We start from the raw sequence: 57,671 nt of genomic DNA on the forward strand, positions 1-57,671 counted from the left end.
TTTCAGTCTCATCATCAACTCGATTTTTTATATTTGGTGCTCTACGGCTTTTATTTACTAGAGCATCCAAACCACCATCTTCAACTAATTCCTGATAGCGATAAAATGTATCTCGTGAGACGCCCATAACTTTACAGGCTTTAGAAACGTTACCTAATTCCTCCGCTAAATTAAGTAAGCCAGCTTTGTGTTTAATGATTGGATTGTTAGTATGTAACATGAGAGTTACTCCTTAGTTGTTTTGAGCAAAGATTCGACACCTTTATCAAAACGGGTAACTCTCAATTTTTCAAATCAAAATGTCAGATCTTGTCTGAACTAATTCAACTAACTCTAAACTGAATTAGTGTGATTACCAAGGGATACTGACGGTATAAGTACCAAACGATTTTGGCGTAATCTGTGGCTCTCTAAACCTCGGCTGACAAGCCATGATCAAGCTCTCATTTTCGAAACTAGAATCTCATAAGGCGTTTTCCCTTTCAAGCCACCATGTGCCTATGGTAGTTGTAAAACGCCTCCCATTCAGCCAATTTAGCTTCTAAATCAACATCTCCTTTATAGTTTAATAGCTGATAGAATTCTCGTTTATCAGTCAGGTGAGAGCGCTCAACTTTACCATTGAGATTGGGGCTAGCAGGCTTTATATATATGCTGCATACCAAGGTCTTCACAGTGCCAATGAAACTTAGACTGGAACTCGTGACCGTTATCTGTACGTATCATTTTTATGCGGAAAGGAAACTTATCAACAACGTAATCAATAAAGTCGATAGCACATGCTTGGTTGTGTTTTTCATAGACTTTTAATGCTCTGATACGTGTAGCATCATCGATAGCCGTATATTGGAATCTACGAACTTTTTTACCCGATTTATCTTTGAAGGTAAGAAATTTTACGTCTACTTGAACATGGTGACCCGGAACTTGTTTCTCATATCGTTTTACGGACTTAACTTGCCGAGTTTTTAAGTTCTGAGGTAGGCGATTAAGCCCATGCCTACAAAACACACTATAAACACCTGAGATAGAGACTTTAAGTCCATGATATCGAGCCAAATACCAACTGATTTTAGCTTGCCCAAAGTGATAGTTCTTACGCAGATATAAGATTTTTTCTTCGATGATAGGGTCAACTCGAATAGCTGGGTTTTCAGGGCATGGCTTGGAGTTAATTAGACCTGCTTCTCCTTTAGCTGCATAATCTTTTTTCCAACGATAAAACGTATCTCTGGATATCCCCAATAGCGGCAGGTTTTACTAACGTTTCTGGTTTCTTTCGCGTGATTTAATATCTTAAGCTTACGTCTAACTTCTTGTTCTTCTTTTCTGTTCATCTGAAACCTCAACTAACACATTGCAAATATACAAAAATGTGTCAGCCAAGGTCTAAATATTCACAATTAATTATATAAATACTTCCCCCAATAAAACCTTTTAATCCAACCACAACTTATGGCAGGTTCGCTCTGAAATCAGCGTGAAGCGCTCGACCCATTCGATCAAGCCCTCAATTGCCATTGGTTTTGCATATAAGTACCCTTGAACATACTGACACCCCAAGTTTTTTAGACTGTCCAGCTGACCTTGCTGCTCTACACCTTCTGCAATCACCTTTAATGAAAGACTTTTTGCCATAGACAATATTGCATTGACTAAAACCGCGGCATCTTGGTTTTGATCAATATCTTGAATAAACCCTCTGTCTATCTTTAATGTATTGATTGGAAAGCGTTTGAGGTAACTCAGCGAAGAATAACCCGTTCCAAAATCATCAATGGCTAAATTCACGCCAGTTGCTCGCAAACTTTGTAACCACTCAGTAACGGCTTTATCGTCTTCTAATAATATGCTTTCGGTAATTTCAAGGGTCAGATTTTCAGGATGAAACCCTGATTGCTGCATAATTTGCTTAATAATAGTGGCATTAAAGCCTAACCGATATTGTTGACTCGATACATTTACCGTCAGGTAGCAATTGAGTCCGATGGCTTTATTAAGCCTACGAATATCTCCACAGGCCTGTCCTAATAGCCACTCCCCCAAAGGTGCTATCAGACCACTTTCTTCAGCCACAGGAATAAATTCTGCGGGTGAGATATATTGACCAAAATCAGTCGGCCAACGCATTAAGGCCTCTACGCCATATAGTTGGCCTGTCACAATATCTATTATGGGCTGATAATGTACGGTGAGCTTTTTATGTTCTAACGCCACTCGCAGATGTTGTTCTAATTCAACTCGGCGATTAACCTGCTGCTGCATCTCTTGCGCAAAGAAATGGTACTGATTCCGCCCAGCCTCTTTGGCTTTATACATCGCTAAATCTGCCAGCCTTAGCAGCTCTTTTTGATCTTTTGCATCACCTGGTAAAATTGCGATCCCAATACTTGCGCCAGTGAAAACCTCAAACCCATTAATGACAAAGGGCTCACTCAATGCCTTGACGATTTTGTCGGCAACTTGTGCTGCGTGATCTGGGTGTGTAATTTGGCTAAGCAGCAGCACAAATTCATCACCGCCAAAGCGGCTTAATGTGTCGCTTTTGCGCAGTAATTCATTTAACCGTTTTGCAACAGAGATAAGCAATACATCACCCGCTTCGTGCCCCATGGTATCGTTGATGCGTTTAAATCTATCTAAATCAATAAATAGCACCGCACTTTGATGTTTTGTGCGACTCATTCTTTTGATGTCTTGCTCAATTCGTTCAAGTAACAACGTTCGATTTGGCAATCCGGTTAGCACATCATAATAGGCTTGGTATTCAATTTGTTCTTCTTGGGCTTTACGCTCTGTCATATCAGACAAAATAGCCACATACTGCTGTACAAATCCTTTATCGTCATAAACCACACTAATCGCTAACCATTCTGGATACAGCGTACCATCTTTGCGCTTATTCCATATTTCGCTTGCCCATTGACCTTGGGTATTCAGCGTACTCCACATTTGGTCATAAAAATGTCTGTCATGCTTTCCTGAACTCAGAATATTTGGCCGTTGGCCTAATACTTCATGTTCTTCGTATCCTGTGATTTTGGTGAATGCGGGGTTGACGGCTGTGATCTCCAACTTAGCATTTGTTGTCATGATCCCTTCTTGCGTCGCATTGAAAACCGCTGCCGCAGTTTTGAGCTGTGCGCTTGCACTTTTCTGTGCGGTTATGTCTTCTTTAATCGCGATAAAATTAATTATTTCCCCTTGCTGATTCTTAATCGGAGAAATTGAGGCATATTCCCAATAATAATCACCTGACTTACGACGATTAAAAAACTCTCCGCGCCAAACTTTACCTTGCTTGATAGTTCGCCACAGTGCTTTGTAGTCTGTAAAGCCTTGTTTAGACCCCAACACCTTCGGTGTCTGACCTTTTATTTCCGCAAGTGAGTAACCTGTTACTTGCTCAAACTTAGGGTTCACATACTCAATTCGAGCTCTTGGATCGGTAATAATGATAGAAGCAGGACTTTGTTCAATTGCATGGCCCCACTTTCTTAGCTCTTCTTCAGCTTGTTTAAAGGGGGATACATTAACACTGACAAATACTTGCCCATTATTGTGCGTCTTTGTTTGCTTTATTTGAAGCCAAGTACCCAAAGCTGTTTGATGTAAATTGGAGTCAGCGTTGAATATGTCACCAAATTGATGCTGCCATTGTTCTAGTTTACGGGGCATGGAAGATTGGTCTTCAACAGCAAAGTGTTCACACCAAGCGCTATTACAAAGCAGTAAATTGCCAGAGCGGCTAAATAATGCAAACCCCTCCGTCAGGCGCGCAACAGCGTCAGATAATGTTCTGCTGGTGCTTAGAATTTTATGTTTAGCTGCATATAAACGATTTGCAAACACAATAAGCAATAAGAACAGCACAATTGCCAGCGTCAATAGTAGTTCATTTTGTTGTTTGGCTTTTTCTAATGTCTGGCTATGGTAACGATTGTAACTACTGTAAAGCGCAGTGAAAGTATCGCTACTGGGTAAATTGAGAAACCGTTGCCTTGCCTGCTTTAACTCTACACTCCTTGTCACCGCGACATTAAAATGCTGATAAATTAGCTTTGCTACGTCACTTTCAGATGGAATATGTGGGATAGATTCAATAGCAAATTCATATAGCTGCCCAAGCATTAAATTTGCAAGCGCTCGATTAGCCTTTGTTGCAAGTTCGGGGTCGCTTTGTTCGAGCTCTTTCACTAACTCAGGAAGGTAGAGCAAGCTGTTTTTAATACTGGCAGCAGCTGTTTTTATCGACTCAACTTGTAATACTTTTTCACTCAATAACGCCCGATACGCTTCATATTGCCGCAGTACATCTGGATCTGTATGGTTAAATAGCTCATGCTTCTGGGTTGTGTTTAGCTCATCAATGGCGTGTGCAAGTTGCGCTAACTCATCATATTGATTGAGCTGCGCACTCAACATTTGCAGTACCGCTGCATCAAGTTTGGCATCTATGCTTTTTGCTTCAATCAATAGTGAAACTCGAGCTTGATGCACATGACTATTTATTTCTTGTTGCGAGTAAAAATACGCAAAAAGCGCAATCGGTGCACACAGCAATAATGCTTGTACACCAATAAAAGCTTTATTCCTCATTTTGTCTTTCCAAATCCATTTCGTGATGATGTCCAGCTAAACTATTAATGAATGCAACTAACTTCTGCATGTCTGTGTCAGGGATTTTTCTGCCAAGCTGGTACCTGGCCATTGCCTCGATTGCCGACTCTAAACTTGTATGACTACCGTCATGAAAAAAGTACGCTTGTTTGCTCGCGAGTCGCAAGCTCGGCACCTTAAACACAAAGCGATCTTGCTCATTTCCAGTAACGTTAAAACGGCCAAAATCCGCTTTTTTAATTGGTGTATTCCTATCGCCAAAATAATCACCAAACGTACCCATTCTGGCAAACATATTACCGCCAACATTACGTCCCTGATGACAACTAATACAACCATAGCGCTTAAATAGCTCGTAGCCCGCGATTACCGACTCAGGTAATTTTACGCTGCTATCTTTGAGCCATAAATCGAACGGTGCATTGAGCGTAATTAACGACTCTTCAAAAGTCGCTATCGCATCTTTTACTGTGTGCGGGGTTATTCCTCGCGAGTACACTTTAGCAAACTGTGCGACCAACACTTTATCTTGATTTAACTTAGCGACGACTTCTGGCCAAGTCATATCATGTTCTTTTGGGTTTAAGATAGGAGAGTCAACCTGATCATACAGCGATTGTGCGCGGCCATCCCACGCTTGACGAATATTTAAAGCGGCATTGTAAACAGTGGGAGTTTTTAGCTCACCGAGCGCGTTATTAACTCCTCTGGAAAGGGGCTTTACATCTGCACCATGACTGGGCAATTGGTGGCATGATGCACAACTGACTTGATCTCCTCGAGAAAGTCGCTTATCAAAAAAAAGCGCTCTACCTAAGCTTACTTTATCCGCATTAAGCCCCGTTATAGGCTCAAGTGGCAAAATTGGTTCATTTGCAATTCCCAATAATGGAAACGCAAAAAGCAATAAACTCCAAATTCGCATACACTTCGCCCAAGTTGCCATCTTAATGTAAAAGATAGCAACATTCGGCGTTGCAAATTTTGATTTAAAATAAGCTTAGTAATAGAAGTTATGTTTTCTTATTCACTCCCCCCGTACGGCTAAGCTTGTCACTTCACTTAGCCAGTTATCAATGACCTCTGAAGTTGCCAAATGGGCAGGGCCAAATAACGTGTATTGCGTTGGTGCTATGCCACAAAACCCGAGCGTTCCATGTGTAAGCTGAGTAATTAGTCCTTCAGCAGCCTGTTCCAAATGCGTTTGCGGCGCGTCAGAGGTTAGAATAACTCTTGCTGTTTTATTCGGTAAAAGCTTTTCAACTTCAGTACCTGTTTCACTGTATTTAAAAGCAAACCCGGGGAGTAATGTCCTATCGATTAGCCCTTTAAGCTTAGCTGGTAACGCCAGCCACCAAAGTGGGCTTACTATTACAATATGCTCTGCCCACAGTAGGTTTTGTTGGAATTGCTGTAGGCATGGCTCTACAACTTGGTTCGCTTCATAGCCATACATCAAATTGACTTCGAAGTGCATCTCATGGAGGTCCATTCTACGCACTTGATGTTGAGTGCTTGCTGCTCTAGCGTAACTTGTGGTGAGCGCATGACACAGGCTTTTGTTTTTGGGATTACCATTCAGTAACAGTATCTTTTTCATTTTCGTTTCCTTATCCAGTGACTAAGAAACGATTGTACTGTCTCCCCTTAACGGGAGAGTCAAGTTACTCTACCTGTGGCTGCCATGGTGTTAACTGTGGACATTCATCGAGCGATACGATGCAGTGTTCAATACGCTGTATCTTTTGCTGAAGCTCTGTAATTTGCTTTATGAAAGCAGCTTTAAGTTCGACTAGAAATGTGTTGATTTCGAACCAGTTAACTTGCCGCCCTGCAATTTTAATCACCTGCTGTAATTGCTTAATCGACACCCCAAGCAACTTTGCTTCTTTTATTAACAACAGCAGGTCGACATCCACTTGCGAATAAACACGATACTTACCAACTCGCTCAGGCGTAGGAATAAGCCCTTTCTCTTCGTAAAAGCGAATAGCTTTGGCTGACAACCCAGTTAGCTCAGATAGCTTGCCAATATACATTTTTAATTCTCCCTGCTAAAAGCAAAATAATGGTTTACAGCCTCTGTAAAAGTTGTAACTATCGGGATGAAAACCAGCCACACGCAAATTAAAAGTAGCATCAAGGAATAGCAAAAGATGTATCAGTTATTTTATACCAATTTTCTTAATTAAGTGGTCTATTTTGAGGCAAGAAAATCTTGTCGATAACGAGGCAAAAATTTTACTATTTAGTTGTTCTAAATGAGAAATTTTTAACGCTGTTAGCGTCAGATTTACTCCTTCAAATTGAGCAAGTATTAAGTCAAATTGGTATTACTATCCGCGTAATGCCAGTTGGGCACCACACCTTGTACTTGAGCACCTACAACTAGAGAAAAAACTGCTCTTAGTCGATAGAAAAACACAACAACACAAGTCTACGACCTATTTAGAACTCAACCCAACAGGACGGATCCCAACATTAGTCGACGGCGATGAGGTCATCTTTGAAAGTGCAGCAATTTGTTTGCATTTATGCGAAAAGCACCCTGAAGGCCAGCTCATCCCAACCTCACAGCGAGCCACATTTTATCAGTGGCTTTTTTATTTAACCACCACAGTTCAGCCAGAGCTCATGCTGTATTTTTATCCTGAAAAGTATCAGCTGTCACCAAAGAACAATAAGACTATGTCTCAAGTCGCTGAGCAACGAGTCGGCGACATGTTTGCACTCATCGACAAGCAGTTAGCAACACATACCTACTTAGTTGGTGAGCAGCTCACGCTTTGTGATTATTATTTATTTATGTTGGCTCATTGGGCAAGTGGATTCAATACCGCGCCAAAGGACTATGTTAATTTGGGACGATTTATGCGGCTGATGGCACAGCACAAAGTGGTAAAAAGAGTGTGCGAAATTGAACAAACCGATCTAAGTTATTATAACTGAGTTATTATCCTGATATACCAAGGAGGAACGATGGAAACCTTAGTTAAAAACTATATCTCAGCCTACAATCAATTTGATATAGAGGGAATGTTAACCCTGCTCACCGATGATGTTGTGTTTGAAAACCTCGCCAATGGTGAAATTACAACACGTACAACCAGTAAAATGGAGTTTGCTGACTTAGCAAATCAGTCCGCAAAGGTATTTTCTGAACGCACTCAATCTTTAACCGCCGCCACGCAAGACAACGATCTGTTTATTGTTGATGTGACCTACAAAGCAAAATTAGCCCAAGACTTAGCCAATGGCATGAAAGCAGGGCAAAGCATTTCCTTGCAAGGCCGCTCAGAGTTTGCTTTTCGCGATGGCAAAATTTGTTTGATAAGAGATATAAGCTAACTTATTACGCTAAACTCGGGTTATTAATTTGGCAAAATCAGCGTGCTTTTCTATGCTGGTTTTGTCACTTTCATCATTAATTCACTTAGCAATGATAACTATTGTGTGTTCAGCCTAAGAGCAATTTAAATCAAACGGAGAAGAATAATGGGACTATTAAGTGGTTTACTTGGTAATGCGAGCGAAGTAGACAGTAACGAAGTTGATAAGTTATTAGAAGATACACTTATCACCGGAGAAGAAGTTGCACAAGCTTACAAGGTGATCCGCGACTTATTTATTTTTACCAATAAACGCCTAATTTTAATCGACAAACAAGGCATGACTGGTAGCAAAGTAGAAATGCTCAGCATCCCGTATAGCAAAATTACGAAGTACAGCAAGGAATCTGCGGGTCACTTCGACCTTGATGCGGAATTAAAAATTTGGATCGGCTCAGATCCAACACCAATTAGTAAAGAATTTAAAGCAGGCGACAATATCAACCAAGTGTATAAGATCATTTCACAATATTGTTTGTAGCTGCGCTGTAGTAAAAAGGCACATGAGTGTTGTGCCTTTCTTTTCGGTAAACAAATTAAGTTAGTTTTCGCTCTGCACGCAGGCAAAAAACCGCAGAAAAGAGCAAGGAAACAAACACTTGATTCCAAAAGTTGGAGACAAAGGGAGCAGCAACAAACTGAGATGCGATATGCCAAATACTGAGGTTTAGCAGAAAACCAAGTACAAACCCATAGCCTTTGTATTGTGCAAGCAATTGCCCCAGCTCTTGCCTAAAGCGCTTATATTTAGCTACTTTGCTCATTTTTATACTCCAGTTATTGATTAAACAGAACTCAGTTTAAATAAGAAATTTTTAACGCTGTTAGCATCAACTTTACTCCTTCAAACGCAGCAAGTATTAAGGCTAATTGGTATTAGATGAACACATTATGTGACTATATCAATGTTGCACTATGACTTATCAGACGCCACTTATCATCACTGCAGCGACACCAAGTAGAGTGCCTCTGGGCATGGTATGATCTCTCACCTAGAGCACTCTCAAGTGCTGAGATGTATGTAATGATCACCTGTGTACGACTCTGAGACACCAATTTATAATCCTCACTGACTATTTTATGCTTGCTAAGGTCTTCATGCTTTAACCCCGTTAGAATATCAGCTTTGGTCATCCCTTTGCTAAATAGGCCATCTTCATAAAATTCATCGTGAATATAATCCGAGATCCGTTCAATATCACTGCGCATTTGCGGTGTATGTAGCCCTTGTTCTAGGGCTACAATTTTTTCGAGTATGTCCATAAAAATAAGCTTGCTTTAAACTCAAAGCGTTTACTTTCTAGGCCATACACCAGCTAAACAAACGTCTGCAAACTTCTCAGCTTTTACTAATTCTATCACTACTTGAGCATGAGCCGCTTTGTTACTTTTTGCTCGATTTTTTAAATATGACATGTATATCTCCTTTACTCGTTGATCATAAAATGGTGCGCCCCAAGTTTTGGTAGCACAGATTGAAAAAACTGAATATCAAACAAGACCGCATGTTCTTTTGGTAACAGTGAGTCAACTTGAAATAAATAAGGGACTTGCGTTGTTGTGAGGGGATCTAGGTCTGAAGCCTGACAAGCAAGACAGTATGTTCTAATAATTGCCTGATAATGCTCGTTATATTCGATATTTTCTAATGGAGTTTGATGACCACGTACTTCGCGCTTGCGCACTGGGTAGTGGTGAATAAACTGCCCAACCCCCTCGCAAAAGGACGCGTATTGATGTGTATGTAAAATAAAAGCATGAAACAGTTCGTCAACCAGCTTGCTTGCAGCGGCCACTTTATGAGGCGAAATGATGGTAAATATCAAGTAGTCTTTTAACCCTTCAACAACTACTTGTATTTCCTTTTCAGATAACCTTTGCCCAAAATGAGTTTCCACATGCCAATCAAACCACGCGAGCACAGCCTCATCAAATTCATAATTTTCGATAAAGCTCACAGCACTTTCCTTTCCTGCAATTGCTTTCATCAGATCCCTTCTCCGTATTAGCAATCAATTTAAAATATACAGTTCCTACTAATTAGTCAAAAGGGAAATACAAACTATTAACATCAGGTAGTGTCTGCAAGCGCCTTACTGTGTAATATCACAACCTTTTGACTAGGCATACTATCAAGCTCTTGACATTTATCTAAGTGTCTGCAAAATATCGTTTGAGTACTATTTATATTCGTCCACTTTCCCCTTATTAGGAGCTGCCATTACAATGAACAACTAAGCCCTTTGTAACTGACGAACTTATTATTAATTTTCAGTGCAAGGCTTATGGTTATCGTTGAGGCTTCTCAGACTAATCTATAGACTCTCATTTTCTATTTTACTGTTTATGGCTTTTACGAGTCTTTGTGCCTTTAGCCTTTAGCCTTTTGCACTGCTGCAACTAGGAGCAGTAATTATGCCTTGGATACAGTTAAAGCAGGCAAGTTTTATCCTTGCAAATGGCCAATGTTTATTTTGCGATGTCGACTTAACAATAGAGCGACAATTTATTGCGATAACAGGCCCTAATGGGGCGGGCAAATCACACTTACTCAAAGCCCTATCCGGTGAACAGCCTCTAACCTCGGGCGAGCGCCTGACTCAGGGGGAGTCCTTTTATCTTCCACAAGATTCGAATACCCGTTTTAGTCACGTTTCAGAGCTACTTGGGCTTGAAGAAAAATTAGCAGCACTGCATCGCGCCCATCAGGGGTTAGCCTCTGAGCACGATTTTGACTTAATCGCAGATGATTGGCAGCTAGAATCAACTTGGCAAGCAGCACTTGCGCCGCTAGAACTCACTTTGGAAACCCCCTTTACGCAGCTAAGTCCAGGGGCAAAAATGCGAGCCTATATCGAAGTATTACAATCCCAGCCAGCAATTCTATTACTGGATGAGCCGAGCAATCATATGGACAGCAACAATAAGCACTGGTTAGCTGAACAGCTAAAGCACCACAAACATGGTGTGGTTGTCGTCACACACGATCCCATTTTATTGGATGAAGCCGACCATATACTTCACCTAAAACAGGGGGAACTAACTCATCACTCACATGGATTTAACGCTTTTAAAGAGGCGTTACTTCAAACCCAGACCCGACAAAAACAACAGCATTTAGCAAATCGCGCAGAGCAAAAAGCACTTAAACATGCTTTGATTGCAGTGGGTTTACAATATCAAAGGCAAGCCAATAAAGGGAAAGCACAAGTGCGCGCTGGTAGCCAAAGTAAACTGGTTGCTGACTTTAAGTCAGACAGAGGAAGTAAGCGTCATGCCGGACAAACCCATAAAATTCAGCAAGCTCAAGATAGAGTGAAAGAAAGTGCAGTGTATTATCGAGAAGACAAACAGCAGTTTCACTTTAATACCACTACTAGAGCGAAAGAAAAAATCCGCTTATGTGAAGCCGAACTGTGCTTTGGACCAGAAAAGACACTAAACCTTTTTGCGGATACAACACAAAAACTCAGAGTAACAGGAGATAACGGCATCGGAAAATCCACTTTGCTTAAAACCCTTGCCGGTAAGCTAGAGTTAAAGCGTGGAGAAATTCAGCGCCCCACAACATGTATTTACTTAGATCAGCATTGTGCTTGGCTTGAGCAAGGCAATAGTATTTTAGACATTGCCGTGCGCTTACTTGATACACCACATCATAATATCATCACCAGCTTTGCAAGCGTTGGCCTTAAATTAGATAAAATATCTTCGCCTATCATGAAACTAAGTGGTGGTGAAAAAATGAAAGCCGCGATTGTGTTAGTAGTGCAACTGCAAGGTTTTTTACTGCTTGATGAACCCGACAATCACCTCGACTTAGAAGCACAGCAGGAGCTGGCTATCATGCTCAATCAGCTTCCTTGTGGATTTATACTGGTCTCTCACAATGAGCATTTTTGCGCTCAACTTACCAACATAAAAGCACTACCGCTGTGTGAGCAATAGTCAACTAAGGAAGAAAAGGGGGAGGAAGGAACGCCTCCCCCTTTGGGCACTTAGTGGCGTCTCTGTTATGACCACTAAATTAAATGGGCTGAGACGACTGCACGTCTCAAACCACATGGGGACCATGGGTTAAAACGGTAATACCTCAAGGGTAGTGACATAGCTGCCGGCACGCTTTGTAGCAGGTAGTTGTGCTTTGTCGTCTTCATATTCCACTTCAAACCAATACATACCTGGCTCAGATAGCGTTAGCGTCACTTCACCTTTGGCATTCGTTGTATATTTGCTTGGTTGACTGTTGTCACGGTACTTTTCATCTTGGCGTACCACTATCACTTCTGCATCCTTGGCAGGTTCACCATCCATCGTATATTGCAAGGTAATGGGTTCACCGGTGTACAAGTCATTAGGGTGAGTTACCGGGTTTAGTTCTAGCCCTTTGCCCGTTGGCTTAAGCGCAGTGTTATTGGGTGCCCCCAAAGTTACAAATACTTCTAATCGTCTTGCAACGTCGGTCACACTTAAATCTTTTGCCGTTTTTGGTACTTCTTTATTAAAGGCCTCTACTGAGCCAGTTTTTCCGCGTCCTGGCCAGTAGTGCTTTTTACCGTTTTCATCAGTCCAGCGCGCCACCAGCGAGCGACTTTGATTAAACACTTTGTAAGTGCCTTGCTGATTGAGCTCAATGTCAAATACACTGCGATACTTAAGTTTTGCGGCGTTCTTAAGTTCGACCTTGCTACCAGAAGGAGACAGTGCAGATAGACGCTCTAGTGGATAAGCATAATGATCTGGGTTAAAGATCCCATTGGCGATGGCAGCATCAAACGTGATCCATTCGCTGTCACCAGACACCACGGTGGTACTTGGCTTGATCCATACTCGGTGCGCTTCACTTAACGGGCTATATGCGGCTAAGGCAACTAAGACACCAGAAACTAACGTTGAAATTTTCACGATTAAGGCTCCATTGTTAAAATTGTTGTAGCGAGTTCAGATTTACCTTCTGCAATCACAGTGACAGGTGCAGTGATAGGTAAGGTCACTGGCAGTTTCAATACTTCACGACCTCCAAGCTCACGAGCAGCCTCGACAAACAGCGTGTACTCACCCGCAGGTAAAGCTTTAAACTCGTTGCGCCAAGGGGCTAAATCAATCTTTGCCGTACCTGGACGCCTTGTCGCACCAGTCACGCCGTCTACAGGCATGGATAGGCTACGGCCGCTTCTACGCCACCATAGGCGTAAGTCTTTTAGCCACTTTTCACCTTCTTTATCCGCCATGTTTACGTCATACCAAACGGCAATATCGGCAACTCGCTGTTGTTTGCTGTTCGCCAGCCATACTGCTATGTAAGGTGGGTGATATTCCGCGACGTTTAAACGCGGGATAGTGATTTCAACTTCATCAGCTTTAGCGTGCACGGGTACCATCAGGACTAGAACAGGTAATACAAAGCCTGCTGCGACGAGCGGCCAAGTCGACTTTCTTCCTCGTGAATGCTTGTATAAAAGCCATAATCCTGTAACCGAAAACACTATACAAGCTACTGAAAACACATCAATAAACATACGCCATGCAAATCCTGTATTACGTCCTTTGTGAAGATCGTTAAGGTATGATAGCCAACCACGATCTGTGATCTCTTGATAAAACTCACCGCTATCAAGGGCGACGCTAAACCAGCCATCACCACCAGCTCTTGGCAGCGCAACATACAATTCGTACTCGCTCCACTGCACTTGCTGTAGTGCAGGTAACGCCGTACCTGTGTGTGACTGATACCAAGATTGAAAGCTGCGTGGCAGCGCTGTTTGCTCTGCTGCCGCGTTAAGCTGGGTCAACAGAGCACTTGGCAGCACCGCTTCTTTAGCATATGTGGTAGGTGCAGCTTCTATCTGGCTTGCGTGATTTAAGGTGATCCCAGTCACGGCAAATAGCAGCATGCCCACCAAACACACGGCAGAGCTCATCCAATGCCAAGTGCGCCAATCAAACAGCTTTTTAAGTCGTCGATTCGACGACTTAGCCACTGAGCGAACTCGTGTCATTAAAAGCTCCACGCCAATGAAGCCCAATAGCGACGACCGTCTTCAAAGTAGCCGTATTCTGCTTCAGTAATTTCTTCATCGAAGAGGTTGTAAATCCCAAACCCAAGCTTGATCGCTTCGTTCAGCTGATAATTTGCACCTAAATCGGTTAGGTTGTACGAAGGTGCGACTAAGCTACTTTGCGAAGGCCCTGTTACCGGCTGGCTTTCTTCACCACGATAATGAAAGCGTAACCACGTGTTTAGCTCATCCGAATACTGATAATTAAGCGACGTTTGGAACAGATGTTTAGGTAACTGATTTAATGGGCTACCAGCGTACACTCCAGTTTTTTGCTCCGAATCTGTGTAGGTATAGTTTGCGCTAAGCGTTAGTTTTTCCGTCAATTGACCCGAGAAGCTAATTTCACCCCCTTGGGTTACGGCTTCATCAACGTTGACATAAGTTGTCGGTAACGAGCCAAACTCGTTAGGGCCGTCCGTACATTGAGTTAGTGGACACGACACCCGTGAAATTTTATCGTCAAACTCGTTATAAAATACCGTTGCGGAGGTGCTAACCCCTTTAGCAAGCTCAACGTACACACCTAGCTCATAGTTAATCGAAGTTTCAGGGTTTAAATCTGGATTACCGTAAATATTGCCACCACGGCTCACTTGACCCCACGCTGCCGTACTTTGACGTAAGTTCGGCGCTCTAAAGCCGGTTGATATCCCTCCTTTAACCGTCACCGCGTCTGATGCAGTATAAACACCGTATAAGCGCGGGCTAAGATGGCCGCCAAAGTTACCGTCTTTGTCGTAGCGTAGTCCCATAGTCAGGGCAAATGGTTCAACGATACGCCACTCATCCTCAGCAAATACCGACCACTGATCGTTGTCGACTTGCTGCAAATCACTAATGCGATTACTGGTTTTGTCGGTCAAATCTTCATTAAGATAAGCAACACCGATTGAGCTGGTATGAGACTCACCAAGCGGTAACGTCCAAAGAGACTGGAAATCTAGGTTTTTAACCGTCATCTCGCGGGATTTATTGTCAAACTCTTCATGTTTTAAATAACTACGAGAACTACCAAATGACCAGTAACCGTTATGCGTCAAAGAGATTGACTCACTATCGTATTCGGTTGTAGTGGACTCAGGACAACCACGGCGGCCACACGACTCATCTGGTGCAAGTGGTGCAACCGTTTTACCGAGTGTTGCATCAAGCGTTTGTGAGGCAATGCCATAATCCAATAACCATTCGTGTTCATCTGATGGGGTGTAGGCCAGCTTTACCTTCAGCGTGTCGGCATCGCGACCTCTAAAGCCAGACACGATTTCGTCTTCGTCTCTGTGCGTAGTTTGGCCGTAGATTTGTACCCCTAAGGTATCTTTGATTAGCGAGCCTGCAGCAAAAAAATTAGCCTGATATATATCACCTGAGCGGCTGCTCTCCTGGCTGGTTGCATCAACTCTGACTTCTCCATGCCACTGTTCAGGCGTTTTTTTAGTGATAATGTTAATTACACCACCAATTGCATCAGAGCCATACAGCGAAGACATAGGCCCACGCACAACTTCGATACGATCGATGGCAGCAACAGGAGGCGTCCATGCACCTTCAACACCAGGGCCGTCACTATTTGGCCGAGTCTCACGCGAACTTTGTCTTTGCCCGTCGACTAAAATAAGCGTGTACTGACTGCCCATGCCGCGAAGGCTAATATCTTCCCTGTCTCCGCCTCCAGTTACTACAACTCCGGGAACATCTGTCATGGCATCAGTAAGATCTCGATAAAAGCGCTGCTGAAGCGCTTCTTGATTGATAACGCTAACGGACGCCGGCGCATTTTTTAGCAGTTGCTCAAATCCAGAAGCGGATACGACGATCACATCCACCTCTTCTTTTATTTCTGATTTTGCATCACTTTGTGCAAGTGAGGAAAAAGGCAGGGCAGCTGCAACAGCTAAAGAGAGTGGCGCCAAACTACGACAGGCCATCAACATCGAGAAACCTCCATGATAGAATACAAGATAAATAACAATTATTTTCATTTGTAATGGTATGATGATTGCGTATTTTGGAGCAATGCGGTTTTTCTTAAAGGTATTTTAAGCAGGTCTTAACAATGAATCAGAAATTGACTCGCGGACTCAAAGTGTTCGCCAAAACGGTAGAAGCTGGCAGTATGAGTAAAGCCGCTGACTTATTGCATATGACCACCTCGGCTGTCAGCCAGCAGATCAGCAAATTGGAGCAAGATATAGGTCTGAGCTTATTTAATCGAAATACCCGTAACCTCACGCTCACCGAAGCGGGCACTATTTATTACAACTCTGCGATACAAATACTACAAACCACAGAGCAGGCCGAGCATGAACTCGAGTTATTACAACATACGCCATCTGGCATATTGAAGATTTCTGCCCCTATCGGGTTTGGAGGAGGGTTACTCAGTAAGCCGCTGCGTTACTTAAGTGAACAGTTTCCACAAATCAAAGTTGATTTGATCCTAACCGACGAGCCCATCGACATCATCACTGAAGGCGTCGACTTAGCTATTTGTATAGGCCCTTTACAGGACTCAAACCTTATCGCCCGTCATCTTGCTGACTGGCAGCTAATTCCATGCGTAAGTTGCCATCATCCTTTATCAAAACTCAATATTGAACATCCCGATAGCTTAGCGCCACATGCGCTCATCGGCCATACTAGTAGCAAACAGAATCCTTACCATTTAAGCCATCTACAAACCCACCAGCAAGTAGCGCTACCTGCTGCACGATTTATGGTAAACAATATGCAGGCTTGCATTCAGCTCACCTTAGATGGCATCGGTTATGGCGTATTACCAGAGCCAGAAATTAGGCATCACCTCTCATCAGGCAGGCTAAAAAGACTGTGTCCTGACTGGTCGCTAAGGGAATATAGTGTGTATGCAGTGACACCGCACCGCGATACGGTCGCAGCAAAAACGACCGCAGCAATTGAGAGTCTAAAAGAGTGGTTTACTGAAGTATCCAACGATAGCCAAGTGTTCGTTGGCGACTTTAATTTCATTTAGACTGAGTTGAGGTAAATGCCATTTTAATAAAAAATAGCGAGCCAAATAGTGGGCTCTGAAGTGTCGGTGTAGCTCACTTTATGCTTTTGATGTGCGGGAATATTAAGGCTATCACCAGCCTTTAAGGTTACCTTGCTATCGCCTTCAAAAGTTAATTCACCACAGCCCTGTAATACCAATACCCATTCATTTTCGTCTTGGTCGTAGTATCCAGAGCTTGGGGAGGTATGACCGTTTGATACTATTCGTTCAACTCGGATGTTTGGATGAGAGAGTACCATTTCAAAAACTTCTTCAGTTAAATCAGCTGAAATATCTTTAAGAAAGTTCATATTGTACTTAACCTGAAGTTTGGATAACTTAGTGGCACTTGCGTTTTGCTACCGCCCTGATACTTATCCACTATAAATACAGCATATTTGCGCCAGCACCAAGACCTAGTAAGACATTAATTCTCCTAAGCTTAGGTTACCTAGTCAACGATCGAGAAATAATTTGCCGCAACAGCACGTCCGTTTATCTGGTCGCGGCAAATTGGGAGAATGGTACAACTTGATTAATAAAAATGTTCAATATATTGTTCTCAGTATGTCGAAACAAGCAATCAGGGGCGCACATCTCACCACCTAACTAAGTGACTCCACTCGGATTTATTACCCAGTTGTACAGTCACCAATAAAGTTACACAATTTAACAATGTTTGTAAAACAATATTTAACATTAAATAAACAATATCGTTTTCTGCACTTCACTTTTCCACTACACCAAAAAATCCAGCCAACTTTCCCGTCACTCTTTTAGTCATACCAGTTACTTATACCAATTATCTTAATTAAGTGGTCTATTTTGAGGCGAGAAAACCGTGTCGATAGCCAAAAAAAATACCAGCCTAAATTAGGCTGGTATTTCGGTCATCATCAAGTGACGCTTACAAAGCCTTATAAATCGAAGGTCCTTGATAAGGACAAAACGATACGCTCGTCAGCGGTATCCCAGTCTAGGCTGGTATTCTCTGCTGCTACTTCAATGTTAAAACCTTGCAATGCCGTTTGATAAGCTAATCGATAATGGTTGTATGACTTACCAGTGCCATCCCAACTATACTTATCTCCATCAAGGGAGTTGGACACATCAAAGCTAGCTCTTAACGCATGGCCTGGTGCAATTTCAAAAGTATGCGCCACCATCGCAATAGTATGACCCGCCTCAGTACCAAAGTAATCCCAGCTATACCAAAAGTTAAATTCTGTTTGGCCAAACTCACTGCTGTAACCAAATTTTGTGTAAATCTCAGGATAGTTGCCGTCACTCGAATCATCACCACCATGATATGAGTAATAGGCAATGCCATAATCAACACTCCAGCTTTGGTTCAACTCGACGAAGCGACCAACATAAAAATCCCACTCTACATCAGTGTCACCACCAAAATCGACATTAGACGCCCAGCTTCCAGCATATACACCGTTGGCAAACGCTTTATCAATGCTGCCTTGTAGCGCAGGGTCGTTCTGAGTTTGACTCACACCGTTAAAAGTATAATCAGACACACCTGTTAGTGTTGCTGACCAATCAGCCAGTGCACAATTGGATGCAAATACAAGTGGTATTGCACAAAGCGTTTTCTTTAAAGTTGTCATATCGTTGTATCCCTAATTTACAGATTCAATTTTTCTAAAGTCGATAAGGTTGTCTTTTGGTGAGCTATCAATCTTGCTCACGGTTTTGAATTTGCTATAAGCAATGTACGCAAAACACGAGAAGAACAAGCCAATGACCAGCGCACCAACCCATTGGATCTGCAAAAAGTTTAGTTTAAATAACAAGGTAAGCAGCGATAGTGCAACTATGTTAAGTAAAATATAGTTCCTTTTACCAAGGCGACTAACTGTTAAATTCAAATTATCAGTATATAAACGGATCAGCGAGTCAAGTGAGTTGATCACAAACACGATACCCACAAACACCATTGCAAAGTTCTTAATGCCAGCAGTTGGGATCCCAGCCTCATGATAGTGATAAAGCACACTAAACCATGCTGCGATAGGGATAGAAGGGAATATAAGCATCGCCGCCAACACTTGATACGTCTTCAAGCCGCCAACAAAACGTGATGTAAATTGCCCTATCATGATACTCCAAGCAAACCACCAAAATAGATAAAATTCATGATAATCATTAAGTGGTAATATGAACTGATCAATATTGGCAAAGTATCCACCGATGAGCGCCAGATTATTGGTATAACTCGACATTGCACTGTCACCAAAAACAAACGCTGATGCCCACATAAAGGCGATCAGGCCAATAAATACCCAGGTCGTCGTGATGCTTAAAAAGCGCACGTATTTAAGGCTGGTACTTGAGTAAACGGCAAAGGCGATCGCTGCAAACACGATTAAATAGAAACTCGGAATAATTGACTCGCCATCTCCTAAGCTAGGTAAATACCAAGGTAGATTAGACAATAATAAGAAAGCGGTAAACGCGCAAGTTCCAATAATAACGATGTTATTAATGAATTTAACCCAAGGAATTTCAAAGAACTTCACTTTGGGCTCTATTACGCAGAAATAAAAACACGTAAGAAAGTAGAACCCCCAGATTAAAAACCCCCAAAAGCCAAACTCTATGGCCAGAGGATTTGTAAATGCGTACTCTGGGCTTGCTTTTATGTCTGCGTAACCCGCAAACTCCGTAAGCGGAAACATGATCAGGCCAACATCGAGGCCAGAAGTAAATAAAATAGCAATAAAAGTGAACGTTTTAACTGGTGTAACACCAACGCACTGAACATTTCCCCATTTTAATAAGATAAAGGCGACTGCTAATAGGGTGAAAATGATGCCTGCACTAAGCCATACTGTCATTGTCACCCTCCCAAAATAGATAGAAGTAACTCATTTTTTTCTCCGTTGTTTTTATGTACGTTATTCCCGCATTAATACAGTGCAAACTACTTGCACTGTATGCCACTGCAGGCCTCATATGGGGCACGAACTTTCCCATACGAGTGGCGAAACTACATCTCCGAACTACGTTGAACTTGTTGCCAGTTTTGTGTCATGACAACCTCTGCTTCCTCAAGGGCTAATGGCGGATTATCAAGGATCATATCCGCAGCCTTTTCCGCAACCATAATGGTTGGCGCATTGAGGTTACCGTTGGGGATTGTGGGGAAAATAGAAGAGTCGACAACGCGTAAACCCTGTACACCGTGAACGCGAGTTTGCGAGTCTACAACGGCCATTTCATCTTCTCCCATTTTGCATGAACAAGAAGGGTGGTAGGCACTTTCTACCGCTTGACGCACAAAGGCATCAATCTCTTCATCGGTTTGGATATGCTCACCAGGTTGGATCTCGCTTTGTCTAAAATCATCAAATGCACTTTGCTCAATGATTTCACGAGTCAACCTAACACAAGCTCTAAAGCCTTCGATATCCTCCTGCTCAGCTAAATAGTTAAACTGTATTTTCGGTGCAACCCTTGGATCCGCCGATTTAATCGTGACTTCACCACGGCTCTTTGGTTTATTGTGGCCAACATGAACTTGAAAACCATGACCATCAAATGCACTTTTTCCATCATAGCGAATAGCAGCAGGTAAAAAGTGGTACTGAAGATCCGGCCACTCAACGCCCGCTTTCGAACGAATAAAGGCACAAGATTCAAAGTGGTTAGTTGCACCTAGACCTGACTTATCAAGCAACCACCTGGCACCAATTAAGCCTTTAGAAATCAGTCCCAACTTACCATTTAAGGTGATCGGCTGCTTACACTTATATTGAAAATAGAATTCTAGGTGATCTTGTAGGTTTTTACCCACACCTGGTAAGTGATGTTTCACTTCAACGCCTGCGGCAGTCAACGCGTCTTTATCACCAATGCCAGATAGTTGTAGTAAATGTGGTGAGCCAATTGAACCTGCGCTCAAGATCACTTCCTTCGCCGCATTCGCGGTTTTCAGGCTGCCCTTCACGCTATATTCGACACCCGTTGCAACTTTTTCCTCTAGCAACACTTTTTGTACCAGTGCTCCCGTTACAATCGTCAGATTGCTACGATGCTTGATAGGGTCCAAATAAGCTCTGCTTGATGAGCAGCGTTTACCGTCTTTGACGGTCATGTGCATTGGGCCAAAACCTTCTTGCTGCTTACCATTGTAGTCTTTGGTAAAGGCATAACCTGCTTGCTCTCCTGCACTGATAAACGCGCGATAGAGCGGATTTGCCATTTCATTACCATTATTGGTGCCAAGCGGACCTTGTTCACCACGGTACTGATCGCCACCTAAATACCAAGACTCAGCGCGCTTGAAATAAGGTAAGCAAGCCTGATAATCCCAGCCTTGTGCACCGTGGTCTTGCCACTCATCAAAATCTTTTGCGTGACCACGCACATACACCATGCCATTGATTGACGATGAGCCGCCAAGCACCTTGCCGCGAGGGCAATGCATAACGCGGTTGTCTAAATGCGGTTCAGGCTCTGTATGGAACTGCCAAGCATATTTATCGGTATTCATTGGAATAGATAGCGCGGTTGGCATCTGAATAAAAATGCTCTTATCACTACCACCCGTTTCGAGTAACAATACTTTGTGCGCGGGGTTTTCTGACAATCGGTTTGCAAGCACACAACCGGCAGAACCCGCACCTACGATAATATAATCAAAATCAGTCATAGTACTCCTCGATTAAAATGGGCTTTCAATATCACTCATACCTACATACACAGATTTTGTCTGGGTATATTGGTCTAGTGTCTCTACGCCATTTTCACGACCGATCCCAGACTGCTTATAGCCACCAACTGGCATTTCAGCGGGCGAGTTACCATAGCTATTGATCCAACAAATACCAGCCTCTAGCTGGTGGATCACACGGTGTGCACGTTTAATATCTTTACTAAATACACCCGCAGCCAGACCTAAGTGGGTGTTGTTCGCACGCTGAATGACTTCTTCCTCGTCATCGAATACCAATACAGACATCACTGGACCAAAGATTTCTTCTTTCACAATAGTCATCTCATCATGACAGTCGATAAATATCGTCGGCGCAACAAAGTAGCCGTTTGGTGCAGATGCAGGACTGATGGCTTCACCGCCTGTCAGTACAGTTGCCCCTTCGGCTTTACCTTTTGCGATATAGTCCATCACCAAGGTTTGGTGTTGTTTTGAGATTAACGCACCAAGGTTAACGTTTGGATCGAGTGGATCACCGGCAATGATATTTTGCTCAGTGCGCTGTTTTAGCTCTGCCAAGAAGGCATCATATACACTGCGATGTACAAATACGCGCGTGCAGTTAGTACACACTTCACCTTGAGTGTAGAAGTTGCCCAACATTGCCGCACTTATTGCTTGAGAGATATCCGCATCTTCGAAGATGATAAGAGGAGATTTACCACCAAGCTCCATGGTCACTTCTTTTAAGTTGCTCGATGCGCTTTGCATGACTTTTTTACCCGTGCCAACTTCACCGGTAAAAGAGACTTTTTCAATATCAGGGTGTGTTGTGAGCCATTGACCCACTTCAGCGGCACCTTGCACTACATTGAATACGCCCGCAGGGACACCTGCTTCGATAAATATTTCAGCCAACTTTACCGCGCCAAGCGGCGTTTCTTCAGACGGTTTAAAGATCAGTGCATTACCAGCTGCCAGCGCAGGGCCTGACTTCCAGCATGCAATTTGCAGCGGATAGTTCCACGCTCCGATGCCGGCACAGATACCTAATGGTTCTTTACGAGTATAGAAAAAATCACCGCCGACAGGTTGCTGGCTTCCAGTCTGAGCGGGTGCCAACCCTGCAAAATATTCAATCACGTCAGCGCCAGTTTGAATGTCTACACATTCTGCCTCTTGCCAAGGTTTACCTGTATCCAACACTTCAATTTTGGCAAGTTCATCATTACGCTCACGTAATAACGACACAGCCTTATGTAAGATGCGGCTGCGCTCAATTGGCGTCATTGCCGACCAAAGGGCAAAACCTGCTTTGGCACTTTCAATTGCAGCTTGCTGAATATGGCTATCAGCAACTTCTACTTCGTAGATCACTTCATCCGTTGCTGGATTTTTTACTGCAAACTTTTCGCCTGAGTGGTTCGCCAAAAATTGGCCATGAATAAAATTTTGATATACAGGGACTGTCACATTATCCTCCAAACTGCTTAATAAGTGATTGAATGTAGCGTTTTGCGAGCGTTTCGCTGTGATGAAACGCGTGATGGTCGGCTTTACTTAATACGGCTCTAAGCCATAGCCCGTCAATCATGCCTGCGGCAAGTTCTGCCGCTTCTTTTGCCTCAGCTCTTGGCATAAAAGCAGCCAATGACACTGCTAAGTTACTTTGCAATCGGCGACTGTTGACGTGCTGTAGTCGGTGTAATTCATTATCGTGCATAGATTGGGCCCAAAAGCTTAACCAAGTACGCGTCGTGTTGGACTGCTGCTGCACCATGGCAAAGTTAGCTTCCACGATGTACATCAATCGCTGTTCAGCACTACAACCGCCATAGGTTTTATCTAACAAACTATATTTTAGACTGTTTAATAAGTAGCGTACGGTTGCTTCAATTAAGCCTTGTTTACCACCAAAATAGTGGCTGATTATCCCCGAAGAGAGCCCCGCTCTTTTGCTGATACTATTAATTGTGGTTGCTTGTAATCCTAACTCGGCAACTGACTCTAGCGTGGCGTCAATTAGCTGCTGACGACGAACAGGTTCCATTCCGACTTTTGGCATAGCTTTTATTAATTGACCGTTCAATTAAAATAAAGCTTAGGGTGATCAAGATGAGACTTCAAGGTTGACTTTTTGTAAAAAGCCAATTTTTTGACGTTTGTACCTAGGTTAATCCCATGATAGCTAAGGGGTTTTGAAGGATTACAAAAAATCTCAAAAAAAATTTAAAAATCTGATATTTTGCAGGTATTTGCGATAACTTATCGCTTTAACAACTAATTCTCTTCGTGAAGAGCGATGCGCTTTACTGTATAAAATTCCCACATTTATTACTATTTTTAGCAACAATGACACAATACTTATATCACGAATACGCGACATTGATTACTGCTTAACACTTGACCTCATTCATGGTACAGTCACCACAAACAAACGTTATATTATATCATAATGAAGGATTGATAATGACTCCCTTTCACTCTACTTGCCGTTTAAGTGTGATTGCCGTGTCTTTACTGGCAGCATTCTCAGTATCTGCCGATAATGGCATCGAAACCATTGAAGTTACAGGTGAACGCCAAGCCTATCGTGGTGATTTTACCCATCTAATGTCTCCCGAGGCTATATTCGAGTTTGACGCTGAGTTGATGGCACAAACGGGTATCACAGATTTAACACAGGTACTGGACATGTCAGCCTCTGTAAGTCGCCAAAATAGCCTTGGTGGCCTTTGGGACAGCTTTGCTATCCGAGGCTTTTTTGGTGATGAAAACGTCCCAAGTGGTTATTTAGTCAATGGCTTTAATGCTGGACGAGGATTCTCAGGGCCAAGAGATGTTTCTGGTATCGAGCGAGTTGAGGTATTAAAAGGACCAAAAGCGGCTTTATTTGGTCGTGGTGAGCCAGGAGGTTCAATTAACCTTGTTACCAAAAAGCCAACTTTCCAATCATCTAGTGAAATAGAGCTCACCGCAGGCAGCAGGGCTCACCGTAGAATAGAAGGTGACATAAATACTGTATTTTCTGATTCAGTCGCAGGTCGCTTCATTGGTTTCTACGAAGAAGAGGAGAGCTTTCGTGATACCATCGAAACCCAAAAACACGGGATGATGGCATCGTTTGTGTTTGATCAAAGCTCAGACTCAAGCTGGCAGTACGATTTTGAGTATGCAGAGCAAGAGATCCCGTTTGACCGCGGGATCATAGCACCCAATGGCAACTTTGATTTTATGCCAATCGAGCGCTTTCTTGGTGAGCCAGGAGATGGCCCCACCACGACAATGGTGCACGGTCATCAACTGCAATGGCTATATGATTTAAATAATGACTGGCAACTGAGCTCTGCACTGGCTTTTAGACAAACAGAATTAGATAGTCTATCGAGCGATGCCGATATTTCACCGTCAAGACAAAAACTGTATCGTGATTTTCAAACGCTGACACGCCAACATCGCCAACGTGCTTACGATACCGATCAATATGTTGCACGCTTCGAACTCGCTGGAGATTTAGTGACAGGGTCAATTAAGCATCATATCATTGTTGGTGTAGATTATGACCGTTTTGAATTCGACCGTGATTATCGCGTTGCTCGAGCTCCCGCTTTAAGTACTAACCCAACCGATGCACAGTTGTATGCGATTAACATCCATCAACCAGTGTATGGTCAATATCCTTCACCAACCCCAAGCCCAGTCATTATTCGCCAGCAAAATCAATGGGCGACAGGTATCTATATTCAAGATCAAATCGCTCTGACTGAGGCACTGCAAATTCGTATTGGTGGTCGCTTCGACTGGCTAAAACAGACCACCGATGACAAGATAAGCATGAAAAGTGCAGATCAATCTGAACAGCACTTTAGCCCACAAATGGGTGTGGTGTATCAGCTCAATGATAACTGGTCGCTCTACTCAACATACGGTGAAGGATACCGCTTAAATTTTGGCACTGATCATCTAGGAAACGGCTTTGATCCAAACCAAAGCGAATCAATAGAGGTTGGTAGTAAGTGGTCATTATTAGACAACAATGTCGACATTACACTGACATACTTTGATAGTGAACAAAGCAACATCATTGTGGCGGACGTACAAAACCCTGGATATAGCGCGGCGATTGGTGAAGCCACAAGTGAGGGGGTTGAGTTGGATATCATCGGTCAATTGCCTGCTGATGCCCAAATTCAATTTTCGTATACCTATCTAGATGCGCAGGTCAGTAAAGATTCTATAGATACAGGATTAGGTGTAGCCATCAGAAAGGGTGATGATCTACTTAATATTCCAGAAAATGCGGCGAGCATACAATTACGACAGCAATACACCGTGTATGGTAATACTTTGTCCGCAGGTGTTGGTGCGCAATATGTCGATGAGCGATTAGGCCAGCGTGGTAGCGATTTTTACCTTCCTTCTTATGTTACAGTCAATTTATTTGCAGAGTATGCAATCAGTGACAGATGGTCTGTGAAAGCGCAGGTACATAACGCCTTTGACCGCGAGCATTTTACTAATTCATATTCACAGATGTGGGTACAGCCTGGTGAGCCTCGTAAGGTGCTGCTATCGACGTCTTATCAGTTCTAATTAACGCCATTTTGTGTGTCCACGCTCTCCCTTGACTGGACACACTCTTTTTACTTCAACAAGGCACATGCCTGACCTTTAAGTCTCAAGCCCAAATACATTTTGGGCTTTTTTATGCGCTAAAAGCAGAGCTTGGAGTCCTTAAGCTGCGCCATCGACAGACTTTTTAAATCCATAGAGAAATACCTGCTTAATATCTTCTAACATCATGTACAAGCACGGCACCATTATTAAAGTAACAACCGTCGCAAATAATACTGAAAAGCTCAAAGAAATCGCTGTTGGGATCACAAATTGAGCTTGTAAGCTTGATTCAAACATAATGGGGACGAGTCCCAGAAAGGTTGTCAATGAAGTAAGTAAAATGGCACGAAAGCGACCAATCCCAGCCTGGAGCACCGCTGATTTAGTACTTTGACCTACGGATCTCTGCGTGTTCACAACATCGGTCATGACTAAAGAGTCATTGATCACCACCCCAGCTGCAGCAACGATGCCAAAGACTGACATCATACTCAAGCTATAGCCAAGGAAGTAATGCCCCCACAATGCGCCCACAGCAGCAAAGGGGATCACAGACATCACGATTATTGGCTGAAGGTAACTTTTAAGAGGAAGTGCCAATAAACAGTAAACCACCAACAATCCAATCAGCCCAAACGTCAGTACCTCACTTTGCTCTTGGCGCTGATCTTCAAGCGCTATTCCAGGCTGAGTGGTAAGCCCACTGTGTGCTTGACTGAGTGCAGGTAAAAGTTGTGATTCAATCTGTTCGACCACCTTACTAATTGTATTATGCTGCTCATCAACGTCCGCGCTGATTGTTGCGACTTGATAACCTTGCTCCCGAGTGATGTCTGATAAGCCAGGCACCGCTACTGTGTTGGCAATATCACCAAAAAAGACCTGTTCGCCGTTATCTAAAGTAATCAGTGTATAGGCAAGGGCGCTCAATTGATGACGCTGGGCTTTTGTTCCGCGTACTTTAAATACAACTTCTTGGCCTTCACGCATTACTCGCTGCACCTCAATACCATAAAAATGAGCAGCAACTTGTCGTGTCACCTCTTTTGCACTGAGCTGTAACTGATATGCGAGTGGCTTTAGCTGGATTTGATATTCAAGCTGCGCACTATCTAATGATGAGTAAACCCCATAAACACCAGCGGTCCCATTAAGCCTATCAACAAAGTCACGACTGGCAGCATACAATGTGCTTGCGTCAGGGGCATATAAACGGTATTCAATATCACTTTTCTCAGCAATATCAATTACGTCAGACTCTATTGTCAGCTTTTTCACCCCTGGTATATCTGGTAATTGCGCTCGCCAGCGCTTTGCCAGCTCAAACGTATCAAAGGGACGTAACGCTTCGGCTACTAGAGGTACTACTACCTCAGCCTCTTTTAGGTGGTCAATACGGGTATACATTGCGTCCATCATAGGTTTGCCCGTCTCGGCTTGAATATCCTGCTCAACTTGCACGATGAGAGCTTCAATTTGTTCAACCGCAGCAAGCGTTTGCGCCTCAGATACAGCGTGATCCATCTGAATATTAATTGAAGGGTAATCGTGTGGTACTTTTGGTACCGCAGTAAAGCGCAGTAAACCACTGGCTAATAAGCAAATAGAAAATACTAACAGGCAAACAAAACCTACTATCACAGCATAACGATAGTGAATACAGCGTCTCAGAAGGGGCGCATAATAGTGGTGCAATAGGGAATAAAAACGGTCATTAAAGCGTTGACGCCAATGCGTCTTTGGTTTTGGCGCGAGTTGAACTGAGGCTAGATGAGCGGGCAAGATCAGCTTAGATTCGATCAAGCTAAATAATAAGCACAAAATACAAACCCCTGCGATAGCAATAAACTGTCCGGAGTTCGGCCCACTACTGAACATAAACGGCATAAAAATAGCGACTGTCGTGAGCACGCCGAAAGTAGCTGGCATTGCCACTTTTTTTGCACCTTGTACCACTTGTGCTGGAGAATGGCCGTTTAATTCAGTCTGCTCACAGATACTCTCTCCAATCACAATAGCATCATCCACCACTATGCCCAGCACCATGATAAACGCAAATAATGAAACTAAATTCATAGTGATACCAAATATCGGCATTAACCAAAATGCGCCAAGCATCGCAACAGGTAGACCTAACATCACCCACACAGCCAGTTTGGTGCGTAAAAACACGGCCAAAACAATAAATACCAAAAGGGCACCTTGCGCAAGATTATTCAGCATCATGGATAGTCGACCATCAAGGTACACTGTGACATCAACAAACTCGTACACTTGAAGATGTTCAGGCAAAGCTTGTCGTTTGAAGTCAATGTAAGCTTTTACTTGCGCAACAACATCGGTGAGCGATTGCGCCTTTTCGCCAAGCACCATTATGTAAACTGCTTGTTGGCCATTAAAGCGCCCCGCATCTAACGTTTCTTGAAAACCATCTTTGATAATTGCAATATCGCCAAGTCGAACAATTTCCCCCAACGGTCCTGTAATAATGGGTATGTTTTTCAGATCATTACCCTGATAACCACGCTGTGCTAGTCGCAGGTAAATATTACCTCTAGCCGTTTTTATTTGACCCGCTGATAAGTTATCTGCATTCATTTGAATTGCCTGTACGACCTCAGATAGGCTCAGCGCGTATTTTTGTAGTTTGAGTGGAGTCAGCTCAATGGCTACCTCATAATCAGGGAGTGCTGATACCTCTACATGTGATATTCCCTCTAGTTGCAGCAGCTCCTGTTTAAACTCGTTTCCGAGCTTTTTCAGCTCAAGTGGGTCATCAGCTCCAGATAACACAACACTTAATGCCCGTTGACGCTGAGCACTTTCAACAATCTGCAACGGTTCCATAGCGGTAGGAAATGTCGCGATAGCATCTAATTTCATCTTGATTTCGTCTAGGCGATACGCCAAATCTTGGTCATTTTCTAATTCAATTTCTATCTTTGCTCTGGAAGCTGAAGCAAAACTAGTGAGACGCTTAATACCAACCTGTGACTGTAGTGCTTGCTCTATTTTGACCAGTATGTTTTCTTCAATTTCGTTAGCAGGTGCACCCAATAACGTGGCTGTAACGACGATTTTATTATTTTCAGATACCGGAAAGGTTTGTCGTTGGATCCCTTGATAGCTCAATAGCCCCATACAAACAATAAACAGCATTAACAAATTAGCCGCGACAGGGTGGTGTACAAAATAGCTAATGAGTTTACCTTGCGAACCCATTATTCATCTCCTTTAACAGCCAATTGCGTATGCGCCGTATTAGTGCGAACTTGCATGCCGGCTTGAGGATAGTCAGGTAAGTGAGTAACCAGCTGGTGGTCGGTATACGGTGGTGCGCTTATCAATACACTATTGTGCTCCCTGCGTAGCACATTAACAGGAAACTGTACTAGCTGTTGCGTTGGACTCACTAACCAGAGCATTTCGTTTTTTATCCACTCCTGCGGAATTTTCAATACATTTTTCAGTATATTACCAGGCACTTGTGCCTGTAAGAACTGACCAAAGTGTATCGCGGGTAACGTGCTGTGTAAGGCATAAGGATCTTCTACTTTTATTAGAAAGTAAGCCATTCTCGTGCGCTCACTTAATAGCCCTGTATGGCGTGTTAGTGTGCCTACACGCTGTATATCATCAGCTGTAATTGTCACTTCAGATACAGGCAAAGGTGGCAAAAATGGCAAATCAAATTGAGCGATAGGTACGTGCAGCTCTCCATAGCTCAGATTAACCACAATACCGAGCTGCTGACCGATGTTAATCACCTGCCCAAGTCCAGTATCACGACGTGTGACTAACGCATCATAGGGTGCGTAATACTTTGTTCTAGCTAGATTCTTTTGTGCCTGAGCAAGTCCAGCTTCAGCCGCTTTAAGATGTGCTCTAGCACTGGATACTTGAGGCTCTCTCAGCGCAAGCTCTGTAACATGAGGGTTATTTTCCCACTCTTTTTTTGCAACCTTTGCCAGTGCTAACTGTTCAGATAAGTGTGATTGTGCCAATGCCAATTCAGCCTGCTTGTTTAAAAGTTGGGTCTGATAATCAAACGGGTCTAGTCGCGCCAGCACCTCCCCTTTTTTAACTATTCCCCCAACAACAAACGCCTCATGCAGCCATACAACCTTTCCTGAAACTTCAAATGCAACATCTGTTTGCTCTGCGGGCTTTAATATTCCCGATAGTGACAAGCTTACTTGATGATCAGTAACAGCTATGGGTACACTTGATACCAAAGGAAAAACCGCTTGCGATGTGTGCGTATTGGCAGGTACTTTTGTCACCCCAAACAATGCAAAGCAAGCTGTGACCCCCACCAACAATACGAGTATTAGGGCAGATACTCTCCCCCTAAACTTATGATAAAGAGACTTATTTTTATTTTCTTTCATCAAAAATTCTCAACATGATGCCTTGTGAAAATAGTAAATTATTTGTTTTTAAATTAACTAAGCCTCTCACTTAGATAAAAATTTTTAAATAATTTTGTTTACACATAAATAACCAGTGAGTTATGTTATAACATAAAATAGGAACAGTATAGTAGTGACTTACTTATGACTTTAATGAATCACGTTGAAGACCATGCTTCACAAATTGTGGCAATGTATGAGCATATTCACAGTATGGAATCGTTGACGATAAATGCGCAAACAATGGCTACGTTTGACCAATTTTTAGGGTTGTTATCGAACGAACATGGCAGTGAATTTGCCACACAAGTGTTAGCACAAGCCAAAATAGAAGCAGTGAAGCCACAAATCCAACATCTGTTTAGTATGGCATCCAGTTTATATGAACAGCACTGGGCACAACGCCTTGTGGCTAGTACCGCAGCTCAACAACTCCTGATTGAAGAGTATCCTTATTTTAATCACTATCAGCGTGCGACAGGGCTTGAGATAAACGCCGTCAAATCTTTAGCAGAGCAGCCCATAGAGCATGTACTAATGGTGGGCTCAGGCGCGTTGCCACTTACTTCGCTGGCACTACATCAGGCGGGCTTACAGGTTGATAACCTAGATATTCAACAAGATGACTTATTGTTAGGCAAACAGGTTTGTGATGCTCTTGCCAGTGGCAACGAAATGAATTTCATTCACAATGATATTTGTCAACAACAGAATTTGGCGAAATACGATGTGATCTGGCTCGCCGCTTTGGTCGGTGATGAGCAAATTAAAAACAGCATCATCACTCATTTATTTGAGCAAATGCGCCCCGGCGCACAACTCGTGGTAAGAACAGCATTCAATTTACGGACATTGTTATATCCAAGTGTTGATGAATCAGGGTTAGCACCGTTTCAACTGAAACTAAAAATTCAAACCTATGCTGACAATTTCCATTCTATTTTGATTGCACAAAAACCGATTTAGCTATGATCTCTATGTTTAACACCTACCTCAAACTTAGCAGTGAATACCGCTGGATGCTGTTTGCAGCCTTTATATTCAACCTTGGCTTTTACATGCTAATTCCATTTTTAGCAGGCTACCTAAAACAAGATCTATTACTAAGCGCGACACTGGTTGGCTTGGTCTTAGGTGTACGCTCGTTTTGCCAACAAGGGCTATTTTTAGTTGGCGGATTATTGGCTGATTTATTTGGAGTGAAAAAGCTTATTGTCGTCGGGTGTCTCCTACGAGCACTCGGTTTTTGTCTGTTTTTGTTTTCTCATATTGTTGAACTGCTTTTCTTAGCTGCCTTTTTAACCGGGTTTGCAGGGGCGTTATTCACTCCTGCTGCACAGTCTTACTTTTCAAAGCAAACCGAGCTGAGTCGCGCGCAAATGTTTGCGCTGGTTGGTGTTGCCAGAAATGGGGGAGAATTACTCGGCCCAGTCTGTGGTCTGATGTTGATAAGTGTTAGCTTTGATACCTTGTGTATAGTGTCAGCACTGCCTTTTGCACTCTTTGCGCTCATTTTTACTGTATTACTAAACGATAAATCCACAACCAAACACCAAGAAACCGCACAACCTAACGCAGATAGCACGGGTGTACGGGCAATGATCCAAGGTGTGTTGAGTAATCGCCCGTTTATTCTGTTCTCACTGATCATGTCTGGCTATTTTATGTTAATAAATCAGATTTCGTTTGCGATCCCGCTTCACATTGTAAGTCAGTCAGGTACAACAAAAGAAGTCGCTTGGGTATTAACATTATGCGCGCTGATCTCAATCTGCTTTCAGTTCCCGGTCACCCGTTTATGTGAACGCTGGTTGTCACCGAGTCAGTGGATCAGTATAGGTATTGCACTAATGGGATTATCATTTGCCACCTTGCTTGTAGATTGGCCTTATCAATCGGGCATATTGTATTACTTACCACTTAGTCTATTAGCGACTGTATTTACACTCGGCACTATGGTGAGTTTCCCATTTATCATGAGTCAAATATCTTTACTTGCACAAGATAAATCGGTCGCAACACATTACGGATTTTTCTATTTATTTGCAGGTGCAGGGTTAATCATTGGTAGCAGTGTAGTAGGGGCAGCCTTTGATTACACGGCTCATCACGACTATCTCGCTTGGTATAGCCTGATCATAATCGGTGTCGGCACGGCTTTACTTAACACTATGTTTATGTCTGCACACCAAGTTAACAACCACATTCAAACAACCAATCCATCTACATCAAAGTAAGGGTTAACCATGATTCAACTTACTCAAGCGCAGCAACGAGCCTATATGTCAGACTATCTTGAAAATGGCTGGCGTGAAGAGCGCATGTCTTTCAGTTCCGTGTCGTTGGAACCTGGATATATTGAGGGGCGCGTTAATGTTGAGCACTTTCAAATGCCAGGAGATGGTCGTTTTCATTTCAGCGCACAAAGCGCCATGATTTGGATCTCTCAGCTCGGTATTATTTATGGGTGTTGGGATAACCAACTAACCGAAAAAGTAGGAGAGGTCTACCTAAGAGATCTAGACATTAAGTTCAAACGCACCATCAATACCACTGAAGCCGTCAAATTTGAGGGGTTTTTTCCTAAACACTGCAAAAAACAATTATCAAACGACCTTGTTTACTATAAAAATGCACAGATCCGTGTAGAGGGTGGTGCTTTTGCGGGCACGGCTAGCTTTCTGGTACCAATATGCTAACGCAGCAAATAAAAACTGTTCCTATTTAGATAAAAGATGATATGTTATAACCAAACATGTCATTCTACAATTTGACCACATGCGCTCTGTATTCCTACCCCCAAGGCATCACTTTGCACATGTGGTTTTAATCACATCAGGGAGTTTTTTGTGTTAGAAGCCAAACAATTAACAAAATCTTTTACGGGAAAACGGGTGATCACGGATCTGAGCTTTAAAGTTGAGCAAGGTGAGATCATGTGTTTGTTGGGTGCAAACGGCGCGGGAAAAAGCACAACATTAAATATTTTTCTTAACTTTTTACAGCCCGATAGTGGACAGGCTCTGATTGATGGTGTGGAGGTAAATCAGCATACCAATAGCAAAGATAAGTTGGTGTATCTACCAGAGCAGGTAAACCTATATCAAGAGTTTAATGCCATTGATAACCTCAAATACTTGGCAAGCCTTGCTGGGCTAACTGTCAGTGAAACCCAAATTCATGCGGCGTTAGATGAAACAGGGCTTGAACAACAGGCAAGAAAACAGTCTTTAAAAAACTACTCTAAAGGAATGAGACAAAAAGTAGGGATAGCGTTTGCGATTATGCGCCAAGCAAAAGTGCTGTTATTAGATGAACCTACTTCAGGACTAGATCCAAGTGCAACCCTTGAATTTATTCGCATCATCGAGAGGCTTGCAAATAAGGGAGCTGCTATTTTAATGGTGACTCATGACTTTTATTGCGCACACACGCTTGCAGATAAAATCGGCATTATGGATAAAGGAAAATTGCTGACCCTACTGGATAATAAAAAGCTACCGCTAAGTAGTTTAGAAACCACTTACCACGAACTTATCTCTGGAACCGCGACGATCCGTGCAGCTAGTTAGTCTTTAAATAGGAATTGTCCCGTCTATGAATAATAAAATAATACAAATTTGTCGTCACGAGTTGGCTAGTAAGCGGAAAAGTCCGGTCTTATGGTTATTATTTGTGATGATCCAATTATTGCTGGTTGTTGCACTTTTTACTGGTTGGCAGCAGTACCAACAAAGCATGAATATGCAAACCAAAGCGCAGCAGCTGGTCGAGCAACAATGGAATGCACAACCTGATCGGCACCCACATCGCGTCGCGCATTTTGGTCACTTTGCATTTCGACCACCTAGCGCTCTTAGCTTCTTTGATCTAGGTGTTAATGCCTGGGTAGGCGACAGTATCTTCTTAGAAGCACATAAACAAAACAGTGCCAATTTTGCCACCGATCAGGACGGAGGAACATTACTGCGTTTTTCTGAGCTAAGTAGTGCCAATATTTTATTGCTGATCTGGCCGTTGCTGATTATTGCACTGGGCTTTGCAAGTGTTAGTGGAGAGAAAAAAAGCGGTACTCTTCGGCAATTAATGTCAATGGGTGTGCCATTTCGGGCACTGATCGCAGGCAAAAGCCTGAGTTATTTATGCTTGTCTGTTATTTTTATCTTGCCAGTGTTTGTGCTCGCACTCGGTCTTGCTGCCAGTACGGGCGCTCAGTTTTCATCGGAAGCCCCAATTAGACTGCTACTACTCTTTGCGCTTTACCTTGTATACTGCCTGTTCTGGATAGCTATTACCTTGCTTGTATCAAGTACGGTAAAGGCACCAAAACAAGCATTGGTATTACTTACGTCAATATGGTTTATCCTCACAATACTTATGCCAAGAATGCTTGCTGAGTTTGCACATCACCAATATCCACATCAAAAGCGCAATGATTTCGAGCTTGCTGTAAAACTAGATAACCGGAAAGTCGGAAACAGTCATAACCCAGATGATCCCTATTTTAGTAAGTTTCGTGCAGATACACTGGAAAAATATGGCGTATCAACCGTAGAAGAACTGCCAATTAATTACAAAGGGCTAGTAATGCAAGAGGGAGAAAGGCTCAATGCTGAGATCTACAAAAAGCATTATCAGCAACAACTAGAAAAGTTTGAGTCACAGCAACAATTTGTCAGTCAATTCTACTGGTTAAATCCATACCTGTTTGTTCGAGACTTTTCGATGGCATTAACACGTACCGATACACGTCATTTTCTGGACTTTGAGCAACAAGCTGAAGCCCACAGATATGCCCGTATTCAAAAGCTCAATCAGTTGCACACTCATGAAATCCACCACCACAACGACAGGGCACAACGGGTTGATAAATCCTACTGGCAAACATTTGAAGCATTTACCTATGCCACACCACGCTTAAGTTGGTCTCTCAAGGTATTTTCCTTATCTTGGTTTTTGCCACTCATTGTTGTTGTGCTGCTATTTACTTTCTTAAATTCCAACAAGATGCAAAGGAGAATTTATGCTGCTGTTTAAACTCGAATGTAAGCGCTTGTTTGCAGGTACGGTTAATAAACTAGTACTCGTACTGTTTCTCCTATCTGGTATTTTTGCTATCTACCAAGGTGCATTGGGATACAAGTCTATACGTATTGACCAATATAAATCGACAGTGGTATTTCAAAAAGAGCGCGAGCATGTCAGTAGCCGTGAAGCTTTGCCTGAGCCTGGCTCTTTGGCTTATTACGCCAGCGCACCAACACAATGGCAGCTAAGTCCATGGGCTGCATTATTTGTGGGGGAAACTTCCTCTTCAATGGTCGCAGCGAAGATCCGCGCCACCGCATTACAGAGTCAAATATATAACCGTGAAATCGTCAATCCAAGCCAACAGCGCGCTGGTGGCTTAGATTTGGGGTTTGTATTGGTTTACTTTTTACCTTTGGTGATAGGGATACTCACTGTCACACTCATTTCTGATGAGCAACATGCTGGGCGCTGGCGCTTACTCAATGCCATGCCTCGTAGTGTATTTTCATTAGTGGGAAAACAAATTGCATTACGATTTGTTGTGATCTGGTTCATGGTTGCCCTGTTACTGATCAGTGCAGCACTATTATTGTCTTTACCTTTCGATATTTTCTTCTGGACAGTACTTGGTGCAACTAGTCTGTATATGGTGTTTTGGTTTGCACTGGCAGCCATTATCATGAGCTTCGGTAAAAATAGTGTGTTCAATAGCCTAACTTACCTCAGCAGTTGGGTGGTATTAGCGCTATTGTTACCAGGGGCTGTGCACTTATATTTGTCAAATCAGTACCACAGTGATGCGCCTCTTGAAATCACGCTACAGCTGCGTATGACACTCAATGATGGCTGGGATCAAGACAAGCAAGCAACGTTAGATGCTTTTGTGGCTAAAGAGAGCAAATGGAGTAATACAGCACCACTGGGGGAAGCATTTGATTGGAAGTGGTACTATGCCCAGCAACACATGAGTGACATTGCCGTTCAAGATCAAGTGGAAGCATATAGGCGCAGTAATGCAGCTCGTCAAAATCAGTTACAAAAGCTCAGTGTGCTATCTCCTGCACTGTTTTTTCAGCTTTCGTTGAATGAACTGGCCAAAACCAGTGGCAACTTTCAAATCAAATACCAACAACAAATAGCTGATTATCACCAAACAATTCGCCATTATTTTTACGACTTTTTGTTTTTTGATAAACAGGTAAGTCGCCAAGATATCGCTGACTTTCCAAAATTTGAACCACAGACCATGGTAGCGCAAGGTGGTTCATGGAAGTTGCCTTTAAGCACCGCAGTGGTAGCGCTGATGTTAATGATAGCTATTGTGAGGATCCGCAAAGTAAAAGTCATATAACCTTTTAACGTATATGGATAAGCACCGTCCATATACGTTATTCACCAAAGTATTGAAGAGTACGTAGCCCAAACTCAGGATAAGAAGTTAGTTAAGCTGAGGTTTGAATAAGAAACTTTTAACGCAGTTAGCGTCAGAGTTGCCCCTTCAAATTGAACAAGTATTAATGGTGTTAATGCGACTGCACTGGCAACAGATGAGTAAATTGGTTGGGTTCTGTCGTTGTATCAAGGATGAGATTAGATTGGTAGGTACTAACTAATAGCTCTATTTTGGGTTTTAACTGCACTATCGCATCGTTAATTTTACTGATTAATCTTGGGCTAAAAACGCCATTTCTGAGCAAAAAATGTACTTGATTATCGTGTACCACGTACGGCCAAGCTTTTGCAGAGTCTAACCCCTGCTCATTAATAAAATAACTACCAGTTATCACATCATCAACCACAAAGTCGACTCGGCGCTTCATCAGCATTTCTATCCTGCGCTTCGCGCTAGCAATACCAACAAACTGTTCTTTGTAGCGCGTATCATTTTTTAACGTAGCAAGCTCTTGACCATAGAAAGAGCCAATGCTTAACCCAATCGTTTTTGTCTGTTTGACAAGTGACTCTAAACTGGGAATTTCCATCGCAGGAGACAACGAGAATAAGCGCATTCGCTCAAAACGGTAGGGAAGGGTAAAATCACCGTAGCGCTCCCTATCTTTGGTATAGCTGACCATCACAGCAACATCAATGACCCCTTTTGTCATTTCTTCAAACGTCCGAGCGCTTGAAGGCAAGCGTATATAATTAGTACATATCGAGACATGTTGAAACACCATTTCAGCAATATCAACATCCAGACCCCAAGGCCCTAACTGATCAAAAGCCGTTAACGGTGGCCAATCTGCAACAACACCGATATTAACTGTTTTGCTGCATTCACTGGCATATGCAGGGGTAAATACCACTCCCCACACCAAGGTAGCCATGCCAATCAAGTTATTCACTGATATGTAATGCTTAACCATGGCACCTCGTGAGCAAGTCTATGACAATCGGCCTTATAGCATGACACTCCGTTCATTACATAGGCACAATCGATGTTAGTAACGATATATTTACCTAAAGCCTAGATTACAATGCCTGATTATTAAACTATTTAAATCAAAAAACACAACGATGCTCACTGGAGCAAAAGAGTGTGACGTAACCTCCCCGTTACATCGCGCATGTTTTAGCAACTCATGGCAGGTATTCGCATACCTCTGCAATATAGATATTAAATAGATGATCGATTCTAAAGGCGACCTCAAACGAAGGGGAATACTTGACAGCTTCAATGATCATAACCGCTCGCTTCGTAACGCCCAATTCGCTTAGCAAGTTCTTTTTGTGTCATCTTCCGCTCATAAAACGTAGCATTTTGCTTTTGTTTTTTATTGGTAAATCAGCCATAGACAGCTCCCAAACAATCTTTGACGAGCAGCCTTCCTTAACTGACCAATTCAGCGAGCAGAAATGCAATCACTAAAATATGAAGTGGTGCAAATAGTAGTTCAAATGGAAGTGCTTGCGGCCAATTTTGCGCTTCAACAGAATACTGGAAAATCGAGATACACACATCAACCTAAAGTACCCAATAGGCAAATTTTCCCCCTGGTAATGCAATCAACTTTCCCGCTCATCTAACGGCTTATCCATATCTCTATCGCTAACAGGGGGCAGTAGTAGCAGATCTACAATAGATGTCACCATAGCAATAACAATCACCTTGGGTAATAATCCTGACACCCAACTCGGAGCTCGACTTAACGGCTCCGTAGCCGCAGTTATTTCGCCTAGATAAATACAAGATATAGTAATCGTTAAATCACGGAAACTCTGCAAGTCTAAAAACGCTTTAATCTTGTTGCTGCTTTCCATATTATCTTCAATTTACTCAGGGCTAAGTATTTTTGCTTCAGGTAAAGTTCAAATAACTAGAAACGTTTTCGAAACTCGCTTGGCGTTAAGCCCATATACTTATTAAACACCTTACGGCAGGCCGTCGTATCTTCGTATCCTACCTGGTGCGCAATCCAATCAAATGGTTTGCTCGTGCTTTCTAATAAATCACACATTTTTTGCACCCGAAACCGTTGCAAATATTGATTAGGATTGAGTCCGAGTACCTTAGCAAAACGTCGCTGTAGGGTTCTTTGCGTTAGTAGGGCGATATCAGCCAGATCTGCAATTGAAATATTGTGGCCATAATGGATATTAATGTATTGCTGAGCTCGCTGCACAGCATCATCACCATGTTGAAAATTCGGTTGAAATTGATGATAGTAGCTCTGCTCCCGCTGAGCAGTATCTACCACTAGCGTTTTGCCTAACTTACGCATAACTAAGTGACCGCTGTATTTTTTGACTAGCTCTAATCCAAGATCAAGCCATGACATCATGCCACCAGCAGACATAATATCATTGTGATCTATTAAAATTTTACGCGTATCAACAGGCTGGTTAGGAAAGTGCCGTTTAAATTCCTCAGTTAACCCCCAATGCGTAGTAAGCAAACGCTGATGACTTAGCCCCGAGGCAGCGAGTATAAATGCTCCCGCACAAGCAGAAGCAATAACAGCACCTTGTCGATGTTGCTTATTTAACCAAGCAAGTAATTGAGGGTCAGGTGTAAGATAAAAATCAGAACTAACACTCGGCGGTAATAACACAATATTGTAATCCCCCTTTACAGCGCTAGTGAAGGTGGCAACATGTGTTGTAAATCGGGTATTCAGCGACTCTTCGATACAAATTCTATCAGCTAGAAAAAACAGCTCTTCTAGACCATACACAGCCGACTTCATCACATGAGGGTAGTGACAAATCGCCACTTTGATTAGTTTCATCTGTATTGTCGAATTTAAACTCAAAAATGTCATTTTAGACACTGCAGTCAAAGTTACAACTCCAGCACAATACCTCTGTAAATTAACTAACGAGGTAAAAGAAATGAACAAATGTGCACTATTGGTGATCGACATTCAAAATGATTACTTTCCTGGAGGGCTTTTCCCGTTATGGAACACCGAAAATACACTAGCAAACATCAACAGCGCTATCAAAAAAGCAGCAGAGCAAAGCATGGAGATCATTTATGTCCAGCATATCGCTAATCCAGAACAAGAAAAAGCACCATTTTTCAATCCCGGCACTCGCGGTGTCGAACTTCATAATTGCCTACGCCAAGCACAAGAAAACGGCCACCATATCGTAAAGTCCTACGCTGATAGCTTTGAGCAAACTTCATTAAACGGTTTGCTCCAATCTAAAGATATCGATACTTTATATATCTGCGGCATGATGACACAAAACTGTGTAACACATACTGCGCTATCTAAATCGGCGGAGCAGTACAATGTTTGTATTCTCAGTGATTGCTGCACAGCCCCAGATGAAATGATCCACAAAATTGCACTCAGCGGTGTTTCAACACGAGTACCTTTTGTCACCGTATCGCAAATGTAGTCTATCACTACTAAATATAAGCAGAAGCTCGTAGTGATAAATCACGACCTACAAACCAAACGAAGATCGAGGTTTACCTCTACACAAGCATAACAACCAAAAAGGCCAGATTAACCAATCCTTGATTTGAGTGACATCGAAATGAAAAGGTACTAATTCGCCTGCTGCTTATAAGCTTGCCGATAGGTGTGAAGCAGCGGCTCGGTGTACCCATTGGGTTGTACTCGGCCTTCAAATACCAAAGATAATGCAGCTTTGTATGCAAGGTTTTCACTCAGAGGCTGATGCTCATTGAGCATTGGTTGGTAGAGGCTGTCACTTTCGTTTTGACCATCAACCACTGCAGCCATTCGCTTAAACGTCTTTTCTACCTGCTCTTCACTACAAATCCCATGATATAACCAGTTAGCAATATGCTGGCTTGAAATCCTAAGTGTTGCTCTATCTTCCATTAATCCAACATGATTGATATCTGGCACTTTTGAACACCCTACGCCTTGGTCTATCCAGCGTACCACGTAGCCCAAGATGCCCTGCGCGTTATTGTCTAATTCAGCTTGGATATCCTCAGCAGACAAATCGTTTTCTAACATCAACGGGGGCGTAAGTAAGTTATCAAGTGACGCCTGCTGGCGTGTTTTTATCTCAAGTTGGCGTGCAAACACATCCACATAGTGATAGTGCATCGCGTGGAGCGTTGCTGCGGTAGGAGAGGGCACCCACGCAGTATTAGCACCAGACTCAGGATGACCTTGCTTTTGCTCCATCATCAGCGCCATTTTATCTGGCATTGGCCACATGCCTTTGCCGATTTGTGCCTTTTTCCTAAAACCGGTTTTAAGACCAATATCCACATTTTGATCTTCATAAGCAGCTATCCAGGACTGGCCTTTAATCAATGTTTTTGGTAATACTGGGCCTGCTAACATTGAGGTATGAATTTCATCACCGGTTCTATCCAAAAAGCCGGTATTTATAAATACAACACGCTGTTTTGCAGCAGCAATACAAGCTTTTAAATTCACTGAAGTGCGACGCTCTTCGTCCATAATGCCCATCTTGATGGTATTTTTTGGCAGTGAAAGTAATGCTTCTACTCGACTAAACAAGGTATCAGTGAAGGCAACCTCTTCAGGACCATGCATCTTTGGCTTCACGATATTGATACTTGCTGCCGTCGAGTTTTTAAACGGGCTATTTCCCTGCAAATCATGCAGTGCTGCGGTGCTTGTCATGATGGCATCTAAGATCCCTTCAAACTGCTCATTTCCTTCTGCGTCCAGCACCGCTGGTGTTGTCATTAGGTGGCCAACGTTACGCACAAACATCATAGCGCGACCTTTTAGCGTAATACGCTGGCCTTGCGTATCTACGTAACTTCGGTCGGTATTTAGCGTCCTGGTCAATGATTTCTCTGACTTTTCGAAGGTCTCACTCAAGCTCCCTTTCATCAGACCTAACCAATTTTGATATACCAAGACTTTGTCTTTAGCATCCACCGCCGCAACAGAGTCCTCACAATCCATAATAGTCGTAAGTGCAGATTCGAGAACGACATCTTTGATCCCTGCTTTGTCAGCTTGCCCGACCGGATGATGTGGATCAATTTGGATCTCTATATGGAGATCATGATGACGCAGCAATATTGCACTTGGGTTTTGTGCTTCCCCCTGATAGCCCACTAGCTGCTCAGGCTGCTGCAATGATACTTGAGCGCTATCGTTTAGCGTGATCACCAAGTTTCCGTCCAGAATTGCATAGTTCGTACTTTCTATGTGAGAGCCCTTTGCTAACGGCAGCGCGTTATCAAGAAACTGCCTAGCATAAGCCATAACTTTAAATCCACGCGTTGGATTATAGTCTTGAGTACGTTCAGCGCCATCCTCTTCGCTAAGAACATCAGTACCATAGAGCGCATCATACAAAGATCCCCAGCGGGCATTAGCTGCATTTAGCGCAAATCTAGCATTACTCACAGGTACCACTAATTGCGGCCCTGCAGCACTGGCAATTTCAGGTTCTACATGTTTAGTTTCAATGACAAAATCTTCAGGTTCTGGCTGCAAATAGCCAATTGATTCAAGAAATGTCCGATATTCAGCAGCTTGCCAATCAGGGTGAGAGAGGTGGTAATCGTCAATTTGCTGTTGCAGGGTATCACGTTTGTTTAGTAACGCTTGGTTTTGCTTACCAAGTGCCGAAAAAATATCCGCAACACCTTGCCAAAATTGATTTACCGCTATCCCGGTGCCGGGAAGTAAAGATTGCTCGACAAACTGCGCCAGAGGAGTCGCAATTTGGAAGCCTGAATAAGTGACATACTTGCTCATGGAGAGTCCTTGATTAACATTTTTTGAACGGGATAGATCAAACATAAAACAATTTTTGGAAAAACGAACCCCTTTTCTCATTCACAAAAAATATACTCGTAATAATAACTATAAATTTAAAAAATCTAATTTATCGGCCTAGTGTTTAATTAAGCCCGCAGCCAACCACTCTCACATCAGGTGGCTTCGTGTAACAAACAACCAGAACTTAATTTGATTTATAGTACCCGTTCGAAGGAAGCTAATTATGTCTCAGTATCAAACTCAGTTAGATCATTTCTCTAGTCTATGTCAAAGCCAAGGAAAAACTTGGCAGTCTATCAGTCCTGAGTATGCCAGCCGTATGCACCTACAAAACCGCTTCAAAACCGGTTTGGACATCGCAAAATATACAGCCAAGGTGATGCGTGAAGATATGGCAGCATACGATGCTGATAGCAGCCAATATACGCAATCCCTTGGTTGCTGGCACGGCTTTACAGCGCAACAAATGATGATGGCAGTAAAGCGTCACAACAAAACCACGAAACGCTCTTACGTATACTTAAGTGGCTGGATGGTTGCTGCGCTGCGCTCAGAGTTTGGCCCACTGCCAGACCAAAGTATGCACGAAAAAACAGCAGTTCCAGCTTTGATTGAAGAGATCTACACCTTCCTCAAGCAAGCCGATGCGCGAGAGCTAGACCATCTCTACAAAGAGCTTGATGCAGCAAAAGCCAAAGGCCAAGACACAACCGAGATCCTTAACAAAATCGATAATTTCGAAACCCATGTAGTGCCTATCATTGCAGATATTGATGCCGGTTTTGGTAACGAAGAAGCAACCTACCTATTAGCTAAACAAATGATTGAAGCAGGTGCTTGTGCTATTCAAATCGAAAACCAAGTATCGGACGCAAAACAGTGTGGCCACCAAGCAGGTAAAGTAACGGTTCCCCATGAGGACTTTTTAGCTAAGATTAACGCTGTTCGATACGCATTCCTTGAGCTTGGTGTTGAAGATGGCGTGATCGTTGCCCGTACCGACTCATTGGGTGCAAGCTTGACGCAAAAAGTACCAGTCTCAAAAGCTGCTGGCGACCTTGCGAGTCAATACACCAGCTACTTAGACACCACGCCTGTGACCTCAGCCGCTGATTTACAAGAAGGTGAAATGGCAATTAAGCTGGGTGGCGAATTACAAAAACCGGTTCGCTTGGATAACGGCCTATATCAATTCAAAGCAGGTACAGAAAAAGATCGTGTGGTCCTAGACTGTGTAACTAGCTTGCAATCAGGTGCAGATCTATTATGGATTGAAACCGAAAAACCAAATATCGAGCAAATTGCCGAGCTGGTTAACCGCGTCCGTGAACAGGTACCTAACGCAAAGCTTGTGTACAACAACTCGCCTTCATTTAACTGGACATTGAAGTTCCGTGAGCAGGTATACCAGCAATGGCAAGAACAAGGTAAAGACTTATCAACATACCCTGATCCAAGCACAGATGCGAAGGTATTGATGGCTCCAGAATTAGACACAACCGAATTAGCTACAGAAGCTGATCGACTGGTGCAAAACTTCCAGCGGGATTCCGCAAGAGAAGCGGGGATTTTCCACCATCTAATTACACTGCCAACTTATCATACAGCAGCGCTAAGCACCGATATTCTGGCTGAAGGCTATTTTGGTGACGCGGGTATGCTTGCCTATGTACGCGATGTGCAACGACAAGAAATCCGTCGCGAGCAAGCATCAGTTAAACACCAAGACTTAGCTGGTTCTAATATAGGTGACACCCACAAAGAATACTTCTCTGGCGAAAATGCACTAAAAGCTGGCGGTGAAGCCAACACCATGAACCAGTTCTAACATTTGATTTATTTAGTTCCAAAATCAGTAAGGGCCGCAAGGCCCTTTTCAGAGCTTGAGATTATTAGATCAGGTTTTTACTAGCTTATCAGTCTCAGATCACCGCTTTACTAACCTTTGCTAGACAGATCATGTTTTTACTAACAACAATCAAATTTGGATCAGGATTTTATTAACCCAACAACAAACGATCCCGATCTTTTTATGAAGATCAAAGATCCTAGCTCAAAAATACTCACTTTTGACTTAAGCCACTTTTACAAACCAAAATTTTACTAACTAAATCTACGACAGGTCACATTTTTACTAACTTACTTAGTAAAATTTTGTTCTGAGAATATTCCAAGTCTTGTTCATCATATTATTAGCGCATGATTGATAAACATCAATTGTCACTGTAAACCCCCTTTACACTTTCCATATTTACCTCACTTTTTTGTGTAATGCTGCATGACAGACAAAAACGATATGAACTTAAAAGATGACTCTATTTAAGAATCTCACGCTTGCAGTGCTTATATTTTTTGCGCTGAGTTGTAATGCTGAAAATATAACGATAAAAGAAGTACAAGCACTAGAAATTGCCGGTCAGTACACCGAAGCGCTTGAAAAAATCAAAGAGCTGAGTAATACCGAAAATGATGAAACACGCTACCAAGCTATTTTTCTTCAAGCGATGATATATAGAAAGCAAGATTTATACGAAAAATCGATATCAACGCTTAACTTTATTGAAAAGCAATTCTTCCTAACTGAGATAAGAAAATATGAGCTATACCGAGAGATCGGCATCAACTATCGCAGCATCAGCAAATTAGCACTTGCTGAAGACTTTTATTTAAAAGCATTAGACTCAGCACAGTCAATGAACAAGCCAAACTTGATTGCACAAACCTATAATAACTTAGGAGTTGTCGCTGATCACAGGAACCTGCTCGCACAATCAATGCAGTATCATCTAAAGGCATATGAACTGCTTAAAGGAACAGACCAGTATGAAAAGCAAGGTGCCAATTTTTACAACCTTGGAGATATTTCTGTGCGTTTGGGGGACAAGGAAAATGCGGAGTATTTCTTTCAACAAGCGTTGATAGCAGATAAAGCATCCAAGGAGCTACGTAATGTTGCTGGTACAGCACTGCGGTTAGGGGAATTAAAATTCAAAAACAGTAAAGCTGATGAGGCACTACTTCAAATTAACGAGGCCATCGAACTTTTACGCCAATTAGATGCTCGGGTGTCGCTCAGTCGCGCACATCGAACCGCGGCATTGATTTATATTACTAAATCTGAGCTAGACAGTGCATTAACAGAGGCACTATCTGCGATTGAATATGCAACACAAACGAGTTCCACGTTACAACAATTTTATGCCTTTCTTACAGAGCTTGAAGTCAGACTTGCAAGAGCTGAACTGAAAGAAGCAAAAACATTACTGCCCACACTCGATAAATTAATAAAAATTGAAGCAGCTGAAGTACTGCAAGAAAAATATCACCATTTAAAAGCACAAGCCTTAGCACTTGACGGCAACTTTGCGGATGCGTACCAATTTATGTATTCAGCTGCAGAGCTGCAATCGAACATCCATGCTGACTACTTACAAAAACAGGTAAGTACTTACAAAGCTAGTATTGATGCCTTAATCCAATCTCAGGAACTTGAAAAAGCTCAGGCCAAGCAGGCTATAACAGAAATTAACCTTAAAAATGCTAAGCTTTCTACACAAATGTGGTTAGTCACTGCTATCGCCGTTTTTTTAATGGGGACTTTCTTTATCGGCTTTTTTATAGCAAAACATAGAAGTGCAACTTTGAAAGCCAAAATGTATCAATCAAACATTGCACAAAAAGACAAAATGCTGGCTGATATTTCTCATGAGCTTCGTACGCCTTTAAGTGTACTAAAACTTCACATTGAAGCCATGGAGCATAACCTGATAGATGACAGCACCATCGCTTATGCAAAAATAAACAATAAGATAAATCAACTTAACGACCTGATATCTAATGTCTACCAGCTTTCCCAAGCAGATCATAATGCTTTAGTGATCCACCCTCAGCTTTACGATGCCAAAACTGTAATACAAAGCTATGTGTATGATGTTGAGAGGTTAGTAACTAGTAATAAGTTGCAATTTATTGCTGACATTCACGTTGACGATATGGATATTCATATCGATAAGCCAAAGCTAGACCGAGTGATTGATAACCTAGCAAAAAATGCCTGTTTATATACAGATGTCCCTGGCAAAGTGCGCTTTAAAGCTGTGGTTAATAAATTTGGATTCTTCTTACAAGTTGATGATAGCTCACCTGGGGTACTGGAGCGCGAGCAAAACAAATTATTTGAACGCCTGTACCGTGTTGAAGCTTCAAGAAGCCGGGCAACAGGGGGATCAGGGCTAGGTCTTTCTATTTGTAAAAGCATAGTAGAGGCAATGAATGGAACAATTAGGCTTAAGTCAGGAAAGTTCGGTGGTCTGTGTATCCAAATAAACCTTCCCCATGCGGTAGATAGCAATTATAAATAAAAAAAGGCCAAGCGTTTGCTTGGCCATTGATTACTTCAAATCATATTTAAAAGCGATAGCTAATATTGCCATATACGAAACGGCCATCAGTGTTGTATGCCGAGAACGCTGAGTAAGGGAAGATTTGGTTAAATGTTGTAAAACCAATATTACTCACCGTATCTTGAGGATACTGGTCAAACAGGTTGTTCGCGCCGACGGCGAATTTCCAGTTGTCACCTAAATTATAGGCCACTTCCAAATCTGTAATCCATTTGGCATCTAATACTTCATCACCTGTAACCGAGCTTGAAGAATCAGTTGTTTCACCATAACGTGTTGCGCGTAGGGTTGTTTGCCAATCACCAAACTGCCAAATTGCTGCTAAGTTCCATTTATCTTTTGGTGTACCATCTTCAAATCGAGCTATTTCACGACGAGCAAAATATTCATAGCTGTCACCTAAGGCTTCTAGCTCTGCTGGGTTCGCTTTGACATCCGTTACTTCGGTATCGTTAATATTGACCGCAGCACTTAATCTCAAATCACCAAAGTCAGAGAGGTCAAAGCTGTACGTCGCAACGATATCAACACCTTGAGTGCGAGAGTCGATGGCATTTGTGAAGTACCTGACACTTTGTGTGTTAAGCTCGCCTGCTTGGCGTAAAATATCAATAACCTCAGGACCATTTAGATTCTCAGAGAGTACAATGCGGTCATCAATATCAATTCGATACGCATCTACCGTGAATGAGAACGCATCAAGTGTGTACACAAAACCCACAGTAGCATTCACTGACTCTTCAGCTTCTAGCTCGCGAGCACCGAGTGCTTTAGCAGCAGGCGTATCAACCGGAAAATGTCCAACTTCACTCGGTACGCCATTTTCAAATACGGTTGCTACTGATTTATATGATGTTTGAGCTAATGAAGGTGCTCTGAAACCGGTACTTATCGCACCACGTAACGATAGGTTGTCTGAAACCACATAGCGCGATGCAAGTTTGCTAGTAAAGGTGCTGCCAAAGTCGCTATAATCCTCGAAACGACCAGCCAAGACGATATTCCAGTCTTGTGTTAGATACGTATCGAACTCTGCAAATAAAGCGATATTGTGGCGAGATTCATCTACCGCACTTGCCGGTGAAAACCCGGCCAGTACTTGCGCACCACCAGCGGCCACAGGATTACCTTCGGCATCAAGCACCGTTAGATAAGACGCCTCGTCACCAACTTCAATTTCGTAATTTTCACGGCGATATTCAGCACCAACGGTGAAAAAAACATCGTCTGGTAAACCCAAATCCAATGCTGTTTTCGCGTCCGCATTCACTAACCACTGTGAATAAATCAACGCGCCATTATTAAATTCAGTTGGACTGGTTACGCCCATTGAGGTGTTTAGGCTGTTTACAACTCCCAAACCAAAGTCATTCACGCCATAGTTGCTGCTAATATCATAGTCCCAATCACCGCGAGTTCCTTTTACGCCAATAGCGAATGAGTAATCATCAACATCACTGACAATTTGCGGTAAGAAACCGTCTGGATAAACCGCAGTTAGATTACGGCTGTCTTTTGCACGGCGATAAAACCCACCAGAGTTACCTTCTCGTGTTGAGTAACTACCAAATGAATAAAGCTCTGTATCAGTATCTAAGTTGTAGCCAGCATTGAAAAAGAGCGCAAAGTCTTCCACTTCAGCTTTACCAAAACGATGATTGTAGCGGTCAAAAGTAAACTCTCGAGCGTCCAATTGACCGTTGTCGTCACGAGCATATTGTTCTCTTGGATCAAAGCCCGAACGATTCGTTGGCTTTTTGTCTCTATATTCGGCTGAAAGATTAATAAAGCCATCATTGCCTAGCGCAAAACCAATATTAGCACCAATGGTTGTGGTGCCGCCGTCATTGCGTTTGCGGTCATCACCTAATACAAAATCTAAATCGCCCGAAGCATCTGTACGGGTGGCTAATAAGTCAGGAACACCTGCCATCTGGGTATCGTGTTCACCATAGGTAACGCTTATACTACCGCCTTCTTCTGCATCTTTAAGTACGATGTTAATCACTCCCGCAATTGCATCTGAGCCGTACTGTGCAGCAGCACCATCACGTAAGACCTCAACACGTTTGATTGCGGCAGCAGGAATGGTATTCAAATCCACAGCTGTTGAGCCACGACCAACTGTACCATTTAAATTCAATAATGCACCTGCGTGGCGGCGTTTACCATTTACAAGTACTAAAGTATGGTCTGGTGCTAACCCGCGAAGCACAGCAGGACGCGCGTGATCAGTACCATCCGCGAGTGTTGAATTAGGAAAGTTAAAACTTGGCACCATCGTCGTGAGTACCTGGCTTAGCTCCAGCTGACCTGTACTTTGCATATCATCTAGCGAAATGACATCGACCGGAACGGTACTTTCAGCCACACTGCGCAGACTTCTTCTGGTACCTGTGATCTCTATAACTTCAACACTGTCTTTAGCTTCAGTGTTATTACTTTCTGCCTGTGCGTGAATTGAAATAGTTGAAAGAAGCGCGGCACCGACAGCCAACGAGATTGGCTTGCGAACAGCGCTGTCTAGCTTGTTATTAATAAATTGCATAGTTTGTCCCGTGAATATGTTGAACGCAGAGTCAGTGAAAGACCGACTAGTACTTAATTTAGTCAATAGTGGAGTAAATCAAGACTGAATACGAATACCATCCGATTTACGATTAAAATGTTGGCACTTACTTATTCGATACCAACCTAAAATTAAGTAACTCTCGTAAGAAAAGACGCGAATTTTAAAATTATTCTTTCACCCACAATAAAGAATTTTTCGATCTATCTTATACCCTCAATTGGCACTGGTCTGATGTTTATTCACTCCATCTTTACTCCATATTACAACGCTTAAATATCAGCATATGAAAACGGAGAGAAACGATGACACAACGGACGCTTAAACATGCTGACTGGCTGAAAATTGTCGAGTCTAGAGCTAAACAGCAGCAACAACAGAGTAAGCCAAAGACCAAGCTGTCGCCTATGGTGATTTTGACTTTTTTGCTCGCGATGACAATTTCATTGCTGAGTGCGTGGGCACTTTTGAAAGATACAGCTACTCCCGCTAACTTAGTGCTGAGTGAAGAATCAGAAAAACGCCTCAATCGCTACTTTACTAAGCAATACATGGTAGGCAGTTGGCAATTTTCGCATATGAAAATAAGTAAAGACGACATAAACGTGTTCATTCGCATTCCCTCAGAATTGGCATTAACGGGGCAGGCGCTAAAAGGCTACATAGAACAATCTCTGTGCCCACCAGCGACGAATAATATCTGGCGTGATGTAAATCAGTTTACGCTATACATGCACTTATACTCAGGCTCACCGCGTCATAGTGATTACGCAAAGTGCAGCGCCCCGTAACTTAGTCCGATTAAAACAAAAGGCCCAGTATGTGGCCTTTTTTTGGAGTTTATACTCATTGGTATTAGATCATTACGAGCTTTTAGAAGAGAGAGAAGGGGATTTAGGCTCGAGCTCCAGTTTCGCTTTTTCCTCTAGATCTGCTGGCAGCTCTTTAACTACCGCAACACCAAGCTCTTTAAACTCAGCGGCCTGTTTGATTAAGTTTCCTTTGCCCATATACAACTGGGAAAATGCCCTTTCATAGCTTTCTTTCGCTTTATCAAGTTGCTTGCCCACATTCTCCATACTATGCAAGAAGTTATTTAACTTGTTATAAAACTTCTCTGCTCGTAGTGCCAGCTCTCTCGTATGCTTACTTTGATCTTCAAAACGCCATAGTTGCTTCACGATATTGAGACTCGTCAATAAAGTCGTTGGCGTCGCAACCAAAACATTATGTTGTAGCGCGTCTTGATAAAGGGTTGGTTTATGCTTTACCGCTTCAACAAATGCCGATTCAATCGGAATAAACATAATAACCACTTCCGGAGAATTGAGACCAGGGAGGCGCTCATAGGATTTACTTCCAAGTTCTTTTATACGCGCTGTAATAGCTTCGCTATGCGCTACGATAGCCTGATTGGCCTCACTGTCAGTTGTTGAATTAATATAACGCGTATAGGCGTTTAACGATGTCTTCGCATCGATGACTAAATGTCGAGATTGCGGCAGATAAACCACCACATCAGGGCGAAACTTTCCTTCATCTGTATTAAAATTAACTTCTCGCTGATAGTCATAACCGGGTCTTAAACCAGCACTATCGAGCACATTTTCAAGCATCAATTCGCCCCAATTACCTTGTGCTTTTTTCTGTCCCTGTAGCGCAGTAGTTAAGCGTTCAGCCTGCTCTGTCATCACTCGATTATTAGCTTGTAGATGGAGTAATTCAGTTTTCAAAGAAGCCCGCTGTTTCAGCTCTTCGCTATGGATTGCCTCCATCTTATCCCTAAAGCCTTTTAACTCCCCTTGGACAGGTTGCAGCAATTGTTGGATTTTTTCTTTACTTTGATGGCTAAAGCGCGCTGTCTTTTCATCAAAGATCTGGTTGGCAAGGTTATGAAACTCTTCTTTTAACTGTACTTTGGCTTGTTCAAGTTGCGCTAGTTGCTGCTCAAAATGGTGTTGCTTTTGCTCTAATAAGGTTTGTAAATTCGCCATTTCAATTTCAAGCCCATGAGCATGGGCTTGAATTTCTTCTTTGGCGTCGAGCTCACGCTGCCAAAGCTGTTGATACTCAGTAGCTTGACGTTGACGTTCGTTAAGGCGGGCTTGCATTTGCTGTACTTGGCCATGACTTTGTAGCTGCTGTTCACGGAGCTCCTGAACTACCTGTTCAGCTTGAACGATTTGAGTACGCAAGGCATATTCTGTTGCTTGTTGAGTATGCAGCTGACTTTTTAATGTACTGCGGATCACCCATACAATAGGAAGGAGGGTAGCTGCACCGCCTGCAAACAGTACCAAACTATACCATGCAGGCGTTGTTGAAAGCATTGACCAAAGCATATTGAAATCTCATCAGTTGTTCTGCTTTGATAATACCTTAGATATAAATTTCAATCACTTAGTCATTCAGTGATCTGTTGGCCATTATAACGGTACCCGGCGCCATACACCGATTCAACAATTTTAGGGGAATGCTCTAATTCTTTGATTTTTTTTCTAATATTTTTAATATGACTGTCAATAACTCTATCTGAAATATCAAAATTATCTGGCTGAATATGGTCAAGAATTTGTTGTCTTGAGAAGACACGATTAGGCGCATCGTACAACAAAGCAAATACATCAAACTCAACTTTAGTGAGCCCCAAAGTACAACCGCTCAACTTTACACTCAATTCATCACGGTTAACTTCTATCGGCTTTTGGTAGGAATGCGTGTTCACGCAACGACGTAAGATAGCTTTTATTCTCATCACTAATTCAGCTGCGCTAAATGGTTTACAAACATAATCGTCTGCACCAACCTCTAGTCCTTGTAAACGATCAGCTTCTGTGACTTTTGCTGTTAACATAACAATAGGAACTTCGGAGAATGTCCTAATTTGCCGCATACATTCCACACCATCTTGGTTTGGTAGCATGATATCCATTAAAATCGCATCCGGTTGATTTTCGCGTACCCAAGATACCACTTCTGCGCCATCAGCAATATGGAACATCTTAAATCCTGACGCTCTAAAGAACAGTAATACTTGTTCTGCAATATCTTGATCGTCTTCAACGAGTAAGATGTTTGGAGGTGTAGACATAGGGTTTATTTACTCTTTGCTTTTAAACTTTTCAATTGCTGTCGGACTTGACGCTTCAAAGTATCCGACAGTGTGTCATCGAATAACAACATTGTCAGTATACTAGACAAATCCTCTGAACTCGCCACTTCATTTAACAGATCATAATCCGTTTGTGATTGTGTCTCAATAAAGTTTAAGTGTGTAATCGTCGCATCGTAGCAAAGCATAGCATTATCCTAATTGGTCTATGGCGTTTCTCCGTTATGAATATTAAAGCGCGACATTATGGAACAAAAATGGAGTGTGATGATGTTTTTTTCATCAGAAAAAGAAAAGCCAGCTTAGTTAAGCTGGCTTATTACAATCAGTAACAAAGGGGGAAATCAACATACGCCTATTACACCAACATGTTCGCAATAAGCATAATCATAGACCTACGAGGTTTTCATTTAGTTCAATTTTATTTTTAACTTTTTATCAATGCGAGCATTTGTGACTCATCAAATTGGCTCAGGTTAACTCCAGAGTCTGCAAACAAAGCGTCAACTAGCGCCTGTTTGTCTCTTTGCATCTTAAATACCTTTTCTTCGATGGAATTAGCCATAATTAATTTGTAAACAAAGACCGGCTTGTCTTGGCCAATACGATACGCGCGATCAGTAGCTTGATTTTCAACAGCTGGATTCCACCAAGGATCAAAGTGGATCACGGTATCAGCTTGAGTAAGATTCAAGCCTGTCCCACCGGCTTTAAGGCTTATTAAAAAGATGCTGCACTTACCTGAAGTAAATGCTTCTATTGCCTTATCCCTTTGTCTGGTTTGACCGGTTAACATTGTATACTTCAGCTGTTGTTGTTGGCACTGCTCCGCAATGAGATCAAGCACACTGGTGAACTGACTAAAGATGATGATCTTACGACCTTCACTTAATAGTGTCGGCAGGTGCTGTGCAAGCCATTCAAACTTTGCACTGCTATGCTCTGCCAAATCCTTATCCACGAGTTGAGGGTGACAGCAGATCTGACGCAGCTTAAGCAGTGCATCAAGAAACGCCAACTTACTCCTTTCAACGCCATGCTCTTGGAATAAGTTCTGTAATTTACTCTCTACTTGATGCTGCACACCTTGATACAGCCTATGCTGCGACTCTGAGAACTCTAACTCTTTAATAAGTTCTGTTTTATTAGGTAGCTCTTTTACTACTTCTGACTTTGTTCTTCTTAGAATGAACGGTGCAATTAAAGATCTCAGTTCGCTCGCACGAGCACGATCTTGCTCTTTCTCGATAGGGATCTGAAAGTGTTGTTTAAACTGTTGTTTGGTCCCCAATACATCCGGCATTACAAAGTCCAGTAACGACTTTAGCTCAAGTAAATTGTTTTCAATCGGTGTGCCACTCAAACAGAGTTTGAAACGCGCAGAAAGTCCCTTCACGCATTTGGAAATTTGTGCAGTTTCATTTTTGATATACTGCGCTTCATCTAACACGATAGAGTCGAAATCCAACCCTTTGTAATAAGCAACATCTCGTTTTAACAATGGATAAGTGGTCAGTATAAAACGAGCACCCGATAAGTTAGTTAGTGCTTCCTCTCTGTTAGCACCATGAATAATCGTCAAGGGTAGGTGAGGAGCAAAGCGCTTAAATTCATCTCTCCAATTTCCAACTAAGCTAGTAGGGCAGACAATTAAACTTGGTTGTGTCACGAGGGTGTTATGTTGCGCAATAAAGTATGCTATTACTTGTAACGTCTTACCAAGACCCATATCGTCAGCGAGAATACCACCTAGTTGATGACGATTTAGGAACTTAAGCCAATTAACTCCCTGAGCCTGATAATCGCGTAAAGTAAAGCACTGTCCTTCACTAGCCGGAATAACTTCATTTTGTTCAATCGGCTTTTCTAATTCCGCTAAATATTCAAGTAGCTTTTGATCGCTTGACTTGGTTTCAATATGCGCCAGCTCAAATAGCTTTTTAGCGTACGAAAGTGGGAACTTAAACTGAGAGCTGGATAGGTAATAACTAAAGCGAGATTTTAATGTCAGCAATTCATCAAATACGCTGCGACTGATTGCATAAAACTGCTCTCCGATCTCCACATAACGATACTCATGGGCTAAATTGTTTAGCTCGTGAACCGGATGTTTATCCCAGTTTAAAGTAATAGGTTTATCATCCAGCATCACTTTACCCAAAACATGGTGTTGTTTGTCACGTTTAAGAGATAAGATCACTTTCGGAGTAACAACATGACCATTGCCTGGCAGCTCATCCACAACCCAACGTTTACCTTGCAGGTAAGGTCTAACTTCTTTGTTGAACCAATGTATTTCGACACCGTCATCTGTAGGCAGCAAAAAGTCTTCGCCTTCGTGTACAAAGCCCAGTCCTGTAAGCACTTGTTCAAGACGCGATAATTGTTTTTTCGACCCACCTTTTCCTAGTGCCTCAATGGTAAACCTAATTTTGTTTGCACGCTCTGATTTGATCAGTTTGGCGACTGTTGATTGCGGGTTTACGAGTTGAGAAAAACCAGATGGCGGTGCAATAATATCGTCAGTAAAAATATCTTGAAAGCGCGACATCACTTGCTCAAGTTTTTCACCTGTGATCGGTGGCATCGTATGGAGATGGGCAATTTCAGATGCGGTTAATTCAGATTCAATCCTACCAATGAGTAGATTTTCAGTATCCAAATAAACTGGTGGCTCGGTTTTAACTAATCGCCAATGCTCAACACCAGCTAAACGGCTCTTTAGCTGATATTCGTCATTCTCTTGATGCCAATAAAAGTCTAATGTTTGCTTGTGACCCAACTCCAATGGCTGACGATGATTACGATAAAAACAGCGATGTGTATGTATAAGCTGAGTCAGAGCATTAAAGCCCCACGCACCAAACAACTCAAAGTGGCCAGGCGTATTTTGGGAGCGGATCCAACTGAATAAGCGAAAATCACTTTCTAATAATCCGGCGGGAGCAACTTGGCTGTTGAGTTGTTGCTCTGTCAGTGCACGGCCAAGAGGATACAGGCCATCTGGACGGTTTGGTGATACTTTAGGGCTTACTAATACTTCATTTGCCCGAGGCTCTAATACAAACAACAACACATTATCAGCGTCAGCTTTATCTGTTTGCTGTAGCTGCGCTAATTCATTAAACCAATCGTTAACTAAAAAAGCTTCGCCAAATCCACCGGAGTGTTCGATTTTTAGTTTCAGCAATACGGCTGCGATATGTCGACACTTAGGATTATTAGAACAAGAGCAATTTGCTTCGACAGAGACAGCCCCCTGCTCCTGATTGATTTTGATATGCTGGGTAAACGTATTACCATAATTGCCCAATACTTGCGCATCTATCTGAGCGAAGTTATCACTATGCTGCAAAAAGCAAACCTGTTCATCTTTAAGATATTCCTTTGCTTTTGCTAACAAGCCGGAATTAAAATATTGACGAAGAAATCGCTCAGATAGCGGAAACTGACTCGCTTGCTCCTGTTTGATTTCTTCAAATAAGGCGAAAAGTTGCTCTTTAGATAACTGCGAAGACATTAAGTGCACGTCAAAATCAAAGTAAAAAGCCAGTATATGAAATTAGTGATATGAGCTAAAGAGCCAAATGCGAGAAAATAGGTAAAAAACGACTGGTTGGAGGTCAAGTGACCATAAAAAGCACCGAGTTGAAGTAAATTTGTTCAACTCGGTATCGGTAACGTTTAATTGTAGCTACTCAGTAGTTTTTGTAATTGTTCCAAACGTTTATCGGTAAGAACACGATTATCAATTTTTACGGTAACATCGCCGCTTTTTAAGTTACGCTGGATCCTAATATAATCGCTTTCGAGCATAGATTCGACTCTAGCCGAATCGCTATTGCCAAATGTTGTCAAAAATTTAGTTATCTGTAGTGCTCTTTTTTCATCTGACATTTCATCGGTCATAAACTCTTGGTTTGATAATCCTGCCAATTGTTCAGCGAAAAACTGAGGCTGTTCTTGCTTCGCTGCAATCAATTTTTTTGCCGCCTCTCTGCCTAAATGGTTTGCGGTTGGATAATACTTTAGTACTTCTACTGGAATGCTTTCAAATGCCTTTAGTGCGTCAGCTACAGCGGTATGAGAAACTCCCTCAATTGCTGCTATTTCTCGATAAGATCCTTTTTTACCTTGTTGGATCAAAGCATGCTTAGTATCGCTATATGCTTTACCCAACTCCCATAAACTAGGCGCAATATACTGATCAGAAGAAACCGCCAGTGTTTTAGCATCTTCCTCGTTAAAATCTTTGGAACTCAGAACAACGTAATCAGCTTTAGCTAATAAACAGGCCTTGCGGCGTCTTGACCCTGATAATACGTGTAACTTGCCATCGTGCCTCCAGCATAGAGCTGGATGCAAATTACGCTTGTCTTTTTTGATTGCAGGTAAAATATCAGCAACTGCTTTTTCGCTTAACAAAGATTGCTCGCGGCGATTTTGTCCAAATACTGTTGTTTTATTCTCAATATCTGAAAATGGAATGATCTCACAGGTCAATACAATCGTGCGATTAGGATCGCTTGGAGCTGGCATTGTAACCACATCACCTACTTTTGCCTGATCCAATAG

47 protein-coding genes and 1 pseudogene (1 of these 48 running past the window's edge) are annotated in these 57,671 nt (G+C 42.5%); 16 read left to right on the forward strand and 32 right to left on the reverse strand.

Annotation, left to right across the window (positions count from 1 at the left end):
* The 6 genes and pseudogenes from F9Y84_RS16425 to F9Y84_RS16450 form a co-directional block, all read right to left on the reverse strand.
* Positions 1-220, reverse strand: a 220-nt coding sequence (locus F9Y84_RS16425) for a helix-turn-helix domain-containing protein (protein WP_168756755.1), incomplete at its 3' end; no start/stop codon positions are given.
* A gap of 215 nt (positions 221-435) precedes the next feature.
* Positions 436-1,337 (reverse strand): annotated as a pseudogene (locus F9Y84_RS16430) (IS481 family transposase).
* Positions 1,338-1,437: 100 nt separating this feature from the next.
* The gene (locus F9Y84_RS16435; RefSeq protein WP_147391305.1) at positions 1,438-4,599 is read right to left on the reverse strand and encodes an EAL domain-containing protein; all 3,162 of its coding nucleotides are present in this window, start codon (positions 4,597-4,599) and stop codon (positions 1,438-1,440) included.
* Positions 4,589-5,545 (reverse strand): cytochrome-c peroxidase, encoded by a 957-nt coding sequence (locus F9Y84_RS16440; protein ID WP_147391304.1) that lies wholly within the window; start codon positions 5,543-5,545, stop codon positions 4,589-4,591. Before F9Y84_RS16440 ends, F9Y84_RS16435 begins: the two co-directional genes overlap by 11 nt.
* Before the next feature lie 102 nt (positions 5,546-5,647).
* Positions 5,648-6,220 (reverse strand): NAD(P)H-dependent oxidoreductase, encoded by a 573-nt coding sequence (locus F9Y84_RS16445; RefSeq protein ID WP_147391303.1) that lies wholly within the window; start codon positions 6,218-6,220, stop codon positions 5,648-5,650.
* Positions 6,221-6,284: 64 nt separating this feature from the next.
* Positions 6,285-6,659, reverse strand: coding sequence for a MerR family transcriptional regulator (locus tag F9Y84_RS16450; protein WP_147391302.1), 375 nt, complete (start codon positions 6,657-6,659; stop codon positions 6,285-6,287).
* Positions 6,660-6,936: 277 nt separating this feature from the next.
* Here F9Y84_RS16450 and F9Y84_RS22560 point away from each other — a divergent pair, with 277 nt between their 5' ends.
* The 3 genes from F9Y84_RS22560 to F9Y84_RS16465 all read left to right on the forward strand — a co-directional run bounded on the left by F9Y84_RS22560 (position 6,937) and on the right by F9Y84_RS16465 (position 8,490).
* Entirely contained in the window at positions 6,937-7,569 is a 633-nt protein-coding gene (locus F9Y84_RS22560) for a glutathione S-transferase family protein (protein WP_147389175.1), read from the forward strand.
* Between the two features lie 30 nt (positions 7,570-7,599).
* Positions 7,600-7,968, forward strand: coding sequence for a nuclear transport factor 2 family protein (locus F9Y84_RS16460; RefSeq protein WP_125251248.1), 369 nt, complete (start codon positions 7,600-7,602; stop codon positions 7,966-7,968).
* A 147-nt stretch (positions 7,969-8,115) separates the two neighbouring features.
* A complete protein-coding gene (locus F9Y84_RS16465; RefSeq protein ID WP_125251249.1) occupies positions 8,116-8,490 on the forward strand; it encodes a PH domain-containing protein in 375 nt (124 codons plus the stop codon).
* A 55-nt stretch (positions 8,491-8,545) separates the two neighbouring features.
* Here the strand turns inward: F9Y84_RS16465 and F9Y84_RS16470 are convergent, their stop codons facing one another.
* The 4 genes from F9Y84_RS16470 to F9Y84_RS16480 form a co-directional block, all read right to left on the reverse strand.
* Positions 8,546-8,773, reverse strand: a complete 228-nt coding sequence (locus F9Y84_RS16470) for a hypothetical protein (RefSeq protein WP_125251250.1) — start codon at positions 8,771-8,773, stop codon at positions 8,546-8,548.
* Positions 8,774-8,906: 133 nt separating this feature from the next.
* On the reverse strand, positions 8,907-9,272 hold the full coding sequence (locus F9Y84_RS16475) for a nuclear transport factor 2 family protein (protein WP_211091672.1): 366 nt from the start codon (positions 9,270-9,272) through the stop codon (positions 8,907-8,909).
* Between the two features lie 30 nt (positions 9,273-9,302).
* Positions 9,303-9,425 carry a hypothetical protein gene (locus F9Y84_RS22480; RefSeq protein WP_263972643.1) on the reverse strand — a complete coding sequence of 41 codons (123 nt, stop codon included), beginning with the start codon at positions 9,423-9,425 and terminating at the stop codon, positions 9,303-9,305.
* An 11-nt stretch (positions 9,426-9,436) separates the two neighbouring features.
* Positions 9,437-9,997 carry a glycine-rich domain-containing protein gene (locus F9Y84_RS16480; protein ID WP_147389174.1) on the reverse strand — a complete coding sequence of 187 codons (561 nt, stop codon included), beginning with the start codon at positions 9,995-9,997 and terminating at the stop codon, positions 9,437-9,439.
* Between the two features lie 427 nt (positions 9,998-10,424).
* On the opposite strand from F9Y84_RS16480, the gene F9Y84_RS16485 reads away from it, so the two are divergent.
* Positions 10,425-11,957: an ATP-binding cassette domain-containing protein gene (locus F9Y84_RS16485; RefSeq protein WP_147389173.1), complete on the forward strand. Its 1,533-nt coding sequence runs from the start codon at positions 10,425-10,427 to the stop codon at positions 11,955-11,957.
* Between the two features lie 129 nt (positions 11,958-12,086).
* On the opposite strand, the gene F9Y84_RS16490 is transcribed toward F9Y84_RS16485, so the two are convergent.
* From F9Y84_RS16490 to F9Y84_RS16500, 3 genes are read right to left on the reverse strand one after another with little or no spacing between them, the layout of a single operon-like run.
* Complete coding sequence (locus tag F9Y84_RS16490; protein WP_147389172.1) at positions 12,087-12,914, reverse strand: DUF4198 domain-containing protein; 828 nt, start codon at positions 12,912-12,914, stop codon at positions 12,087-12,089.
* Between the two features lie 2 nt (positions 12,915-12,916).
* Positions 12,917-14,008, reverse strand: coding sequence for a PepSY-associated TM helix domain-containing protein (locus F9Y84_RS16495; RefSeq protein WP_147389171.1), 1,092 nt, complete (start codon positions 14,006-14,008; stop codon positions 12,917-12,919).
* Complete coding sequence (locus F9Y84_RS16500) at positions 14,008-16,002, reverse strand: ligand-gated channel protein (protein WP_147389176.1); 1,995 nt, start codon at positions 16,000-16,002, stop codon at positions 14,008-14,010. Before F9Y84_RS16500 ends, F9Y84_RS16495 begins: the two co-directional genes overlap by 1 nt.
* Positions 16,003-16,124: 122 nt before the next feature.
* Between F9Y84_RS16500 and F9Y84_RS16505 the strand changes: the two genes are divergently transcribed.
* Positions 16,125-17,060, forward strand: a complete 936-nt coding sequence (locus F9Y84_RS16505; RefSeq protein WP_147389170.1) for a LysR family transcriptional regulator — start codon at positions 16,125-16,127, stop codon at positions 17,058-17,060.
* Positions 17,061-17,083: 23 nt separating this feature from the next.
* On the opposite strand, the gene F9Y84_RS16510 is transcribed toward F9Y84_RS16505, so the two are convergent.
* The 6 genes from F9Y84_RS16510 to betI form a co-directional block, all read right to left on the reverse strand.
* Complete coding sequence (locus tag F9Y84_RS16510) at positions 17,084-17,392, reverse strand: cupin domain-containing protein (RefSeq protein ID WP_147389169.1); 309 nt, start codon at positions 17,390-17,392, stop codon at positions 17,084-17,086.
* A 606-nt stretch (positions 17,393-17,998) separates the two neighbouring features.
* Positions 17,999-18,700, reverse strand: a complete 702-nt coding sequence (locus tag F9Y84_RS16515; RefSeq protein WP_128730426.1) for a TorF family putative porin — start codon at positions 18,698-18,700, stop codon at positions 17,999-18,001.
* Positions 18,701-18,712: 12 nt separating this feature from the next.
* Positions 18,713-19,930, reverse strand: a complete 1,218-nt coding sequence (locus tag F9Y84_RS16520; RefSeq protein ID WP_128730428.1) for a BCCT family transporter — start codon at positions 19,928-19,930, stop codon at positions 18,713-18,715.
* A gap of 152 nt (positions 19,931-20,082) precedes the next feature.
* Entirely contained in the window at positions 20,083-21,747 is a 1,665-nt protein-coding gene (gene betA, locus F9Y84_RS16525) for a choline dehydrogenase (protein WP_147389168.1), read from the reverse strand.
* Positions 21,748-21,759: 12 nt separating this feature from the next.
* Positions 21,760-23,223, reverse strand: coding sequence for a betaine-aldehyde dehydrogenase (betB, locus tag F9Y84_RS16530; RefSeq protein WP_147389167.1), 1,464 nt, complete (start codon positions 23,221-23,223; stop codon positions 21,760-21,762).
* Between the two features lies 1 nt (position 23,224).
* Positions 23,225-23,815 (reverse strand): transcriptional regulator BetI, encoded by a 591-nt coding sequence (gene betI / locus F9Y84_RS16535; protein ID WP_147389166.1) that lies wholly within the window; start codon positions 23,813-23,815, stop codon positions 23,225-23,227.
* A 404-nt stretch (positions 23,816-24,219) separates the two neighbouring features.
* Between betI and F9Y84_RS16540 the strand changes: the two genes are divergently transcribed.
* On the forward strand, positions 24,220-26,343 hold the full coding sequence (locus F9Y84_RS16540) for a TonB-dependent siderophore receptor (RefSeq protein WP_147389165.1): 2,124 nt from the start codon (positions 24,220-24,222) through the stop codon (positions 26,341-26,343).
* 141 nt (positions 26,344-26,484) lie between these two features.
* Here the strand turns inward: F9Y84_RS16540 and F9Y84_RS16545 are convergent, their stop codons facing one another.
* Both F9Y84_RS16545 and F9Y84_RS16550 read right to left on the reverse strand, forming a co-directional pair.
* Complete coding sequence (locus tag F9Y84_RS16545) at positions 26,485-29,589, reverse strand: efflux RND transporter permease subunit (RefSeq protein WP_147389164.1); 3,105 nt, start codon at positions 29,587-29,589, stop codon at positions 26,485-26,487.
* Positions 29,589-30,758, reverse strand: coding sequence for an efflux RND transporter periplasmic adaptor subunit (locus F9Y84_RS16550; protein WP_147389163.1), 1,170 nt, complete (start codon positions 30,756-30,758; stop codon positions 29,589-29,591). The genes F9Y84_RS16545 and F9Y84_RS16550 overlap by 1 nt, the downstream gene beginning before the upstream one ends.
* Positions 30,759-30,923: 165 nt before the next feature.
* On the opposite strand from F9Y84_RS16550, the gene F9Y84_RS16555 reads away from it, so the two are divergent.
* From F9Y84_RS16555 to F9Y84_RS16580, 6 genes are all read left to right on the forward strand, one after another.
* Positions 30,924-31,745 carry a nicotianamine synthase family protein gene (locus tag F9Y84_RS16555; protein ID WP_147389162.1) on the forward strand — a complete coding sequence of 274 codons (822 nt, stop codon included), beginning with the start codon at positions 30,924-30,926 and terminating at the stop codon, positions 31,743-31,745.
* Positions 31,746-31,756: 11 nt separating this feature from the next.
* Positions 31,757-33,016, forward strand: coding sequence for an MDR family MFS transporter (locus tag F9Y84_RS16560; RefSeq protein ID WP_225740825.1), 1,260 nt, complete (start codon positions 31,757-31,759; stop codon positions 33,014-33,016).
* 9 nt (positions 33,017-33,025) lie between these two features.
* Positions 33,026-33,478, forward strand: coding sequence for a hypothetical protein (locus F9Y84_RS16565; protein WP_125251267.1), 453 nt, complete (start codon positions 33,026-33,028; stop codon positions 33,476-33,478).
* Positions 33,479-33,628: 150 nt separating this feature from the next.
* Positions 33,629-34,351 carry an ABC transporter ATP-binding protein gene (locus tag F9Y84_RS16570; RefSeq protein ID WP_125251268.1) on the forward strand — a complete coding sequence of 241 codons (723 nt, stop codon included), beginning with the start codon at positions 33,629-33,631 and terminating at the stop codon, positions 34,349-34,351.
* A 25-nt stretch (positions 34,352-34,376) separates the two neighbouring features.
* The gene (locus F9Y84_RS16575; RefSeq protein ID WP_147389160.1) at positions 34,377-35,816 is read left to right on the forward strand and encodes an ABC transporter permease; all 1,440 of its coding nucleotides are present in this window, start codon (positions 34,377-34,379) and stop codon (positions 35,814-35,816) included.
* Positions 35,803-37,161 (forward strand): DUF3526 domain-containing protein, encoded by a 1,359-nt coding sequence (locus tag F9Y84_RS16580; RefSeq protein WP_147389159.1) that lies wholly within the window; start codon positions 35,803-35,805, stop codon positions 37,159-37,161. The genes F9Y84_RS16575 and F9Y84_RS16580 overlap by 14 nt, the downstream gene beginning before the upstream one ends.
* A 172-nt stretch (positions 37,162-37,333) precedes the next feature.
* On the opposite strand, the gene F9Y84_RS16585 is transcribed toward F9Y84_RS16580, so the two are convergent.
* The 4 genes from F9Y84_RS16585 to F9Y84_RS16595 form a co-directional block, all read right to left on the reverse strand.
* Positions 37,334-38,176 (reverse strand): substrate-binding periplasmic protein, encoded by an 843-nt coding sequence (locus F9Y84_RS16585; RefSeq protein WP_147389158.1) that lies wholly within the window; start codon positions 38,174-38,176, stop codon positions 37,334-37,336.
* 464 nt (positions 38,177-38,640) lie between these two features.
* Entirely contained in the window at positions 38,641-38,769 is a 129-nt protein-coding gene (locus tag F9Y84_RS22485) for a hypothetical protein (protein ID WP_263972642.1), read from the reverse strand.
* A 47-nt stretch (positions 38,770-38,816) separates the two neighbouring features.
* Entirely contained in the window at positions 38,817-39,071 is a 255-nt protein-coding gene (locus tag F9Y84_RS22280) for a hypothetical protein (protein WP_225740824.1), read from the reverse strand.
* Positions 39,072-39,127: 56 nt separating this feature from the next.
* Positions 39,128-40,039, reverse strand: a complete 912-nt coding sequence (locus tag F9Y84_RS16595) for a GlxA family transcriptional regulator (protein WP_147389157.1) — start codon at positions 40,037-40,039, stop codon at positions 39,128-39,130.
* Between the two features lie 103 nt (positions 40,040-40,142).
* On the opposite strand from F9Y84_RS16595, the gene F9Y84_RS16600 reads away from it, so the two are divergent.
* Positions 40,143-40,658: a cysteine hydrolase family protein gene (locus F9Y84_RS16600; protein ID WP_147389156.1), complete on the forward strand. Its 516-nt coding sequence runs from the start codon at positions 40,143-40,145 to the stop codon at positions 40,656-40,658.
* Between the two features lie 152 nt (positions 40,659-40,810).
* On the opposite strand, the gene F9Y84_RS16605 is transcribed toward F9Y84_RS16600, so the two are convergent.
* A complete protein-coding gene (locus tag F9Y84_RS16605; RefSeq protein ID WP_147389155.1) occupies positions 40,811-42,988 on the reverse strand; it encodes a malate synthase G in 2,178 nt (725 codons plus the stop codon).
* A 247-nt stretch (positions 42,989-43,235) separates the two neighbouring features.
* Between F9Y84_RS16605 and F9Y84_RS16610 the strand changes: the two genes are divergently transcribed.
* Entirely contained in the window at positions 43,236-44,840 is a 1,605-nt protein-coding gene (locus F9Y84_RS16610; RefSeq protein ID WP_128730442.1) for an isocitrate lyase, read from the forward strand.
* A gap of 481 nt (positions 44,841-45,321) precedes the next feature.
* Positions 45,322-47,373, forward strand: a complete 2,052-nt coding sequence (locus F9Y84_RS16615; RefSeq protein ID WP_147389154.1) for an ATP-binding protein — start codon at positions 45,322-45,324, stop codon at positions 47,371-47,373.
* Between the two features lie 46 nt (positions 47,374-47,419).
* On the opposite strand, the gene F9Y84_RS16620 is transcribed toward F9Y84_RS16615, so the two are convergent.
* The gene (locus F9Y84_RS16620) at positions 47,420-49,963 is read right to left on the reverse strand and encodes a TonB-dependent receptor plug domain-containing protein (RefSeq protein WP_147389153.1); all 2,544 of its coding nucleotides are present in this window, start codon (positions 49,961-49,963) and stop codon (positions 47,420-47,422) included.
* Positions 49,964-50,289: 326 nt separating this feature from the next.
* Here F9Y84_RS16620 and F9Y84_RS16625 point away from each other — a divergent pair, with 326 nt between their 5' ends.
* A complete protein-coding gene (locus F9Y84_RS16625; protein ID WP_128730445.1) occupies positions 50,290-50,775 on the forward strand; it encodes a hypothetical protein in 486 nt (161 codons plus the stop codon).
* 72 nt (positions 50,776-50,847) lie between these two features.
* Here the strand turns inward: F9Y84_RS16625 and F9Y84_RS16630 are convergent, their stop codons facing one another.
* From F9Y84_RS16630 to F9Y84_RS16650, 5 genes are all read right to left on the reverse strand, one after another.
* Positions 50,848-52,326, reverse strand: coding sequence for a DNA recombination protein RmuC (locus F9Y84_RS16630; protein ID WP_147389152.1), 1,479 nt, complete (start codon positions 52,324-52,326; stop codon positions 50,848-50,850).
* Positions 52,327-52,388: 62 nt separating this feature from the next.
* Positions 52,389-53,075, reverse strand: coding sequence for a response regulator (locus F9Y84_RS16635; RefSeq protein ID WP_147389151.1), 687 nt, complete (start codon positions 53,073-53,075; stop codon positions 52,389-52,391).
* A gap of 5 nt (positions 53,076-53,080) precedes the next feature.
* Positions 53,081-53,284: a hypothetical protein gene (locus F9Y84_RS16640; RefSeq protein WP_125251280.1), complete on the reverse strand. Its 204-nt coding sequence runs from the start codon at positions 53,282-53,284 to the stop codon at positions 53,081-53,083.
* A gap of 239 nt (positions 53,285-53,523) precedes the next feature.
* Positions 53,524-56,616 carry a DEAD/DEAH box helicase gene (locus F9Y84_RS16645; protein ID WP_147389150.1) on the reverse strand — a complete coding sequence of 1,031 codons (3,093 nt, stop codon included), beginning with the start codon at positions 56,614-56,616 and terminating at the stop codon, positions 53,524-53,526.
* 164 nt (positions 56,617-56,780) lie between these two features.
* A protein-coding gene (locus F9Y84_RS16650; RefSeq protein ID WP_147389149.1) for a ParB N-terminal domain-containing protein crosses the window boundary here: on the reverse strand, positions 56,781-57,671 show its 3' portion. It continues 75 nt past the right edge of the window; the window shows 891 of its 966 coding nt (coding positions 76-966); the start codon falls outside the window, past its right edge; the stop codon is at positions 56,781-56,783.

The sequence above is a fragment of the Pseudoalteromonas peptidolytica genome, assembly GCF_012641745.1.
GTDB classification, from domain to species: domain Bacteria; phylum Pseudomonadota; class Gammaproteobacteria; order Enterobacterales; family Alteromonadaceae; genus Pseudoalteromonas; species Pseudoalteromonas peptidolytica.

Bases quoted from the DNA above. Each gene is read 5' to 3' on its own strand.
- F9Y84_RS16610 (WP_128730442.1), top strand. From the start codon at position 43,236: ATGTCTCAGTATCAAACTCAGTTAGATCATTTCTCTAGTCTATGTCAA.
- F9Y84_RS16460 (WP_125251248.1), top strand. From the start codon at position 7,600: ATGGAAACCTTAGTTAAAAACTATATCTCAGCCTACAATCAATTTGAT.
- F9Y84_RS16635 (WP_147389151.1), bottom strand. From the start codon at position 53,075: ATGTCTACACCTCCAAACATCTTACTCGTTGAAGACGATCAAGATATT.
- betA (WP_147389168.1), bottom strand. From the start codon at position 21,747: ATGACTGATTTTGATTATATTATCGTAGGTGCGGGTTCTGCCGGTTGT.
- F9Y84_RS16510 (WP_147389169.1), bottom strand. From the start codon at position 17,392: ATGAACTTTCTTAAAGATATTTCAGCTGATTTAACTGAAGAAGTTTTT.
- F9Y84_RS16580 (WP_147389159.1), top strand. From the start codon at position 35,803: ATGCTGCTGTTTAAACTCGAATGTAAGCGCTTGTTTGCAGGTACGGTT.
- F9Y84_RS16630 (WP_147389152.1), bottom strand. From the start codon at position 52,326: ATGCTTTGGTCAATGCTTTCAACAACGCCTGCATGGTATAGTTTGGTA.
- F9Y84_RS16445 (WP_147391303.1), bottom strand. From the start codon at position 6,220: ATGAAAAAGATACTGTTACTGAATGGTAATCCCAAAAACAAAAGCCTG.
- F9Y84_RS16520 (WP_128730428.1), bottom strand. From the start codon at position 19,930: ATGACAGTATGGCTTAGTGCAGGCATCATTTTCACCCTATTAGCAGTC.
- F9Y84_RS16505 (WP_147389170.1), top strand. From the start codon at position 16,125: ATGAATCAGAAATTGACTCGCGGACTCAAAGTGTTCGCCAAAACGGTA.
- F9Y84_RS16560 (WP_225740825.1), top strand. From the start codon at position 31,757: ATGTTTAACACCTACCTCAAACTTAGCAGTGAATACCGCTGGATGCTG.
- F9Y84_RS16555 (WP_147389162.1), top strand. From the start codon at position 30,924: ATGACTTTAATGAATCACGTTGAAGACCATGCTTCACAAATTGTGGCA.
- F9Y84_RS16470 (WP_125251250.1), bottom strand. From the start codon at position 8,773: ATGAGCAAAGTAGCTAAATATAAGCGCTTTAGGCAAGAGCTGGGGCAA.
- F9Y84_RS16600 (WP_147389156.1), top strand. From the start codon at position 40,143: ATGAACAAATGTGCACTATTGGTGATCGACATTCAAAATGATTACTTT.
- F9Y84_RS16565 (WP_125251267.1), top strand. From the start codon at position 33,026: ATGATTCAACTTACTCAAGCGCAGCAACGAGCCTATATGTCAGACTAT.
- betI (WP_147389166.1), bottom strand. From the start codon at position 23,815: ATGCCAAAAGTCGGAATGGAACCTGTTCGTCGTCAGCAGCTAATTGAC.
- F9Y84_RS16500 (WP_147389176.1), bottom strand. From the start codon at position 16,002: ATGTTGATGGCCTGTCGTAGTTTGGCGCCACTCTCTTTAGCTGTTGCA.
- F9Y84_RS16450 (WP_147391302.1), bottom strand. From the start codon at position 6,659: ATGTATATTGGCAAGCTATCTGAGCTAACTGGGTTGTCAGCCAAAGCT.
- F9Y84_RS22480 (WP_263972643.1), bottom strand. From the start codon at position 9,425: ATGTCATATTTAAAAAATCGAGCAAAAAGTAACAAAGCGGCTCATGCT.
- F9Y84_RS16515 (WP_128730426.1), bottom strand. From the start codon at position 18,700: ATGACAACTTTAAAGAAAACGCTTTGTGCAATACCACTTGTATTTGCA.
- F9Y84_RS16595 (WP_147389157.1), bottom strand. From the start codon at position 40,039: ATGAAACTAATCAAAGTGGCGATTTGTCACTACCCTCATGTGATGAAG.
- F9Y84_RS16575 (WP_147389160.1), top strand. From the start codon at position 34,377: ATGAATAATAAAATAATACAAATTTGTCGTCACGAGTTGGCTAGTAAG.
- F9Y84_RS16475 (WP_211091672.1), bottom strand. From the start codon at position 9,272: ATGGACATACTCGAAAAAATTGTAGCCCTAGAACAAGGGCTACATACA.
- F9Y84_RS16640 (WP_125251280.1), bottom strand. From the start codon at position 53,284: ATGCTTTGCTACGATGCGACGATTACACACTTAAACTTTATTGAGACA.
- F9Y84_RS16480 (WP_147389174.1), bottom strand. From the start codon at position 9,997: ATGAAAGCAATTGCAGGAAAGGAAAGTGCTGTGAGCTTTATCGAAAAT.
- F9Y84_RS16435 (WP_147391305.1), bottom strand. From the start codon at position 4,599: ATGAGGAATAAAGCTTTTATTGGTGTACAAGCATTATTGCTGTGTGCA.
- F9Y84_RS16545 (WP_147389164.1), bottom strand. From the start codon at position 29,589: ATGGGTTCGCAAGGTAAACTCATTAGCTATTTTGTACACCACCCTGTC.
- F9Y84_RS16495 (WP_147389171.1), bottom strand. From the start codon at position 14,008: ATGACACGAGTTCGCTCAGTGGCTAAGTCGTCGAATCGACGACTTAAA.
- F9Y84_RS16585 (WP_147389158.1), bottom strand. From the start codon at position 38,176: ATGGTTAAGCATTACATATCAGTGAATAACTTGATTGGCATGGCTACC.
- F9Y84_RS16615 (WP_147389154.1), top strand. From the start codon at position 45,322: ATGACTCTATTTAAGAATCTCACGCTTGCAGTGCTTATATTTTTTGCG.
- F9Y84_RS16465 (WP_125251249.1), top strand. From the start codon at position 8,116: ATGGGACTATTAAGTGGTTTACTTGGTAATGCGAGCGAAGTAGACAGT.
- F9Y84_RS16645 (WP_147389150.1), bottom strand. From the start codon at position 56,616: ATGTCTTCGCAGTTATCTAAAGAGCAACTTTTCGCCTTATTTGAAGAA.
- F9Y84_RS16540 (WP_147389165.1), top strand. From the start codon at position 24,220: ATGACTCCCTTTCACTCTACTTGCCGTTTAAGTGTGATTGCCGTGTCT.
- F9Y84_RS16620 (WP_147389153.1), bottom strand. From the start codon at position 49,963: ATGCAATTTATTAATAACAAGCTAGACAGCGCTGTTCGCAAGCCAATC.
- F9Y84_RS16440 (WP_147391304.1), bottom strand. From the start codon at position 5,545: ATGCGAATTTGGAGTTTATTGCTTTTTGCGTTTCCATTATTGGGAATT.
- F9Y84_RS16605 (WP_147389155.1), bottom strand. From the start codon at position 42,988: ATGAGCAAGTATGTCACTTATTCAGGCTTCCAAATTGCGACTCCTCTG.
- F9Y84_RS16625 (WP_128730445.1), top strand. From the start codon at position 50,290: ATGACACAACGGACGCTTAAACATGCTGACTGGCTGAAAATTGTCGAG.
- F9Y84_RS16550 (WP_147389163.1), bottom strand. From the start codon at position 30,758: ATGAAAGAAAATAAAAATAAGTCTCTTTATCATAAGTTTAGGGGGAGA.
- F9Y84_RS16485 (WP_147389173.1), top strand. From the start codon at position 10,425: ATGCCTTGGATACAGTTAAAGCAGGCAAGTTTTATCCTTGCAAATGGC.
- F9Y84_RS22280 (WP_225740824.1), bottom strand. From the start codon at position 39,071: ATGGAAAGCAGCAACAAGATTAAAGCGTTTTTAGACTTGCAGAGTTTC.